The organism is Pandoraea faecigallinarum (assembly GCF_001029105.3).
GTDB lineage: Bacteria > Pseudomonadota > Gammaproteobacteria > Burkholderiales > Burkholderiaceae > Pandoraea > Pandoraea faecigallinarum.
Genome location: NZ_CP011807.3, coordinates 3,052,884 through 3,110,554 on the forward strand (window position 1 = coordinate 3,052,884; position 57,671 = coordinate 3,110,554).

General features: G+C 62.3%; 52 protein-coding genes, 5 tRNA genes and 1 pseudogene (2 of these 58 cut by a window edge). 24 read left to right on the top strand and 34 right to left on the bottom strand.

The window, feature by feature from the left end:
* The 10 genes from pheT to AB870_RS13260 form a co-directional block, all read right to left on the bottom strand.
* On the bottom strand, positions 1-214 hold the 5' portion of the coding sequence (pheT, locus tag AB870_RS13215) for a phenylalanine--tRNA ligase subunit beta (RefSeq protein ID WP_047905069.1). The gene continues 2,225 nt to the left of window position 1, outside the view; 214 of the gene's 2,439 nt are visible here — the first part of the coding sequence; the start codon lies at positions 212-214; its stop codon lies off the left edge, out of view.
* 86 nt (positions 215-300) lie between these two features.
* Entirely contained in the window at positions 301-1,314 is a 1,014-nt protein-coding gene (pheS, locus tag AB870_RS13220; RefSeq protein ID WP_047905070.1) for a phenylalanine--tRNA ligase subunit alpha, read from the bottom strand.
* A gap of 138 nt (positions 1,315-1,452) precedes the next feature.
* A complete protein-coding gene (rplT, locus tag AB870_RS13225; protein ID WP_010806048.1) occupies positions 1,453-1,812 on the bottom strand; it encodes a 50S ribosomal protein L20 in 360 nt (119 codons plus the stop codon).
* Between the two features lie 25 nt (positions 1,813-1,837).
* On the bottom strand, positions 1,838-2,035 hold the full coding sequence (gene rpmI, locus AB870_RS13230) for a 50S ribosomal protein L35 (RefSeq protein WP_010806049.1): 198 nt from the start codon (positions 2,033-2,035) through the stop codon (positions 1,838-1,840).
* A 177-nt stretch (positions 2,036-2,212) separates the two neighbouring features.
* Positions 2,213-2,731, bottom strand: a complete 519-nt coding sequence (gene infC, locus AB870_RS13235; RefSeq protein WP_072617484.1) for a translation initiation factor IF-3 — start codon at positions 2,729-2,731, stop codon at positions 2,213-2,215.
* A gap of 52 nt (positions 2,732-2,783) precedes the next feature.
* Positions 2,784-4,691: a threonine--tRNA ligase gene (thrS, locus tag AB870_RS13240; protein WP_047905071.1), complete on the bottom strand. Its 1,908-nt coding sequence runs from the start codon at positions 4,689-4,691 to the stop codon at positions 2,784-2,786.
* Positions 4,692-4,930: 239 nt separating this feature from the next.
* A tRNA-Val gene (locus AB870_RS13245) sits at positions 4,931-5,007 on the bottom strand.
* 139 nt (positions 5,008-5,146) lie between these two features.
* Positions 5,147-7,417 carry a RelA/SpoT family protein gene (locus AB870_RS13250; protein ID WP_237169938.1) on the bottom strand — a complete coding sequence of 757 codons (2,271 nt, stop codon included), beginning with the start codon at positions 7,415-7,417 and terminating at the stop codon, positions 5,147-5,149.
* A gap of 47 nt (positions 7,418-7,464) precedes the next feature.
* On the bottom strand, positions 7,465-7,821 hold the full coding sequence (locus AB870_RS13255) for a RidA family protein (protein WP_044456152.1): 357 nt from the start codon (positions 7,819-7,821) through the stop codon (positions 7,465-7,467).
* A 66-nt stretch (positions 7,822-7,887) separates the two neighbouring features.
* The gene (locus AB870_RS13260) at positions 7,888-8,766 is read right to left on the bottom strand and encodes an alpha/beta fold hydrolase (RefSeq protein ID WP_047905073.1); all 879 of its coding nucleotides are present in this window, start codon (positions 8,764-8,766) and stop codon (positions 7,888-7,890) included.
* A 163-nt stretch (positions 8,767-8,929) separates the two neighbouring features.
* On the opposite strand from AB870_RS13260, the gene AB870_RS13265 reads away from it, so the two are divergent.
* Positions 8,930-9,721 carry a 3-hydroxybutyrate dehydrogenase gene (locus AB870_RS13265; protein ID WP_047905074.1) on the top strand — a complete coding sequence of 264 codons (792 nt, stop codon included), beginning with the start codon at positions 8,930-8,932 and terminating at the stop codon, positions 9,719-9,721.
* Positions 9,722-9,930: 209 nt separating this feature from the next.
* Here AB870_RS13265 and AB870_RS13270 read toward each other — a convergent pair whose 3' ends face one another.
* Complete coding sequence (locus AB870_RS13270; RefSeq protein WP_047905075.1) at positions 9,931-10,569, bottom strand: CoA transferase subunit B; 639 nt, start codon at positions 10,567-10,569, stop codon at positions 9,931-9,933.
* Positions 10,570-10,592: 23 nt separating this feature from the next.
* A complete protein-coding gene (locus tag AB870_RS13275; RefSeq protein ID WP_044456157.1) occupies positions 10,593-11,291 on the bottom strand; it encodes a CoA transferase subunit A in 699 nt (232 codons plus the stop codon).
* A gap of 227 nt (positions 11,292-11,518) precedes the next feature.
* Here AB870_RS13275 and AB870_RS13280 point away from each other — a divergent pair, with 227 nt between their 5' ends.
* Positions 11,519-12,064: a PAS and helix-turn-helix domain-containing protein gene (locus tag AB870_RS13280; RefSeq protein ID WP_047905076.1), complete on the top strand. Its 546-nt coding sequence runs from the start codon at positions 11,519-11,521 to the stop codon at positions 12,062-12,064.
* A gap of 66 nt (positions 12,065-12,130) precedes the next feature.
* On the opposite strand, the gene AB870_RS13285 is transcribed toward AB870_RS13280, so the two are convergent.
* The 3 genes and pseudogenes from AB870_RS13285 to AB870_RS13295 all read right to left on the bottom strand — a co-directional run bounded on the left by AB870_RS13285 (position 12,131) and on the right by AB870_RS13295 (position 14,794).
* Positions 12,131-12,520 carry an acyl-CoA thioesterase gene (locus tag AB870_RS13285; RefSeq protein WP_084664159.1) on the bottom strand — a complete coding sequence of 130 codons (390 nt, stop codon included), beginning with the start codon at positions 12,518-12,520 and terminating at the stop codon, positions 12,131-12,133.
* 242 nt (positions 12,521-12,762) lie between these two features.
* A pseudogene (locus AB870_RS13290) lies at positions 12,763-13,826 on the bottom strand (DctP family TRAP transporter solute-binding subunit).
* A gap of 191 nt (positions 13,827-14,017) precedes the next feature.
* Positions 14,018-14,794 carry an SDR family oxidoreductase gene (locus AB870_RS13295; RefSeq protein ID WP_047905078.1) on the bottom strand — a complete coding sequence of 259 codons (777 nt, stop codon included), beginning with the start codon at positions 14,792-14,794 and terminating at the stop codon, positions 14,018-14,020.
* A 178-nt stretch (positions 14,795-14,972) separates the two neighbouring features.
* On the opposite strand from AB870_RS13295, the gene AB870_RS13300 reads away from it, so the two are divergent.
* Entirely contained in the window at positions 14,973-16,643 is a 1,671-nt protein-coding gene (locus AB870_RS13300) for an electron transfer flavoprotein-ubiquinone oxidoreductase (RefSeq protein WP_047905079.1), read from the top strand.
* A 103-nt stretch (positions 16,644-16,746) separates the two neighbouring features.
* A complete protein-coding gene (locus AB870_RS13305; protein WP_084663681.1) occupies positions 16,747-17,061 on the top strand; it encodes an MliC family protein in 315 nt (104 codons plus the stop codon).
* Between the two features lie 119 nt (positions 17,062-17,180).
* On the opposite strand, the gene AB870_RS13310 is transcribed toward AB870_RS13305, so the two are convergent.
* From AB870_RS13310 to AB870_RS13325, 4 genes are all read right to left on the bottom strand, one after another.
* Positions 17,181-18,647 carry an IS1182 family transposase gene (locus tag AB870_RS13310; protein WP_053059364.1) on the bottom strand — a complete coding sequence of 489 codons (1,467 nt, stop codon included), beginning with the start codon at positions 18,645-18,647 and terminating at the stop codon, positions 17,181-17,183.
* Between the two features lie 204 nt (positions 18,648-18,851).
* Entirely contained in the window at positions 18,852-19,955 is a 1,104-nt protein-coding gene (gene aroC, locus AB870_RS13315) for a chorismate synthase (RefSeq protein WP_047905082.1), read from the bottom strand.
* Between the two features lie 35 nt (positions 19,956-19,990).
* Complete coding sequence (locus AB870_RS13320; protein WP_047905083.1) at positions 19,991-21,910, bottom strand: MFS transporter; 1,920 nt, start codon at positions 21,908-21,910, stop codon at positions 19,991-19,993.
* Positions 21,907-22,362, bottom strand: coding sequence for a CBS domain-containing protein (locus tag AB870_RS13325; RefSeq protein WP_047905084.1), 456 nt, complete (start codon positions 22,360-22,362; stop codon positions 21,907-21,909). Before AB870_RS13325 ends, AB870_RS13320 begins: the two co-directional genes overlap by 4 nt.
* A 421-nt stretch (positions 22,363-22,783) precedes the next feature.
* Here AB870_RS13325 and AB870_RS13330 point away from each other — a divergent pair, with 421 nt between their 5' ends.
* From AB870_RS13330 to AB870_RS13340, 3 genes are all read left to right on the top strand, one after another.
* The gene (locus AB870_RS13330) at positions 22,784-24,091 is read left to right on the top strand and encodes an O-acetylhomoserine aminocarboxypropyltransferase (RefSeq protein ID WP_047905085.1); all 1,308 of its coding nucleotides are present in this window, start codon (positions 22,784-22,786) and stop codon (positions 24,089-24,091) included.
* Positions 24,088-24,903 carry an alpha/beta fold hydrolase gene (locus AB870_RS13335; protein WP_047905086.1) on the top strand — a complete coding sequence of 272 codons (816 nt, stop codon included), beginning with the start codon at positions 24,088-24,090 and terminating at the stop codon, positions 24,901-24,903. The genes AB870_RS13330 and AB870_RS13335 overlap by 4 nt, the downstream gene beginning before the upstream one ends.
* 178 nt (positions 24,904-25,081) lie before the next feature.
* Positions 25,082-25,414: an Mpo1-like protein gene (locus AB870_RS13340; protein WP_047908175.1), complete on the top strand. Its 333-nt coding sequence runs from the start codon at positions 25,082-25,084 to the stop codon at positions 25,412-25,414.
* On the opposite strand, the gene AB870_RS13345 is transcribed toward AB870_RS13340, so the two are convergent.
* Complete coding sequence (locus AB870_RS13345; RefSeq protein WP_084664161.1) at positions 25,411-26,730, bottom strand: YihY family inner membrane protein; 1,320 nt, start codon at positions 26,728-26,730, stop codon at positions 25,411-25,413. The genes AB870_RS13340 and AB870_RS13345 overlap by 4 nt on opposite strands.
* A gap of 411 nt (positions 26,731-27,141) precedes the next feature.
* Here AB870_RS13345 and wrbA point away from each other — a divergent pair, with 411 nt between their 5' ends.
* The 11 genes from wrbA (at position 27,142) to gudD (ending at position 39,694) form a co-directional block, all read left to right on the top strand.
* A complete protein-coding gene (gene wrbA, locus AB870_RS13350) occupies positions 27,142-27,729 on the top strand; it encodes an NAD(P)H:quinone oxidoreductase (protein ID WP_047905087.1) in 588 nt (195 codons plus the stop codon).
* 247 nt (positions 27,730-27,976) lie between these two features.
* A complete protein-coding gene (locus tag AB870_RS13355; protein ID WP_084663685.1) occupies positions 27,977-28,417 on the top strand; it encodes a DUF2069 domain-containing protein in 441 nt (146 codons plus the stop codon).
* A 66-nt stretch (positions 28,418-28,483) separates the two neighbouring features.
* On the top strand, positions 28,484-29,905 hold the full coding sequence (locus tag AB870_RS13360; protein WP_047905088.1) for an FAD-binding oxidoreductase: 1,422 nt from the start codon (positions 28,484-28,486) through the stop codon (positions 29,903-29,905).
* Between the two features lie 527 nt (positions 29,906-30,432).
* A complete protein-coding gene (locus AB870_RS13365; protein WP_064674830.1) occupies positions 30,433-31,044 on the top strand; it encodes a hypothetical protein in 612 nt (203 codons plus the stop codon).
* Between the two features lie 178 nt (positions 31,045-31,222).
* Entirely contained in the window at positions 31,223-31,744 is a 522-nt protein-coding gene (locus AB870_RS13370) for a MerR family transcriptional regulator (protein ID WP_047905090.1), read from the top strand.
* A 30-nt stretch (positions 31,745-31,774) separates the two neighbouring features.
* Positions 31,775-33,376, top strand: coding sequence for an MFS transporter (locus AB870_RS13375; RefSeq protein ID WP_053059365.1), 1,602 nt, complete (start codon positions 31,775-31,777; stop codon positions 33,374-33,376).
* A gap of 42 nt (positions 33,377-33,418) precedes the next feature.
* Positions 33,419-34,270: a M90 family metallopeptidase gene (locus tag AB870_RS13380; protein ID WP_047905091.1), complete on the top strand. Its 852-nt coding sequence runs from the start codon at positions 33,419-33,421 to the stop codon at positions 34,268-34,270.
* 150 nt (positions 34,271-34,420) lie between these two features.
* Positions 34,421-34,687 (top strand): type B 50S ribosomal protein L31, encoded by a 267-nt coding sequence (locus AB870_RS13385; RefSeq protein WP_047908179.1) that lies wholly within the window; start codon positions 34,421-34,423, stop codon positions 34,685-34,687.
* Between the two features lie 321 nt (positions 34,688-35,008).
* Positions 35,009-36,739 carry an ArnT family glycosyltransferase gene (locus AB870_RS13390; RefSeq protein WP_047905092.1) on the top strand — a complete coding sequence of 577 codons (1,731 nt, stop codon included), beginning with the start codon at positions 35,009-35,011 and terminating at the stop codon, positions 36,737-36,739.
* A gap of 17 nt (positions 36,740-36,756) precedes the next feature.
* Positions 36,757-38,109, top strand: coding sequence for an MATE family efflux transporter (locus AB870_RS13395; protein ID WP_047908180.1), 1,353 nt, complete (start codon positions 36,757-36,759; stop codon positions 38,107-38,109).
* 256 nt (positions 38,110-38,365) lie between these two features.
* Complete coding sequence (gene gudD / locus AB870_RS13400) at positions 38,366-39,694, top strand: glucarate dehydratase (protein WP_418303964.1); 1,329 nt, start codon at positions 38,366-38,368, stop codon at positions 39,692-39,694.
* Between the two features lie 306 nt (positions 39,695-40,000).
* On the opposite strand, the gene AB870_RS13405 is transcribed toward gudD, so the two are convergent.
* The 7 genes from AB870_RS13405 to AB870_RS13435 all read right to left on the bottom strand — a co-directional run bounded on the left by AB870_RS13405 (position 40,001) and on the right by AB870_RS13435 (position 45,189).
* A tRNA-Asp gene (locus AB870_RS13405) sits at positions 40,001-40,077 on the bottom strand.
* Between the two features lie 100 nt (positions 40,078-40,177).
* Positions 40,178-40,254: transfer RNA gene (locus AB870_RS13410), tRNA-Asp, on the bottom strand.
* 98 nt (positions 40,255-40,352) lie between these two features.
* A tRNA-Glu gene (locus AB870_RS13415) sits at positions 40,353-40,428 on the bottom strand.
* A 169-nt stretch (positions 40,429-40,597) separates the two neighbouring features.
* Positions 40,598-40,673 (bottom strand) — tRNA-Ala (locus AB870_RS13420).
* A gap of 183 nt (positions 40,674-40,856) precedes the next feature.
* The gene (pnp, locus tag AB870_RS13425) at positions 40,857-43,016 is read right to left on the bottom strand and encodes a polyribonucleotide nucleotidyltransferase (protein WP_047905093.1); all 2,160 of its coding nucleotides are present in this window, start codon (positions 43,014-43,016) and stop codon (positions 40,857-40,859) included.
* A gap of 331 nt (positions 43,017-43,347) precedes the next feature.
* The gene (rpsO, locus tag AB870_RS13430; RefSeq protein WP_044456177.1) at positions 43,348-43,617 is read right to left on the bottom strand and encodes a 30S ribosomal protein S15; all 270 of its coding nucleotides are present in this window, start codon (positions 43,615-43,617) and stop codon (positions 43,348-43,350) included.
* 297 nt (positions 43,618-43,914) lie between these two features.
* The gene (locus AB870_RS13435; protein ID WP_047905094.1) at positions 43,915-45,189 is read right to left on the bottom strand and encodes a branched-chain amino acid ABC transporter substrate-binding protein; all 1,275 of its coding nucleotides are present in this window, start codon (positions 45,187-45,189) and stop codon (positions 43,915-43,917) included.
* A gap of 257 nt (positions 45,190-45,446) precedes the next feature.
* On the opposite strand from AB870_RS13435, the gene AB870_RS13440 reads away from it, so the two are divergent.
* Positions 45,447-45,956 (top strand): hypothetical protein, encoded by a 510-nt coding sequence (locus tag AB870_RS13440; protein WP_053059702.1) that lies wholly within the window; start codon positions 45,447-45,449, stop codon positions 45,954-45,956.
* A 234-nt stretch (positions 45,957-46,190) separates the two neighbouring features.
* Here AB870_RS13440 and AB870_RS13445 read toward each other — a convergent pair whose 3' ends face one another.
* From AB870_RS13445 to AB870_RS13475, 7 genes are all read right to left on the bottom strand, one after another.
* Positions 46,191-47,735, bottom strand: a complete 1,545-nt coding sequence (locus AB870_RS13445) for a 2-isopropylmalate synthase (RefSeq protein WP_047905095.1) — start codon at positions 47,733-47,735, stop codon at positions 46,191-46,193.
* A gap of 324 nt (positions 47,736-48,059) precedes the next feature.
* A complete protein-coding gene (gene lysM / locus AB870_RS13450) occupies positions 48,060-48,545 on the bottom strand; it encodes a peptidoglycan-binding protein LysM (protein WP_047905096.1) in 486 nt (161 codons plus the stop codon).
* A 204-nt stretch (positions 48,546-48,749) separates the two neighbouring features.
* Positions 48,750-49,625 (bottom strand): CDP-diacylglycerol--serine O-phosphatidyltransferase, encoded by an 876-nt coding sequence (gene pssA, locus AB870_RS13455; protein ID WP_047905097.1) that lies wholly within the window; start codon positions 49,623-49,625, stop codon positions 48,750-48,752.
* Between the two features lie 202 nt (positions 49,626-49,827).
* Positions 49,828-50,463: a phosphatidylserine decarboxylase gene (locus AB870_RS13460; protein ID WP_047908183.1), complete on the bottom strand. Its 636-nt coding sequence runs from the start codon at positions 50,461-50,463 to the stop codon at positions 49,828-49,830.
* Between the two features lie 402 nt (positions 50,464-50,865).
* A complete protein-coding gene (gene ilvC, locus AB870_RS13465) occupies positions 50,866-51,882 on the bottom strand; it encodes a ketol-acid reductoisomerase (RefSeq protein ID WP_047905098.1) in 1,017 nt (338 codons plus the stop codon).
* Between the two features lie 77 nt (positions 51,883-51,959).
* The gene (ilvN, locus tag AB870_RS13470; protein WP_039397629.1) at positions 51,960-52,451 is read right to left on the bottom strand and encodes an acetolactate synthase small subunit; all 492 of its coding nucleotides are present in this window, start codon (positions 52,449-52,451) and stop codon (positions 51,960-51,962) included.
* A 90-nt stretch (positions 52,452-52,541) separates the two neighbouring features.
* On the bottom strand, positions 52,542-54,311 hold the full coding sequence (locus tag AB870_RS13475) for an acetolactate synthase 3 catalytic subunit (RefSeq protein WP_047905099.1): 1,770 nt from the start codon (positions 54,309-54,311) through the stop codon (positions 52,542-52,544).
* Between the two features lie 477 nt (positions 54,312-54,788).
* On the opposite strand from AB870_RS13475, the gene AB870_RS13480 reads away from it, so the two are divergent.
* The 5 genes from AB870_RS13480 to AB870_RS13500 all read left to right on the top strand — a co-directional run.
* Complete coding sequence (locus tag AB870_RS13480; protein WP_047905100.1) at positions 54,789-55,361, top strand: RNA polymerase sigma factor; 573 nt, start codon at positions 54,789-54,791, stop codon at positions 55,359-55,361.
* Positions 55,358-55,786: a DUF3619 family protein gene (locus AB870_RS13485; protein WP_047905101.1), complete on the top strand. Its 429-nt coding sequence runs from the start codon at positions 55,358-55,360 to the stop codon at positions 55,784-55,786. The genes AB870_RS13480 and AB870_RS13485 overlap by 4 nt, the downstream gene beginning before the upstream one ends.
* Positions 55,787-55,808: 22 nt before the next feature.
* Entirely contained in the window at positions 55,809-56,672 is an 864-nt protein-coding gene (locus tag AB870_RS13490) for a DUF3106 domain-containing protein (RefSeq protein WP_053059366.1), read from the top strand.
* Positions 56,673-56,924: 252 nt separating this feature from the next.
* Complete coding sequence (locus AB870_RS13495; RefSeq protein WP_084663687.1) at positions 56,925-57,491, top strand: RDD family protein; 567 nt, start codon at positions 56,925-56,927, stop codon at positions 57,489-57,491.
* A 7-nt stretch (positions 57,492-57,498) separates the two neighbouring features.
* On the top strand, positions 57,499-57,671 hold the 5' end (the start) of the coding sequence (locus AB870_RS13500; protein WP_071386878.1) for an esterase/lipase family protein. It continues 799 nt past the right edge of the window; only the first 173 of its 972 coding nucleotides appear in the window; the start codon lies at positions 57,499-57,501; the stop codon falls past the right edge of the window.

Genomic DNA, 57,671 nt, shown 5'->3' on the forward strand with positions numbered 1-57,671 from the left:
CCGTGCCGGCGTCGACCTGGCAGACATTCAGACGGTCGGCGTCCGGGTGACGGACGACTTCGAGCACCTTGGCCACAACCACACCGGTAAACGGCGGGGCGACCGGGTCGGTTTCCTCGACTTCCAGCCCGGACATCGTCAGGGCATGCGCCAACGCGTCCGTCGACAAATCCGGGTCGACCAAGGTACGCAGCCACGATTCAGAGAATTGCATGGATCAGTTCGCTCGCAGTTAAGTCTTCACTTCCGGGGGCCCAGCGGCAGCGGCTTTGCGCGCCAGCCAGGAACTACCGGCATCGATTACATGAATTGGCGCAGGAAGCGCAGGTCGTTCTCATAGAACAGGCGCAAATCCTGAACGCCGTAGCGCAGCATCGTCAGACGCTCCAGCCCCGAGCCGAAGGCAAAGCCGATGTAGCGCTCGGGGTCGAGCCCCATATTACGGATCACCGTGGGATGCACCTGACCCGAGCCCGAGATTTCCAGCCACTTGCCGGCGTTCTTGCCGGTCTCGAACTGCATGTCGATCTCGGCGGACGGCTCGGTGAACGGGAAGTACGACGGGCGGAAACGCACCTGAATGTCGTCGCGCTCGAAGAACTTGCGCAGGAAGTCGGTGTACACGCCCTTCAGATCGGCAAAGCTGATGTCTTCGGCAATCCAGAGACCTTCGACCTGATGGAACATCGGCGAATGGGTAGCATCGGAGTCGACGCGATACGTACGGCCCGGCGCGATCACCTTGATCGGCGGCTTGTTCATGCGGGCGTAACGCACCTGCATTGGGCTAGTGTGCGTGCGCAGCAGCAAAGGCTTGCCGGCGTCGTCGTTGCCTTCGACGTAGAAAGTGTCCTGCATCGAACGCGCCGGGTGGTTCTCCGGGCTGTTCAACGCCGTAAAGTTGAACCAATCGGTTTCGATTTCGGGGCCGTCGGCCACGTCGAAACCGATGGAGCGGAAAATCTGTTCAACGCGCTCCCAGGTGGTGAGCACGGGGTGCAGGCTGCCTGCGCCCAGGCCGCGGCCGGGCAACGTGACATCGATCGCCTCGGCGGACAGGCGCGCATCGAGCAGCGCATCGGCCATGGCCTGACGTCGCGCCTGCAAGGCGCCTTCGATCTGTTGCTTGGCCGCATTGATCCGCGCGCCTTCGGTCTTGCGCGCTTCGGGATCGAGCTTGCCGAGGCCCTTGAGCAACTCGGTCAGCTGGCCGGTCTTTCCGAGAAAGCGGGCTTTCTCGTTTTCCAGCGCGGCGGCGTCGGGAGCGGCGGCGAACGCACGCTGCGCTTCGCTGACGATAAGTTCCAGATCCATATGCTACAGACTCAAGTTAGGCGGTCCGAAGGGCCGCAAATTCAAGCAAAAAGGCAGGCGAAAAACAAAAGGGGGCTCCGATGAGAGCCCCCTCTTGGCGAACGGCGCGCGATAAACGCGCTATACGCAAACTACAGCTTAGGCTGCGACGGCGGCTTTCACCTGAGCGACAATCGCGGCAAACGCCGGCTTGTCGTTGATGGCCATGTCGGACAGCACCTTGCGGTCGAGTTCGATCGAGGCCTTCTTCAGACCAGCGATGAACACGCTGTAGGTCATACCGTGCTGACGCACACCTGCATTGATACGCGCAATCCACAAGGCGCGGAACACACGCTTCTTGTTACGGCGATCGCGATAGGCGTATTGCCCGGCGCGCATGACCGCTTGCTTGGCGATGCGGAAGACGTTATTGCGGCGGCCGCGGAAACCCTTGGCTGCTGCGATGACTTTCTTATGGCGGGCCCGTGCGGTGACCCCACGTTTGACTCGAGGCATGTTTCTCTCCTATCTAAGTCGGGGTTTAAGCGAAGGGCAGCATTGCGCGTACGGAGTTCAGATCAGACTCATGAACGCCGACGGCACCGCGCAGGTGACGCTTATTCTTGGTAGTCTTCTTCGTCAGAATGTGACGCTTGAAGGCCTGACCACGCTTGACGGTACCGCCAGGACGCACGCGAAAGCGCTTCTTGGCACCGCTCTTGGTTTTCATCTTGGGCATGAAAAACTCCAGGGTTTTTAACATGATCACAGGTGTGACGCCAAAATCGCGCCCCTTTTAGAACCCGAGACCACTTATTTTCAGGGCCGGACTGCGCCCTGTATCACTGCCGCGCCCCTGACGGGCCACGGCGGCAATGCGGACTGCCCGGCGGCGCCATTCGGCACCGCCACGGCATTATTTCTTCTTCGGCGCGATGACCATGATCATCTGACGGCCTTCCATCTTCGGCATCTGTTCCGGCTGGCCGAACTCTTCGAGATCGGACTTCAGACGTTCCAGCATACGAGCACCGATTTCCTGGTGAGCCATCTCACGGCCGCGGAAACGCAGCGTGATCTTGGTCTTATCGCCGTCTTCGAGGAAACGCTTCAGATTGCGCAGCTTGACGTTGTAGTCACCATCGTCGGTGCCCGGACGGAATTTGACTTCCTTGATCTGGACAACCTTCTGCTTCAGCTTGTTCTCGTGCGCTTTCTTCTGTTCCGAATACTTGAATTTGCCGTAGTCCATCAGACGGCAAACCGGCGGATTCGCGGTCGGTGCAATTTCCACCAGATCGACATCAGCCTCTTCGGACAGACGGAAAGCTTCTGCCAGTTTCACAATGCCGAGCGGCTCGTTGTCGACGCCATTTAGACGCACTTCGGGCGCAGTAATCTCGCCGTTGATGCGATGCGACTTATCGGTAGCGATGTTGCTTATCCTCGAAAAAAGTCAAAAATTTAGCCGCGCTGTCCGACAGGCGTTATTGGAACGATGCGCATTCTTGCGCGAGACGTTCGATGAGCGCGTCAACGGGCATCACACCCAGATCCACGCCGCCACGGGCACGCACGGCTACCGTATTCCCCTCCTGCTCTTTATCCCCTACTACGACGAGATAGGGAACTTTTTGCAAGGAGTGCTCGCGTATTTTATAGCTAATTTTCTCGTTGCGCAAATCGCTCCGAGCCCTAAGCCCTTGTTCTTTCAACTTTTTCGTCACTTCCTGGGCGTAATCGGCCGTTTTTTCCGAGACATTCATCACGATCACCTGCTCCGGCGCGAGCCAGAGGGGCAATGCACCAGCATGGTGCTCAATCAAAATGCCGATGAAGCGTTCGAGCGACCCAAGGATGGCACGGTGAAGCATGACGGGGCGCTTGCGGCTGTTGTCTTCGGCCACGTACTCGGCGTCCAGACGCTCGGGCATCGAAAAATCGACCTGCATCGTACCGCACTGCCATTGACGGCCGAGTGCATCCTTGAGCGTGTATTCGATCTTCGGGCCGTAGAACGCCCCGTCGCCTTCGGCGATCACGAACTCGCAGCCCGAGCGGCGCAGCGACTCCATCAGCGCGAATTCGGCCTTATCCCAGTTTTCGTCGGACCCAACACGATGCTCAGGGCGCGTAGCGACCTTGTAGATCATGTCGGTAAAGCCGAAGTCCTTATAGACGGCATGCAGCAGCGCCGTGTAGTTCACGCACTCTTCGAGGATCTGGTCTTCCGTGCAGAAGATGTGACCGTCGTCCTGCGTGAAACCGCGCACGCGCATCAGGCCGTGCAAACCTCCCGACGGCTCATTGCGATGGCACTGACCGAACTCGCCGTAACGCAGCGGCAGATCGCGATAGCTATGCAGCGACGAGTTGAAAATCAGAACGTGCCCAGGACAGTTCATCGGCTTGAGCGCGTAGGCGCGATTCTCCGACTCCGTCGTGAACATGTTGTCCTTGTAGTTCTCCCAATGCCCCGACTTTTCCCAGAGCGAGCGGTCGAGAATCTGCGGGCCCTTCACTTCCTGATACCCGTTGTTACGGTAGACGCGGCGCATGTATTGCTCGACCTGCTGCCAGAGCGTCCAGCCCTTGGGGTGCCAGAAGATGAGACCCGGCGCTTCTTCCTGCATATGGAAGAAGTCCAGCGCACGGCCGAGCTTGCGGTGATCGCGCTTTTCCGCCTCTTCCAGCATGTGCAGATACGCGTCCTGATCTTCTTTCTTCGTCCAGGCCGTGCCGTAGATACGTTGCAGTTGCTCGTTCTTCGCATCGCCGCGCCAGTAGGCACCGGCCACCTTCATGAGCTTGAAGACCTTGAGCTTGCCCGTCGAGGGAACATGTGGGCCGCGGCACAGATCCACGAACTTGCCTTCGCGGTACAGACCGATTTCGTCCGTCGCGGGAATCGATTCGATGATTTCAGCCTTGTACTTCTCGCCCATCGACATGAACAGGCGCACGGCGTCGTCGCGCGACATCACTTCACGCGTGACCGGCTCATCCTTCCTGGCGAGCTCATGCATCTTCTTCTCGATGGCTTCGAGGTCTTCCGGCGTAAAAGCACGGTGGAACGAGAAGTCGTAGTAAAAGCCGTTCTCGATGACCGGACCGATCGTGACCTGCGCCTCGGGGAACAGTTCCTTGACGGCGTAGGCCAGCAAGTGCGCCGTCGAGTGGCGGATGACATCCAGACCGTCGGCATCCTTGTCCGTGACAATCGCGAGACTCACATCACGATCGATCAGGTAGGACGTATCGACCAGCTTGCCGTCCACGCGCCCCGCGAGGGCCGCCTTGGCCAGCCCAGTGCCAATCGAACCGGCGACTTGCGCCACCGTAAGCGGGGCCTCGTACTGGCGTTGCGAACCGTCAGGCAAACGTACCGAAATCATGTCGCACTCCCATGCGCAAAAACGTCACACGCGGCCCACGCCACGCGGGAAAACCACGAAAAAAAACGGCCTCGACTGTCGTCGAGGCCGTCTCTTCATTCCTTGCATCCAGACGAAAAACACCCTCGACTTAACGTCGCACCTTCACCACTGTGAAAGTTCGGGCAGTCTTCAACATGAGTGTTTTCCAGCGCCTGTGTCTGCGGGGCTTCGCGGACTTGTAATGCATTAAATTTCGTTGGTAGGCTCGATTGGATTCGAACCAACGACCCCCACCATGTCAAGGTGGTGCTCTAACCAACTGAGCTACGAGCCTACTGCAAGAGAACGAGATTCTAGCAAGGTTTCGGCGTATCGCCAAGCGATTATTGTGCCTGCCGACGAAAATCCGCATCGATCGAGGCTTTCGCGCGTCATTGCGTCGCGGGAACGTCGCCCAAAAAACGCCGGTGCATTTATCGCCGGCGCGACGACACCACGCCCGCCACCCCGGACAGTTGCGCCAGCGCCCGCTGCAACTGTCCACCGTCACGGACCTCCACGGTGAACTGCATGAACGCCTGCGGGCCGCGCGACTGAGTGCTCACGCCCGTCACGTTGAGTTTCTCCCGCGAGAAAACTTCGGAAATGTCCCGCAGCAACCCCTGCCGATCCGTCGCTTCGATCTGGATGTCCACCGGATACGCCGCAACGCCTCGCCCTTCAAGCACATCGGACGACCATGCCGTCTGGATCACACGCTCGGGCGCGCGCGTCTTCATCGCCTGGAAGCTGCTGCAATCCTGACGGTGAATCGACACGCCTTTACCTCGCGTGACAAACCCTACGATCGGATCAGGCGGCGCGGGACGGCAGCATTTGGCCAACTGTGTAAGCAGCGCCCCGACGCCGACCACCAGCACGCCACTCTTGGCGCCCTGAGTCACGCTCGTGTCGAGACTCTTCTTCGCGACGAGCGTGTCCTCGTCACGCGGCTCCGGCCCAGGCAGGTTCCCCGACAGCGCCTGCTCGACGTGACGCAGGCTGAACTCGTCCTTCGCGATGGACGCGTAAAGGTCGTCCGGCGTACGAAAACCCAGACGCGCTGCCAATTCTTCGAGATTGACCGACGTCTTGCCTTCGCGTTGAAGTGTCTTGTCGATCAGCGTGCGGCCGTGGGCAATCGTCTCTTCAAGGTCGATGGCGTTAAACCATTGACGTACCTTCTGCCGCGCCCGATGGCTCTGCAAGTACCCCAACTGAGCATTGAGCCAGTCTCGCGACGGCCCGCCCTGCTTGACAGTGATGATCTCGACCGTCTGCCCGTTCTGCAAGGGCGTGTTGAGCGGCACCATCGCACCGTCCACACGCGCTCCACGGCAGCGATGCCCCAACTCGGAATGCAGGTGATACGCAAAATCGACCGGCGTCGCCCCCTGAGGCAGCGAAATCACCCTGGCCTGTGGCGTGAGCACATAGATGTGATCGTCGATGGTCGCGCGCTTGAGCTGCTCCCACGGCTGAACCGCACCGTCGGCACCGACCGTGTCCGCGACGTCGTCCTTCCACGCCAGCAATTGCCGCAACCACGCAATCTTCTCGTCGTAGGCGTCGTTGGCCGAAAACGCGCCGCCGTAACCTCGCTGCCCGGCCTCCTTGTAACGCCAATGCGCCGCGATGCCGTATTCGGCAAAGTGATGCATTTCGTGCGTACGGATCTGCACTTCGAACGCTCGTCCATCGTCGCCGATCACCACCGTGTGAAGCGATTTGTAACCGTTGGGTTTCGGGCGCGAAATGTAGTCGTCGAACTCTTTGGGGATCGGCTGCCAGAGGTTATGCACGATGCCGAGCACCGTATAACAATCCTTGATGTCCTCGACGATGACACGAAACGCCCGCACATCGTAAAGCTCGGCAAAATCGACGGCTTTGCCGCGCATCTTCTTCCAGATGCTGTAAATGTGCTTCGGCCGCCCCGACACCTCGGCCTTGACGCCTGCGCGCGCCAGTTCGTCCTGAAGGCGCTGGATCGCCCGCTCGACAAACGTCTGCCGCTCGACCCGCTTTTCCTCGAGCAGCTTGGCGATCTGCTTGTAGGTGACCGGCTCCAGAAAGCGGAACGCGAGGTCTTCGAGTTCCCACTTCAATTGCCAGATCCCGAGACGGTTCGCCAGCGGCGCATAGATTTCGAGCACCTCGTGCGGCATATCCTCCGGCGGCGCCTTCTTCTCAGCGGCATACCACCGCAGAGATTGCAGACGGGACGCCAGCCGGATCATGACCACACGAATGTCCTGCGCAAACGCCAACAGCATCTTGCGCAATCCTTCGACCTGCGACTTGCGCTCCGCCGAAGCGTCACGGTCGCGCCCGTCGGAAGGCATCGCCTGCGCAGCGCGTGCGCCCGCGCCGGAAAGACGTTGCAGCTTGCGCACGTCGACGACGAGCGCAGCCACTTCCGCACCGAATTTCTGCGTCAGCGTGGTTTGCGGATCGGAAAGGAATTCGACGGCGGAAAACAGCGCCGCGGCCTGACGCGTCGCCTCGTCGACACGCAACGTGTCGAGAATCGCGATCATTCCGCGCGCGTGCGCCATGATCGGTTCGCCGGAGGACAGCACGTGGTCGCCGCACAGTGTTGCGGCGAACGCCAGGGCGTCGTCGAGCGTGGCGGGCAATGGAGCATCACCCACACCCGGCGCCGGGGGCGCCTCAGGGGATGTCGGTGCTTGATGTTGGTTCATGTCGGAACACGGGGCGACCGGCGCCCCGGATGTTGCGGGACGCGGACTCAGCTTTCGCGCTGAGCGGCCACGACCACGATTTCAACAAGCATGGCAGGGTCGGCGAGCAACGCCTGCACCGTGGCGCGCGGGGGCGCATTGCCAGCCGGCACCCATTCGTCCCATACCTGGTTCATTTCACCGAAGTACTTCATGTCGGAGATGAAAATCTGGCACGACAGGATCAGCGATTTGTCGCTGTTGGCTTCCGCCAGCAGACGATCGATGTGAGCCAGCACCTGACGCGTCTGGCCGGCCATATCCTGCGTGCGGTCATCAGGGGTCTGCCCCGCCAGATAAACGGTGCCGTTATGCACGGCCATATCCGACCAGCGCTTCTCTACGTAAAAACGTTGTACTGCCATGATGTAAGACTCCTCGTGTTCTTCTGACTTCGGATCGGTCGACGCGCCCCACCGCGCGGGCGGGAGTCAGTCGGCGTATCCCTCAAAAAACCGGCGTGCGATCTCGATCTGATCGGCATGCACGAACGTCGGCGCGTGCCCCACGCCGGGAATTTCAACGGCCCGCGCTTGTTGCGCGTGCTTCAACATTTGTTCGAGTGTCATGCGCGAGAGCAAATCCGAATGCTCGCCTCGCACGATCAGCGTGCGTCCGGAAAATGCCGCGAGCGATGCCCAAAGCACCGCTTCGCCGGCCGCAATCGCCTCCGACGACACCGCGCCGAACGCCGCACCGATGGACGGATCGTAGCGCAGCACATAGCCGTCGCCATCGGCCTTGAGCAGCGGCTCGCTGAGCATCAGCCATTCCTCTCGCGTATGCGGCCCGAACCCCGACGAGATCGACCAGAGATAATCCGCGGCTTCCTCTATCGTCGCAAAACGCTTCGGAATGCCGACATATTGACCGATGCGAGCGAGTGCCGGTGCGTCGATACGCGGTCCGACATCGTTGAGCAGCAGGCTACGAATCGGCGTATCCGGCAGCCCCGCAAGGCCCATGCCGATGAGTCCCCCCATCGACGTGCCGAACCAGTCGACGCTCGCCACACCGAGACGGGCGATGAGCGTCACCATGTCGGAGACATACTGCGGCACGACATAGCCGGCCGGATTAACGAGCCATGACGATTGCCCACGCCCGACGACGTCCGGACACACGACACGGTAGTCGTTTGCGAGCGCATTCGCCAGCACGTCAAAATCGCGCCCGCTTCGCGTAAGCCCGTGAACGCACACCAGCACGCGCGGGTTCTGCGGGTCGCCCCACTCCGTATAGGCCATCCGATGCAATCCGGACGGACTCAGGCACTGAACGTTCGACAGACGCGGCGCGCAGCTCGGCATGGCAGACTCATCGGATCGTTTTCCAGACCCGAATTCTACCGCGCCTGCCGCAAACCGTACGGTAGAATGAGGTCACTCATGAGCCACATCATGCCGCGCCTTGCCGTGGCGCTCATCGACATCGCTGTCATTCCCCACGCTTCTCCCGCACGGAGACCATGCAATGCTGAAAGGAAAAATCGCCCTCGTGACCGGCTCGACCAGCGGCATCGGTCTGGGCATGGCGCAGGCACTCGCCGCACAGGGTGCGACGCTCATTACCAATGGCTTTGGCGACGCAGACACGGCGCGTCAGGCGATTGTCACCGCCGCGGCGAAGGCTGGCCACGCGAGCGCACAAGTCGGCTACCACGGCGCAGATATGAGTCGTGCGAACGAGATCGAGGCAATGATGCAATATGCCGAATCCGAATTCGGCGGCGTGGACATTCTGGTGAATAACGCGGGCATCCAGCACGTCGCAGAGATTCAGGATTTTCCGACGGACAAATGGGACGCGATCATTGCGATCAACCTGACGTCCGCGTTCCACACTACGCGACTTGCCCTGCCCGGAATGCGCACGCGAAACTGGGGCCGCATCATCAACATCGCCTCGGTGCACGGACTTGTCGGCTCGACAGGCAAGTCGGCATACGTGGCCGCCAAACACGGCATCGTCGGCTTGACGAAGGTTACGGCGCTGGAGAACGCACAGACCGGCGTGACGGCCAACGCCATCTGTCCCGGTTTCGTGCTCACGCCGCTGGTACAAAAACAGGTCGACGATCGCGCAGCACGGGACAAGCTTTCGGGCGATGAGGCGAAGCGCTCGCTGCTGGGCGAAAAGCAGCCGTCGGGCGAATTCGTCACGCCGGAGCAACTGGGCGCGCTCGCGGTCTTCCTTTGCAGCGACGCCGCCGCTCAGGTTCGCGGTGCGGCCTGGAATATGGATGGCGGGTGGGTGGCGCAATAACGCCTCGCCCTTCGCGGCGCATCGAAAAGAAAAACGGGCGGGGAAATCCCCGCCCGTTTTCCGTCCATCGGCCAAACTTCCAACGTCCAGCTTCTTACTTCCAACGGCGGCCGGGTTCAACGGTCCCGACAACCTTCAGCAATCGAATGCGCGCCCCGCGATTTCACACCGAGGCGCGCAATATTTCACGCTGCGTCGCTCCCGCAGGCTTAGACGGCGCTCGTATCGAGCGGCGCGCCGGTCTTTTGCGAAATTTCTTCCTTCGTCACGCCCGGTGCCAGTTCGGCGACTTTCAGGCCGTCCGGCGTCACGTCGATCACACCGAGGTCGGTGATGATGCGGTTGACTACGCCAACGCCCGTAAGCGGCAGATCGCAGGCTTTGAGAATCTTGTGCGCGTCACCTTTGGCGACATGCTCCATGAGCACGACCACACGGCCGACACCGGCGACCAGATCCATTGCGCCGCCCATGCCCTTGATCATCTTGCCCGGAATCATCCAGTTCGCAAGATCGCCCTTTTCGCTGACCTGCATTGCCCCGAGAATTGCCAGATTGATGTGGCCACCGCGAATCATCGCGAACGAATCGGCCGATGAGAAAATCGACGAGCCGGGCAGCGTCGTCACCGTCTGTTTGCCCGCGTTGATCATGTCGGCGTCGACTTCGTCTTCGGTCGGGAACGGGCCGATACCGAGCAGGCCGTTTTCCGATTGCAGCCAGACTTCCATCCCTTGCGGCACATGGTTCGCCACCAGGGTGGGCAGACCGATGCCAAGGTTCACGTAGAAGCCGTCTTCCAGCTCGCGCGCCGCGCGCGCGGCCATTTCATCACGATTCCATGCCATGGTTATCTCCTTGATCTCGGCGCTTACTTGGCACGTACCGTGCGCTGTTCGATGCGTTTTTCCGGATGCGCGTTCAGCACGATACGTTGAACGAAGATCCCCGGCAGGTGCACGTCGTCCGGGTCGATCGAACCGGTCTCGACCAGCTCTTCGACTTCGACGATGGTGATCTTGCCGGCCATGGCGGCCATCGGGTTGAAGTTGCGGGCGGTGCGATTGAACACGAGGTTCCCCGCGCGATCGGCCTTGGCGGCCTTCACCAGGGCGACGTCGGCGCGCAGCGAGCGCTCCATGACATACGTCTCGCCATCGAACTCGCGCGTTTCCTTGCCTTCGGCAACGACCGTGCCAACGCCGGTCTTCGTGAAGAACGCCGGGATACCGGCGCCGCCTGCGCGCAGCTTTTCGGCCAGCGTGCCCTGCGGCGTGAATTCGAGTTCGAGTTCGCCCGCCAGATACTGCCGCTCGAACTCCTTGTTCTCGCCCACATACGACGAGATCATCTTCTTGATCTGACGCGTCTCAAGCAGCAAACCGAGGCCGAAACCGTCGACGCCTGCGTTGTTGCTGATGCAGGTAAGCCCCTTGACGCCCGAGTCGCGCAACGCGGCGATCAGGGCCTCCGGAATGCCACACAGGCCGAAGCCACCGACGGCGAGCGTTTGCCCGTCTGCGACGACACCGGCGAGCGCCTCCTTGGCGCTGGCGTATACCTTGTTCATCGTTTGTCCCTTTCCCTCGGTTGAGAATTGAAATTATGCCGCGCTCTCACGCGTTGCGAGGCTTGCGACGGCCCGTGAAACGAGGGGGACGGCACACCTCATGCAACCACAGAGCTTACGGTGCCACACAAATGGGGCACAATACGTGAAATTACATATCTCCCCGCGCGCCCGGCTGTCATCCGCGGCCAACTCGCGCGTGACCCGACCGGATTCGTATTCCCCCAATGCCGACGTTCGACTACCAGACAGCCTTTCACATCGCACCAGTCGGTCTGGTCATTTCACGCCAGCGCATCATCGAGGACTGCAACCGTCAACTCGGGAAGATCTTCGGCTATGACCACGAAACGCTCATCGGCCAGTCCTTCCAGGTCCTTTACCCGTCACCCAAGGAATTCGAGCGGATCGGCGAGCGCATCCCGCCGATCATGAGCGCCCAGGGTGTCTATTCTGACGAGCGCATCATGCGGCGCGCCAACGGCGAATTGTTCTGGTGCCACGTCACCGGCCGTTCGCTCGACGTCAACAACCCGCACGCCGCAGGTCTGTGGACCTTCGAAGACATCTCGGCGACGCGTCGCGTCGCCGTCGCACTGACGGCCCGCGAACGCGAAATTGCGGCTCAACTCGTGCAAGGCAAGACCAGCAAGCAGATCGGCAAGATTCTGGAGATCAGCCCGCGCACCGTCGACATCTATCGCGCGCGTCTGATGCAGAAGTACGGCGCCGGCACTGCCACCGAACTCGTCCAGCGATTGCTCGGCAACTGAGCCGGCATCGCAAAACCCTCACCGAGGCCGGACGCAGGGCTTGCACGCCTGCTTTCATGCCCTGCATCACGTTGCCGCGAACAACGTCCTGACGACTTCCGGCAGCGGCACCGACTTCTCCGCCTGGTAATTCACCCACACGATCTTTGCGCCGCCCTCGGCCACCACGATATCCGGCGTGTCCGCGCGACGAAGCTCGAAGCGCGTGTCGACGCTGCTACGCCCCGGTGCGCCGATGAACATCCGGCAATCGATATCGCCCGGATAGCGCAACTGACGCAGGAACGTCATGTTCGCGTTGACGATGACCGGCCCTTCGCCTGTTGCGCGCTCCTCCGACGCAATATCGAGTGTCTCCAGCCACGAAATACGTACCTGCTCCATGTACCGGAAATACACGGTGTTGTTGACGTGGCCGAACGCATCCATATCGCCCCAGCGAATAGGCATGCTCATACGAAAGACTTCCTTGAACTCTGACGACACTGCAAATTCCCCATGATAAAAATCGGCGCCCGGCCGTGAGTTGGCGGGCGTCATGGGAGCAAAGTGTAGCGCGTCGAATCGATGGGCGTACGGCACGCCATCGCAATCGGCTTCGAATGGCGGTCTTTTCGGAATGGAGAGAGCGCCGCCTCGGAGAATTCCGAAGTGGCCGGACGCACGCGCTCACGGACGACCACCGCACTTCGCGGCGATCACCTGCGCATGCCGGCGGTTGGCGTCTTGCCCGCCATCGCATCGTCCTTGACCGCGGCTTCGGCCTTCTCGACGAGGTCGCGGCCGACGAGCGTCTTCCATTTTGCATAAACGGGACGCGTAGCCTCGACAAACCGCTGACGCTGCTCCGGAGTGAGCCGCGTCACCTTGACGCCACGCGTCTCCAGGTCCTCCCACATGCCCTGTCCGGTACTAAGCAAGTCTTCGCGCGCAAGCGTCACTTCGAAACGCGCGGCCTCCATCGCGGCATCGCGCACGATATCGCGATCCTGCGTCGACCAACTATCCCAGACCTGCCGGTTCACCACGAATACGATGGGGTCCGCCACGTAATCCCAGACCGTGAGGTAACGCTGCCCGGCAGTGTCGAGCTTCGCGTTGTTGAAAATCGTGACCGGATTTTCCTGTCCGTCGATCTTGCGCGCGCGCAAGGCACGTATCGCCTCGCCCCACGTCATCTGTGTCGGCACGGCCCCCAGCGCCGTAAAGATGTCGTTGAACAGCAAGGATCCGACGACACGGAAGCGCAATCCGCGCATGTCTTCGGGCGAACGAATCGCCCGACGCGAATTACTCAATTGACTGAAGCCATTCTCGCCCCATGCCAGCGGCACGACGCCCTGCTCTTCGACACGGCGAAACAGTTCGCGCCCGACATCGCCTTGCGTAAGTGCATCGACCGAACGATAGCCTCGCAGCAGGAACGGCAGCGAAAAAATATTGAATTCGGGGATGGCGGACGACCAGTTGATCGTCGACCCGACGGCCATATCGATCACCCCCTGGCGCAGCGCGGTGAACTCGCGCGTCTGATCCCCCCCATGAGCGTGGCGTTCGGATGCAGCCGGATGTTGATGCGCCCGTGCGTGCGCTCGCGCACCATGTCCGCCCAGAGTTGCGTCCCCTTGCCCCACGGCGTGCCCGTATCGGGCACGATCGACAGCGTGTATTCGGCCTTGTAAGGTTGCGCGGCCACCGGCAGCGCGATTGCGGCGAGGGCAAGCGCGACTCCAATGAGCCCCCGCCAGCCTTGATTACGCATGTTGTCCTCGAGATGATTCGGGATCCGACGTCAACCCGACGCCGTGTGCGATTCCCGTATACGTCCCGAAATTATGCGCTCGCCCTCACGGCGCTGACTGCCTCGGACAATCCCCGATTGCCGCGTTGCAGCGAGCCTGCCCCATCGGGAATCTCCCTCACGATTCGCTGCACTGCGCGGCCAATGTCCCCTCAACCGACGGCAAGACCATCGTCGATGGTCATGATGGAACCGTTGATGAATCGGGAATCGTCTGAAGCAAGAAGCAGAATCAGCCCATCGAGATCGCCCGGCTCGCCTACGCGCTGACGCGGCAGCATCTGAATCAGCTTGCGCCCGGCTTCGGTCTGCCAATGGTCGTGATTGATTTCGGTGTCGATGTACCCGGGGCACAGCGCATTCACGTTGATATTGAAGCGTCCCCATTCAAGCGCCATCGAACGTGTCATGTGGATCACCGCAGCCTTGCTCATGCAGTAGACGCCGAGCATGGAGATCGCGCGCTGCCCCGCGACCGACGCCACGTTGATGATCCGGTGCTGCCGTTGGGGGTCGCCCTTGCTGCGGCGAATCATCCGCTTGGCGACTTCCTGCGCAACGAAGAAAGCGCCGCGCGTGTTCGTATCGACGACGTAATCGAAATCCTGCGGCGTGACGTCGACCAGCTTCTGCTGCGTCGACACGCCGGAATTGTTGATGAGAATGTCGATGGCGCCGGCTTCGGTCTCCGCATGGGCGACGCCGGCGCGAATACTGTCGTAATCCGTGACGTCGAGGGGCACGACGTGCGCGGCGCCGCCTTGCGATTCGATTTCCGCCCGCAGCTCCTTGAGCCGCTCCACGCGGCGGCTGGCCAGCACGACCTTGGCCCCGGCCTGGGCAAGCACCTTGGCGAACTGCATGCCAAGTCCGCTCGACGCCCCCGTGACCATTGCGACTTTGCCTTCCAGATTCAGCGAACGCCCCATCTTCTTCTCCCTCGTGCCCGGACATGCATTGGACGACGGCGGGACATGAAGGCCCGCCGCTAGAGCTTCCTACCTACCAAATCGAACGACCGTGCTATTAATATGCGGTTGCGAGGTGTTCCCCATTCCCGGAAAATGGCCGCACCCACGAATTCTAACGTTTATAACAGGAGCATCAATGGATCCCAAGCTGCTTGAGCAGTACGGCCCGAGGGAGTCGATGGAATATGACGTCGTCATCGTTGGTGGCGGTCCGGCCGGCCTGTCCACGGCTATCCGTTTGAAGCAACGCGCGCAGGAAGCAGGCAAGGAAATCTCCGTTTGCGTGCTGGAAAAAGGCTCGGAAATCGGCGCTCACATCCTCTCCGGTGCGGTCATGGATCCGCTGGCGCTCACCGAACTCATCCCCAACTGGAAAGACCTCGGCGCCCCCCTGGACACCCCCGTGGTCGAAGACCGGTTCCTGTTTCTGAGCGAGAACGGGGCCACCGCCACGCCCTCCTGGCTGCTGCCCGCCTGCTTCCAGAACCACGGCAACTACGTCATTAGCCTGGGCAACGTCGTGCGCTGGCTCGGCCAGCAGGCCGAAGCGCTGGGCGTGGAAATCTTCCCCGGCTTCCCCGCCGCTGAAGTTCTGTACGACGAGAATGGCGCCGTCATGGGCGTGGCAACGGGCAACATGGGCGTCGGGAAAGATGGCGAGCCGACCGAGAATTTCCAGCTCGGCATGGAATTGCACGCCAAGTACACGATCTTCTCGGAAGGCGCGCGCGGCAGCCTCGGCCGCCAGCTGATGCGCAAGTTCAACCTCGATGAAGGCCGCGATCCGCAGGCATACGGGTTGGGCATCAAGGAATTGTGGGAAATCGACCCGTCCAAGCACAAGGAAGGTCTTGTGATCCACACGGCGGGTTGGCCGCTCGACTCGAACACCTACGGCGGCTCGTTCCTCTACCATCTGCCGAACCATCAGGTCGCGGTCGGCTTCATCGTCGGCCTGGACTACGGGAACCCCTATCTGTCGCCGTTCGAAGAATTTCAGCGCTACAAGACACATCCGTCGATTCGCCACTTCCTCGAAGGCGGCAAGCGCATTTCGTACGGCGCGCGTGCCATCACGGCAGGCGGCCTGCTCGCGCTGCCGAAGCTCGTTTTCAAGGGCGGCGCGTTGGTCGGTTGCGAAGCCGGTTTTCTGAACGTGAGCCGCATCAAGGGCAGCCACGCAGCCATCAAGAGCGGCATGATGGCCGCCGATGCGGCGTTCGATGCCCTCACCGCGGAGCGTCAACGCGACGAACTCAGCGCTTACCCCGCCGCTTTCGAACAGTCATGGCTGTATGAGGAACTCAACAAGGCCCGCAACTTCAAGCAGTGGTTCAAGAAGGGGCTGACGGTCGCCACGCTGATGACCGGCATCGAACAGAAGTTGCTTGGCGGCAAGATGCCGTGGACGATCCACCGCAAGAAGGCCGACCACGAGTGCCTGCTTCCGGCCGCACAGTGTCAGCCGATCGTCTATCCGAAGCCCGATGGCAAGCTCACGTTCGATCGTCTGTCTTCGGTGTTCATCTCGAATACCAACCACGAAGAAAATCAGCCTGCGCACCTGACGCTCAAGGACGCGAGCGTGCCCGTCGGCATCAACCTGAGCGAATACGCCGGCCCCGAGCAGCGTTATTGCCCGGCAGGGGTCTACGAGTTCGTGAAGAACGACGACGACTCGGAGCGCTTGCAGATCAACGCGCAGAACTGCGTGCACTGCAAAACCTGCGACATCAAGGACCCGACGCAGAACATCGTGTGGGTCACGCCGGAAGGTGGCGGCGGACCGAACTATCCGAATATGTGATGCTGTACTGCCGCCGATTCGCCCGGCGGTTTTTGTTTGGGCAACCCGCCCGGAATCATGAATCCGGTTCATTTCGAATCAATGCCGAAGGCAAGGAGGCACGATGACGAAAATTTCCGTTGGATTGTCGGGGGCCATGCTGGCGGGCACCGTCGCGTTGACGAGCGGCGCCGCACAGGCGAAGACGGTGAGCTACCTGTGCGATAACACGCACGTCGCCGTGGTGGTCTACGACGACCAGAACCTCGGCGGCAACGTCACCCTCTATTGGATGGGCAAGCGCGAAGTGCTTAAACCCGCGCGCGCTGCGAGTGGAGAAAAACATGTCGGACGCACTCTCGTCTGGTGGAGCAAAGGTCCGGAAGGCACGCTCTACACTGCAAAAAACGAGCAACCCATTACGCAATGCCGCGAGTAATGCCGTGAGTAGTGCCGCGAGTAATGCGGTCAGAATGCGGATGTAAAAAACGCCAGACGATAGTCTGGCGTCAGATTGCTGACGAACCCCTCGTTTTTCGGAGCGAGGGGTTTTATCGTTTAGGCAAGGGCGAATGGGCAGCGTAAGGGCGCGCACATTGAGAGACAAGCCCTCAGGACGCTCGTGAGCCACCGAAACGGGCGCCAAAGGGACGAACGCTCGCCTGCACGCGCCCGTAGGCGCGCCACCAGCATCGCAATTTTCTTGATGTTCTGCGCCGCCGCAGCCAACAAGCACTGCTCGGCCACCTTGCGCAGCCCGCGCATGCGCGCATATCGGTGCCCGTGCAGTTGCTTGGCGTCGGCGAAGCTGCGTTCCACCGTCTCCTTGCGCCGCGCGTAAATGCGTCGCCCCCACTCGCTCAGCCGCCTCGCATCCACCCGCTCCTTGGCGCGCTCCCAGACATGGCGCGTCACCACCTTCACCGCGTTGGCACTGTTCGTGCACTGTGCTCGTACCGGGCAGCATCGGCATATCCGAGCATCGGATTTGTATTCCCGATAGCCGAGCCGGTTAGTCGTGCTGTACGGCAGCGCCTGTCCCTGCGGGCACACGTACTCGTTGCGGTACGCGTCGTACTGGAACTGCCGTTTGTAGAACAGCCCCGGCTTGTGGTTCGGCGTGCGATAGCCCATCACCCCGGCAATCTCCCGCTCCTCCAGCCCCTGGCATACCGCCGGTGTGAAGTAGCCAGCATCCAGCCCCACCGCTTCCACCTTGAACTCAAAGCGCTCGCGCTGTCGATCCAGCCGCTCCAGATACGGCTGGCTGTCGTGCACCGAGGCCGGCGTCACATGCGTATCGGTGATGATCGCGTGCTTGGCGTCCACCGTGCGGTGGTCCAGATAGAAGAACCCCTTCGGCTTGTCGTCCCGCACCATGTAGCCGCTGTCCGGATCGGTCCGGCTAATCTTGGTGTCCTTGCTCGACGGCGGCTCATCGTCGTCCCGATTCAGCGGCTTCTTGCCATGCGCGGCCCGGTCCGCATCCACTGCCGCATTGAGCTTCTCCAGATAGGCCGCAGGCGTCTGTTCCAGCTTTACCACGTCGAACTTGTTCTTGTTCGCATTGGCCTTCAGGTGCGTGCTGTCGGTGTACAGCACACGGCCATCGACCAGACCACGGCCCATCGCCTGGCGCACGATCTCGTCGAAGATCTCCTGATACACCGTCGTGTCCGTGAAGCGTCGGCGGCGATTCTGCGAGAACGTCGACGCATCCGGCACCTTGTCGGTCAGCCGAAACCGGGCGAACCACCGATAGGCGACGTTGACCTGGACCTCGCGCATCAACTGCCGCTCACTGCGCACCCCAAACAGGTAGCCGATGAACAGCAGCTTGAACATCACCACCGGATCGAGCGCCGGACGACCGTTGTCTGCGCAGTACAGATGCGCGACCTTTTCGCGGATGAATTCGAAATCCACTGCCGCGTCGATCTGGCGCAGCAGGTGGTCCTTCGGCACGAGTTCCTCGAGCGTCACCATCTCGAGTTCGTGCTGCGTGGGCGTCGGGATCTTTAGCATCCTGCTATTAAAAAACAAAACCCTCGCACTTGGCGAGGGTTTGTCAGCAATCTGGCCAGACGATAGTCTGGCGTTTTTGTCTCATGTCACCGAATGTTGGACGCCGCTCGTACGACAAGCACTGCGGCCCGTGCAAACACGGCAAACATCCCCGAGAGGTGGCGGCGTCGCGACTGGCACCCCGGGTATTCCGCGTGTATGACGTCACTCCGGTGCGCGCGCGGGGATCACCGGCGTCGTCACCGGGACATCCCCACACTGCGCGCGGTGACGCAACGCATGGTCGATCAGCACGAGTGCAAGCAATGACTCCGCAATCGGCGTCGCGCGAATGCCAACACACGGGTCGTGACGGCCGAACGTTTCGACCGTGGCCGGCTGGCCGGTCATGTCGATCGATTGACGTGGCGTACGAATACTCGACGTCGGCTTGATTGCGATCGATACGTCAATATCCTGACCGGTCGAAATGCCGCCAAGGATTCCACCGGCATTGTTGCCGATGAAACCTTGCGGCGTCAGTTCGTCGCCATGCTCGGAACCCTTTTGCGTCACGCTGCGAAACCCCGCGCCGATCTCTACGCCCTTGACGGCGTTCAGGCCCATCATCGCATGCGCGATGTCGGCATCCAGACGGTCGAACAGCGGCTCGCCAAGGCCAACGGGCACGCCCGTCGCGATAACGCGCAGCTTCGCACCCACGGAATCGCCCGCCTTGCGCAGATCGTCCATATACGCTTCGAGCTGCGGCACAACGTCCGCGTTCGCGGCAAAGAACGGGTTCTGCGACACCTGCGACCAATCCGTCTGAGGAATCTCGATATTGCCGAGTTGCGTCATGCAGCCATGGATCCGCACGCCATATCGTTCGGCCAGCCACTTCCTGGCGACTGCACCGGCCGCCACGACGGGCGCCGTAAGCCGCGCCGACGAGCGGCCACCGCCGCGATAATCGCGCACGCCGTATTTCTGCAGATAGGTGTAATCGGCATGCCCCGGACGGAAGGTCTGGACGATGTTGCCGTAGTCCTTGCTGCGTTGGTCCGTATTGCGAATGAGCAAGGCAATGGGCGTGCCAGTCGTCACCCCTTTGAACACTCCGGAGAGAATCTCGACGGCGTCCGGTTCATTACGCTGCGTGACATGACGCGACGTGCCAGGACGGCGGCGATCCAGTTCGACCTGAATGTCGGCTTCCGTAAGCGCCATTCCCGGCGGGCATCCATCGATCACGCATCCGATGGCCGGGCCGTGCGATTCGCCGAAAGTGGTGACGGTAAACAGGGTTCCAAGCGTATTGCCAGACATACGGGATCAGGGTGGGGTGTGACGGAAAGTGCCTATTATACCGGCCAGGGGCCACGAAGCTTGAGCACCTTGTCGCGCAACGCCTCGGGCGTGGCGAGAGCCGGCGCGACCGGTTCACCGATGACCAGTTCGAGCCGATTCAGGATCCCGCGCTTGAACGGGCGCGTCATTGCCGCCCCGCCATGCCGGGAGAAGAAGCTTCCCCACAGCCCGCGCAGCGCCATCGGCACGACGGGCACCGGCGAGCGCTCGATAATGCGTTGCACACCCCGACGGAAAACCTGTAACTCGCCCGACGCGGTCAGCTTGCCCTCAGGGAAAATGCACACCACCTCCCCGGCATCGAGCGCTTTGGCGATTTGCCCATAGGCGCGCTCCAGCCCAGCCGCGTCCTCATGCGCCGGCGCGATCGGAATCGCTCCAACGGTACGGAAGAACCACGACAGCACCGGGATGCGGAAGATCCGATGGTCCATCACAAAGCGCACCGGGCGCCGGATCGACGCGCCGATCACCACGGCATCGGCAAAGCTCACGTGATTACACACCAGCACGCAAGGCCCCTCGTCCGGAATCCGGTCTGCGCCTTTCACGTCGATCCGGTAGACGGTGTGGAGCATGAGCCACATGACGAACCGGATCAGGAATTCCGGCAGCAGCGTGTACAGATAAACCGCCACCAGCGCGTTCAGGATCCCCGTGACCAGATACAACTGATCGATGGTGAATCCGGCTTTGGTGAGCATCATCGCCATGAGCGCGGAAACGACCATGAACAGCGCGTTCAGGATATTGTTCGCCGCGATAACGCGCGCACGGTGTGATGGCTGGCTGCGACTCTGGATCAGCGCGTACAACGGCACGCTGTAGAAACCGCCAAACATCGCCAGCAGGAACAAGTCCGCCAGAATGCGCCAATGCCCGGGCTGCGAAATGAACTGCCCCACAGTCTGCAATGTCGCGCCATCGGCGCCGCCCCGGCTCGCGAAATACAGATCGACGGCGAAAACCGTCATTCCGATCGAACCGAACGGCACCAGGCCAATCTCCACTTTGCCGCCGGAGAGCCGCTCGCACAGCAGCGATCCGACGCCGATGCCCACGGAGAACATGGCGAGCAGCAATGTGACGACATCCGGGCTTGCCCCCAGCACATCGCGGGCAAAACCGAAGAACGATGCGAGGAAGGTCGCGCCGAGGAACCAAAGCCACGAAATCCCGAGCAGACTTTGAAAGACGGCGCGATCCATACGCGCGATACGCAGATTTCTCCACGTTTCGGTGAACGGATTCCAGTTGATGCGCAGATCGGGCTGCGCCGCCGGCGTTTGCGGCACCCACGTCGACACCAGACGCCCAAGCACGGCCAATCCCACGCACACGCCACCGATCCACGGCAACGCCCTGCCGCCCACACCGGCCATCTCGCCGCCGGTGATCGTGCCCACGAGAATCGCGACGAACGTGCCCATTTCCACAAGTCCGTTGCCTCCCACCAACTCGTGATTGGCGAGATGTTGCGGCAAGTAGGCGTATTTCACCGGCCCGAACAAGGTCGAGTGCAGCCCCATCAGAAACGTGCAGACGTAGAGCAGCGGCGCGCTCGTCCAGACGAAGCCGGCTGCGCCGACCACCATGATGGCGATCTCCAGCGTTTTGACCAAACGGATCAGGCGTGCCTTGTCCCACTTGTCGGCGATCTGCCCGCTGGTCGCGGAAAACAGCAGGAATGGCGCAATGAAAATGGCGGAAATCAGAAACGCCGCCGTCTTGCCGTCGACCTCCTGAAACAATGATGCGTGATACGTGACGAGCGAGGTGAACGCGATCTTGAACACGTTATCGTTCATCGCGCCCAGGAACTGCGTCCAGAAGAACGGTGCGAACCGACGTTCCCTCAGCAGTCGTGATTGGTGGCCGTCGCCGCGAGCCGCGCGCTGACTGGCCTCGCTCACTTGGTGTTTTCCGCTTCCTCGGCCGGCCAGTCGCGAATGTAGGCCTTGAGCATGCGGTTCTCGAAGGACTGTTCTTCGACGACCGCGCGGGCCACATCGTAGAAGGAAATCACGCCCATGAGCGTGCGGCTGTCCATGACCGGCAGATAACGCGCATGCCGTTCGAGCATCATGCGGCGCACTTCGTTGACATCGGTCTCCGGGGTGCACGTGAGCGGATGGTCGTCCATGATCTTGCGAATCGTGGAGGTGCCGACCGTGCCACCGTTTCTGCTGATCGTATTGATGATTTCGCGGAAGGTCAGCATGCCCACGAGATCGCCGTACTCCATCACGACGAGCGAGCCGATGTCATGCTCCGCCATCGTGTCGACGGCATCGGCCAGCGACGTTTCCGGGGTCACGGTGAAAAGGGTGTTGCCCTTTACTTTCAGGATGTCAGACACACGCATGGCACACACTCCTCTTTGTGTTGCTCGGGCAAAACGTGACGGAACGCTGCCGCCGGACGCCGCCAGACTTCGGCTTGCGAGACGGATGGCTGACGCGTACGCCCGCTGTCTCCGTGTCAAATAGCGATTGAAACCTGTTCGATGGATGCTATCGGAAAGCGTCCGAAAAGGAAAGACGAAAGACGCCCGCATGGCCGTGCGGCGTGGGTTTTCGGCCGATTCCGCATGTGCAGTGAGACAACGCCTTACCCCTGGGCTCGGACAACACCGCAATTTCCCTGATGACGCCGACAAAGCCCGCCGTGGCGCGCAAAGGTAATGCTAGGATTGCCGTATACGTAAAGTCTGCATCACGAGTCAGTCCGGTCAGCGTCCGTCCCGCGGGCGCCCTCTTCACGCCATCAGCGAGGCCCTCTCCGACATGTCAGTTCCGCACTTCGACACGCTTGCCCTGCACGCCGGGGCGGCTCCCGATCCCGCCACAGGGGCACGCGCCACGCCGATCTATCAAACCACGTCGTTCGTCTTTTCCGATGCCGATCAGGCCGCCGCCCTCTTCAATATGGAACGCGCCGGCCACGTGTATTCGCGCCTCTCCAATCCGACGAACGCGGTCTTCGAGGAGCGCATGGCCGCGCTGGAAAACGGTGCGGGAGCCATCGCGACGGCAAGCGGTCAGGCAGCACTGCATCTGGGCATCGCCACGTTGATGGGAGCCGGCTCTCACATCGTGGCGTCGAGCGCACTTTATGGCGGCTCACACAACCTGCTGCATTACACATTGCGCCGCTTCGGCATCGAGACCACCTTCGTTCGTCCCGGCGATCTGGCGGGCTGGCGCGCCGCCGTGCGCCCCGAAACGCGACTGTTCTTCGGCGAGACGCTGGACAATCCCGGACTGGATGTCCTCGACATTGCGCAGGTCGCCGACATCGCGCATGACGCGGGCGTGCCCCTGCTCGTCGACAGCACCTTCACGACCCCCTGGCTCATCCAGCCATTCGCGCACGGTGCGGATCTCGTGTATCACTCCGCGACCAAATTCCTTGGAGGACATGGCACGACGATTGGCGGCGTGCTGATCGACGGCGGCACGTTCGACTTCGAGAAAAGCGGCAAATTTCCCGAATTGACCGAGCCTTACGACGGCTTTCACGGCATGGTTTTCGCCGAGGAGAATTCCGTCGCCCCCTTCCTGCTGCGCGCCCGCCGCGAGGGGCTGCGCGACTTTGGTGCGTGCTTGCATCCGCAAGCGGCGTGGCAACTGCTGCAAGGCATCGAGACCTTACCGCTTCGTATGGCCCGGCACGTGGAAAACGCGCGCCGGGTAGTGGAATTCCTGGCAGGTCACGAGGCAGTGGCGAGCGTTGCCTATCCCGAGTTGCCGTCGCATCCCGACTACGCGCTCGCGAAGCGGTTGCTGCCGCGAGGGGCCGGCGCCGTTTTCAGCTTCAATCTGAAAGGCGACCGCGAAGCGGGACGTCGATTCATCGAAGCGTTGCAGTTGTTCTCGCATCTGGCTAACGTGGGCGACGCGCGCTCGCTAGTGATTCACCCCGCCTCCACGACCCACTTCCGCATGGACGCTGCCGCCCTCGCCGCGGCGGGCATCGGCGAGGGCACAGTGCGCCTGTCGATCGGACTCGAAGATCCGGACGATCTCATTCAGGACCTCAAGCGCGGGCTGAAAGCGGCGGTCAAATCGTCTTCGAAGGGGCAAGGCCGATGAACTTCGACATTGCGGGCAACAACGTGTACGCCTACACCGCGGGCAAGGCGATTCATCCGGCACAACCCACGGTCGTCTTCCTGCACGGCGCGCAGCACGATCACAGTGTCTGGGGCCTGCAAAGCCGCTATCTCGCGCACCACGGCATGAACGTGCTGGCGCTCGATCTGCCGGGCCACCACCGCAGCACCGGCGCACCGCTGAAAACGATTGCCGGGATGGCGGATCTCGCGGTGGAAGTATTGAACGCCGCCGGCATCGAAAGCGCCACATGGGTCGGTCACAGCATGGGCTCCTTGATTGCACTGGACGCGGCGACGCGCCATGCCGAACGCGTCTCGCGCATCGCATTAGTCGGCACGGCTTACCCGATGAAGGTCTCGGAGACGTTGCTCGAAGCGGCCGCCGAACGCGAGTCCGACGCCATCTCGCTGGTCAATGCATGGTCGCACAGTACGCTCGCCGCAAAACCTTCCGCGCCGGGCCCCGGATTCTGGACGTGGGGCGGCAATCAACGACTGATGGAGCGTATCGCGCAGCGCAATCCCGCGAAAGTATTTCTCACCGATTTCGACGCCTGCAATTCGTACGACCGGGGCGCGAACGTGGCCGCCGGCATCACATGCCCGGTACTCGCCGTGCTCGGAAAGCGCGATCAGATGACGCCGCCGCGCGCCGCACAGGCGCTGCTCGACGCGTTGCGCGCAGCGGGCGTACCGGTCACGGTCGAGACCGTCGACGCCGGCCACGCGATCATGACGGAACAGCCCGATGCACTGCTCGATGCTTTGAAGCGATTCGTGCGAGACTGAAAGCATCATCGCGAGAAATCGTAGCGGTTCGTCGTGGATCGTCGCAGCAGGCACCGAGGGCCATGAACAGTGACGAAATGAAGGTCCATGAAAGGGATGAAAGCCCGCGAATGGTCGCAAAATGCAGCGCATCGGCGCGACCCTGTGCGAACCGGCGTTCGAGACAAGGAGGCTTGCCATGAGTGACGAACACGATCCGGGCGCGGCATCGCGGACCTTCGAGCGGTTCGCGGATTTTTATCCGTTCTATCTCGGCGAACATCGAAACCCCACCTGCCGACGGCTGCATTTTGTCGGCTCGTGGGGCGTTATCGCCTTTTTGGTAACGTTCGCCGTGACGGGCAACGCGTGGTGGCTACTGGCGGCTGTCTTCTGCGGTTATGCGTTCGCGTGGATTGGCCATTTCTTCTTCGAGAAGAACCGGCCCGCCACGTTTCGTCATCCGCTTTACAGCCTGATGGGGGACTGGGTGATGTTTCGCGATATCTGCGTGGGCCGCATCAAGCTCTAGCGTGCCGAGGGCGAGGGCCGCTCCCCTCCACCGGTATCGGCGGCGTTCGCATCGTTCGGATCAGCGTCGGCGTCGCCCATCGATACGTCGCGCGGCAATGCGTCGGCCAGCGGCACGTCCCATTTCCCCTCGCGCAGAATGTCGGCGACATGGGCGCCGTCCAGCGCGTGACGCTCCATTTGACGTGCCAGTTCGTCGACGTTGAGTGCGAGTTGCGCGACGAGCGGCGAGAGCGTCGTCGTACGCGGGTTGGCCAACAACAGCCAGCGCTCGGCCGGGGGCTGCATCGTGAGCCGGCCGACCCACCCCATGCGCTCAAGCCGGCCCAGCAGTTCGCCAACGTGTTCGAGACTCGTACGCATCAGGCGGGCCAGTTGCTGCGCCGTGTAGCCGCCACCGCCCGCTTCACGATCCTGATTGAGCAGGTGAATGAGCGTGAGGCCGTCGAGCAGGTCGCTGCCGGGAAAGCGCGGATACTGGAAATGACCGAGCCGCAACGCGGGCAATACCGAGGTGATCGTCGCCCCAAGCAACGCCACCAACCATGACAGATAGATCCACAACAGAAAGATCGGCACCGCTGCGAATGCGCCGTAGACGGCGGTGTACGTTGGGAACTGGCGGATGTAGAGACCGAAACCGCGCTTGGTCAGATCGAACGCCAGCGCCGCCACCACGCCGCCGGCGAGGGCATCGCGCCAATCCACCTTGCAGTTCGGCATGTAGACGTACATCAACATGAACGCCACGCTCGTCAGGGCCAGCGGAATCAGACTGAGCAGCGACGCCACGGCAGGCGGCAGCGTACTCACGAGCGACATCGACTGCGTGAAGACGTACGAACTGATCGACAGACTCACGCCGAAGAGCAGCGGCCCGAGCGTAAGCAGACTCCAGTAAATGAGCAGACGTTGCGCCAGCGGTCTCGGACGCGGCACGCGCCAGATCACGTTGAACGCAGATTCGATCGTCATCAGCGTCAGCACCGAGGTCACGAGCAAGCCGATCAGACCGAATGCCGTCAGGCTCGTCGCTTTCGACGCGAACTGATTCAGGTAATTGAAGATCTGCGCGTTGACGCTCTCGGGCATCAGATGTTCGAGCAGGAAGCCCTGCAAGGCGTCGCGAAACGAATTGAAGATCGGGAAGGCCGTGAACAGCGCAAACGTCACGGCAAACAGCGGCACGATCGACAGGATCGAAGTGAACGTCAGACTGCCCGCCACTTGAGGAATCCGGTCGTCCTGCGCCCGCGCAAGCGCGTACCTCAGCAGTTGGCGAACGTTGTTCCAGTTGATGCGGGACAATTTGAGCAAATCGGGCTCCTCGGTGAGAACATCGGCGCAATGCAGCGACGCGGGAGGACATCGCAGCGATGCCGCGCGGCTTTTCGCTGCGCGCCCCTCCTTCATCACATCGCGCCATCAGGAACGCCCTATAATACCCGCACTTTTCGCAGGCTTTTCACTCAGGACACGCCGTTTTGGCAGGTTTGCCACCCGAACGCCCCGACCGGAATGCCTGCAATGCCGGCCGGGCGACGGGCCGATTAGCCAATTAGCCGATGGGCCGATGGGCTGATCGGCCGGGGCCCCCGCCTGCACGAGCCCGATACACCCGCGCCTGCCATCCGCGCGCGCTCCTGGGCGGCTACCGGCTACCGGCTGCCGCTTCGCCCTGAGTCCGCAGCCCTGCCGAATGATCGACCGACCGACTACCCCGACTTCATGACCGAAATTCTCGTCCTGTATTACAGCCGCCACGGTACGACCGCGCAACTCGCACAATGCATCGCCGCCGGCATCGACAGCGTGACCGGTGCACAGGCCCGCGTGCGCACCGTCCCGGCGGTGTCGACCGTTTGCGAAGCCAGCGCACCGGACATTCCGGATAGCGGCCCGCCATACGTCGAACTGCGCGATCTCGAAGAGTGTGCAGGGCTGGCCCTGGGCTCGCCCACGCGCTTCGGCAATATGGCGGCGGCCCTGAAGTACTTCCTCGACGGCACTACGCCCCAATGGCTCTCGGGCGCGCTCGCGGGCAAACCGGCCTGCGTGTTCACGTCCAGCGCGAGTTTGCACGGCGGACAGGAAAGCACGCTGCTCTCGATGATGATTCCCCTGCTGCACCACGGCATGTTGCTCATGGGGCTGCCGTACACCGAGCCCGCGTTGTCCAGCACGCGCACAGGCGGCTCCCCCTACGGCGCGACGCATTTCGCGCATGACGGCAACCCGCTCTCGGCCGACGAACGTCAACTCGCCGCCGCGCTCGGTGCACGGCTCGCACGTGCGGCCTGCAAACTGGCAGAATGAGCGTTCACGGCGCATCGACGTCGGTATCGACGCGCACGCGCGGCACTGGCCTCGTCGGTTGCATCGGCGGCACCGGCCTTGTCGCCGGATGCCGGGCCGGATCCCGGCGCGCTAAAGTACTGAGACTGAGGTACTGAGGTACTGAGGTACTGAGGTACTGAAGCCGCCAATCGTCGATGCCCGCAAACCCATGCATGTCAGGCGCACCACGCGTGCCATGCAGCCACCCCGGCCCACGAGATCCGCCATGACCGTCATCTTGCCCGAACCGTCGCATGACACACTGCGTGAGAACGCAAGCCCAGCCCCCATCGATTCGGCCAACGCGCGCATTCTGCGCCGGGTGAGCGTTGCGAGTCTGCTCGCGCTCATCGCCCTGTCGCTCGCGTGGGAGTTATGGCTTGCCCCCTTGCGCCCCGGTGGTTCGTGGCTGGTGCTCAAGGCGCTGCTTCTGCTTTTGCCGTTGCGCGGCGTGCTGCGCGGCAACCTCTACACGCTCCAGTGGTCGAGCATGTTCATCCTGCTGTTCCTCGCCGAAGGTGTGGTGCGCGGCATGACCGACGCGGGGGCATCGGCCTCGCTCGCGTGGATCGAAACAGCGCTCGCGCTCGTCTTCTTCTTTGCAACGATCTTCTACCTGCGCCCCTTCAAGCGCGCCGCGAAAGCCCGCGCTGCGGCTGCGCGATAGCCGTCACCATTTGCGTCGATGCCGGGTGCTGCGCCCCCCCCACCGCCCGGCGATGCCTGCCCTGTCATGAACGACTCCGAATTTCTCACCGCCTGTCGTGACCTGCTGGGACGCGATCACGTTCTGCAAGATGGCGTCGACACGCGCAGCTACCTCACCGACCAGCGCAAACGCTATGTGGGCAACGCGCTGGCCGTGATGCGCCCCGCCGACGCCTCCCAAGTGGCCGCGCTCGTGCGGCTATGCATCGCGCATGGCGTGCCGATGGTTCCCCAAGGCGGCAATACCGGCCTGGCCGGGGGCGCAACGCCCGATGGGAGTGGCCGTCAGGTCGTCGTCAGCTTGCGGCGCCTCGATCGCATCCGGCACGTGGATGCCGATAACATGACGCTCACCGCCGAAGCCGGCTGCCTGCTCGCCAACGTACAGGCCGCGGCGGCCGCGCACGAGCGGCTGTTTCCCTTGAGCCTTGCCGCGGAGGGTAGTTGCACGATCGGCGGCAATCTTGCGACGAACGCAGGGGGTACCGCGGTGCTGCGCTACGGCAACGCCCGCGAACTGTGTCTGGGACTCGAAGTCGTCACCCCGCAAGGTGAGTTGTGGGACGGTCTGCGCGGCTTGCGCAAGGACAACACCGGCTATGACCTGCGCGATCTGTTCATCGGGGCGGAAGGCACGTTGGGAGTGATTACCGCTGCGACCCTCAAACTCTTTGCGCAACCGGCCGCACGCATGACAGCGCTCGCCGGGCTCGACAGCCCCGCACACGCCCTGGCGCTGCTCAATCTCGCACAACGCATGGCGGGACCGCTGCTCACCGGCTTCGAGTTGATGTCCGACTTCTGCCTGAAACTCGTCGCGCAGGTGTTCGAGCAGCAACGCTATCCATTTGCGCAGACGTACGCACAGTCCGTTCTGCTCGAACTGTCCGACAACGAGAGCGAGGCCCATGCGCGCGATCTGCTGGAGCGCCTGCTGCACGCGGCCATCGACGATGGCATCGTGCGCGACGCCATCGTCGCGAACCGTCTCGCGCAGTCTAACGCGCTGTGGCATCTACGCGAGAGCATCCCGCTAGCGCAGTCGGCCACGGGGCTCAACATCAAGCACGATATCGCGGTGCCGGTCTCGCAGGTGCCCGCCTTCATTGCCGCGACCGACCCCATCGTGCAACGCCTCGCCCCGGGCGCGCGCATGGTGACGTTTGGCCACCTGGGCGACGGCAATCTGCACTACAACGTGATGGCCCCCGAGGGTGTCGACCCCGCCGCCTTCCTCAAGCAATACCAGACGCCGGTCACCGCCGCAGTCCACGACAGTGTCCATGCGCATGGCGGCACGATCAGTGCGGAACACGGACTCGGGCAGTTCAAGCGCGAGGCCGCAGCCCACTACAAGTCACCAGTGGAAATTGCCTTGATGCGCGCCCTGAAAACCGCGCTCGATCCGCGCGGACTCATGAACCCGGGCAAGGTGCTGCCGGACTGATTCACACGAGCGTTACGGGGGCGGCGTGGCACGGCGCACTGGGGCGGATGTCGGCGCCGATACCGGTGCCGGCGCACAGACGCCTCACACCGGAAAATCACCAAAATCCGACGAATTATCGTCGTTTTCGCGACAAAAACCCGCAAAATCCCGCGACTTCCTTTACAGATACGGGCCGGACCCCTAGAATGACTGCTTTCCAACCACGACGGAGTTTTCCGTGGGCAGTTGCTCTAGAAGCACGCAAGCGTCGGCAATGACCGGCGAAGCGTTGGCCCGGTAACCCGCAGTCGTCCCAGACTGCCGCTGCCGGTTCCAATGCCGCAGCGGTAGTGCATCGATCGCACCGAGTTTCGACAACGTGAATGTCACGACCTCAGCGTCGTGGCGCCGACATCATGAATGTCGTGAGCGTTATAAGGGACCTTCGGCTGCGATTCCGGATTCAGGGATTCTGAATTCGTTTTTTTCCGCACTTACCTCGCAGTTCAGCGTTTGTTCGAGGGATGGGTTCGTCCGTCCGGAACATGGCACGCTCGAAGCACCGCGACACGCGCGACATGGCATCGTCGGGCGAGAGCGGCAGCGAAAAGCCTGCCGACGCTTGCGTCGAATTCACGCATTACGCGCCGTCTCGCGTGTTCGTTTGCGCTCACAGGGTGCATCGACGTTCACGCGAAGTGCAAGGCCATGCGTCGCCAAGCCCCGGCATCCGCCGTCCCAGGCCCTTGATTCAGGAGGACACCATGACGCTGCAAATGCTTATCCCTTCGCTGTTCGACCGCGCTCGCGCCCGTCTTGCACCGAACGCCGCAGCCCCGAACCTCGCTACGCCGCAAACGGCCGGCTCGCAGGCAACCCAATCGTCGCCTCAGTACCGGCTGGTCGTGCTGACGCTGGCCTCAAAAGCCAACGTGATCGACGCGACGGTCCGCAACGCGCTTCGTACGCAGCGGATCTCGCCAGAGATGGCGACCCGCACCGGCCGATCAGGCGGTTACCTGCTCGAACTCGACTACGTGGTCCGATGCGAGCGCAGCCGCCGCGCGGCGCTCGTCCATCTCGTCTCGACACTCGGGGACACCGCCGGCGTACGCGCCATTCGCTGGGAAACGGCGCCGAACCTCGCAGCGCGATAACCGAACTCCACCCGCGGCAGCCCGACTCGACGCCCCGCACCTTCGACCCGAGGGACACCGATACCCCCATGTCGGCGTCCCTCGGCCCGATTGCCTTGGATCGCGATCACACCCAAACCTGTACGTTCACGTTCAGGTTGTGTTATCCTCCGCTCATCATTCGATCGGAGGCACGTCGATGCCCGCAGATCCCCACCCCGCATCCGCCGTCGGCACGCCGACGCACGACACCACCTTGCTGACCGTCGGGCAGGCCGCCGCCGCCCTCGGCGTCACCGCCCGTACACTGAAGTATTACGAGGAGCTAAATCTCGTTGTGCCCGCACGTAGCGGCGGGCATTACCGCATGTACACGCCGGCCGATCTGGCGACGTTTGGCCGCATTCTACGTATGCGTTCGCTCGGTTTCTCGATAGCCGCCATCACGGAAATGCTCAAGCGCCCGCGCCGGATGGTCGACGCGGGCAAGTCGCGCATGAATGAAGAGGACTTGCGGGTCGTGCGCGACGCCTTGACCTCGCAACTCGACACGTTGCGCGAGCGCACCGCACAGGTGCGGCGCGAATTGCGCGAAGCGGAAAAGCTCGAAGCACAGATCGAACACGATCTTCACTACATTGAGCAACGGCTTCGCGGCGTGCCGGCCGACGAACTGCTGGCCGAGCGCGCAGCGAAAGCGCGCAAAACGTCCTCGCGCTAAGTTGCACCGCCTCGCCCTCGACGCCACACCATGCTCCCCGCCACGCCACCCTCGCCCGCCGTCCCACCCAAGCCGCCCGCCTCCGGCAGCGCGGGCGGCGCCGATCCGCTGCGCCCGATGCGCGTCGAGGCTTATCGATATGCGCTCGGTCTGATCCCCGGCCTGGAGTTCTTCGAAAACGCCCTGCTCGTCTACTTTGCCGTGTACGTGTCGGGCGGCGTCGATGCGTCGCCGAAAGAATTCGTATGGATGACGACGGCCTACGGCATCGCCTCCGTGCTCGCCATTCTCAAGCAGCAATGGTTCGTCGAGCGCATCGGCTATCGCCGCTACCTGACGGCATCGCTGCTGCTATATGCGTGCGGGGCTATCCTCGCCGGCACGAGCGAGAGCGTGACGCAACTCGTCCTCGCACGCGCCTTCCAGGGCTTTTGTGCAGGCAGTTGGATGAGTTCGTGCCGCATTCTTGCGCAGGTGAGTGTTCCGGCAGAACGGCGCGGCAAGACGGTCCAGACGTTCGCTCTGTTGCTGTTCACCGGCTCGGCGGCCGCACCGCTGATCGGCGGACTGCTTGTGTCGGAATACACCTGGCGCACGCTCTTCCTGTGCACGGCTGCGCCGGCCGTGCTGCTCGCGGCGCTCGCGTGGTTCGCGGTGCCCGACGTCGGCCGTTTGCGCGAGCGCGCCAGCGGGGGCAGTTATCCGTTCGCACCGTTCATGGCGTTCGCCCTCGCCATGGGCGCGTTTCAGGTGGTGCTTCAAGAGATGCGCTACACGCTGTGGCTGCAAACGCCATTGCTGCCGCTGCTCACGGTCGTTGGCGTGGGCGCGCTCGTCTGGTTCGGCTATCACCAATGGCAGCACCCCGCCCCGTTCATTCGTTTGCAGTCGCTGCGCCGGCGCGAGTTCCAGGTGGGGCTGCTGCTCTACGCGGCCTACTACTATCTGGCGAATACGCAGAGCTATCTGATGCCGCGGCTACTGGAACAGGGTCTCGGTTTTACGGTCGAGCGCACCGGGCGATTGCTGGGCTACTCGGCGCTGCTCACGGTCATTCTGTTGCTCGTCTACTTCCGCGTCGCGAAATTCATCACCCGCAAGAAGTTGCTGATCGTAAGCGGCTTTCTGATGACGATCGCCACCAGCCTCTGGCTCGGCGCCATGCCGCCAGACGCCGGCCAGTCGCAGTTGTACGGCGTGCTGGCTCTGAAAGCCGTGTTCGGCATATTCACCGTGCTGCCCGTCGCGAACCTGACATTTCGCACTTTCGACCATGAGAGCTTCGTCCACGGCTATCGCCTGAAAAACATTCTTCGCCAGCTCTCCGGCTCGTTCGCCGTGTCGACCATCGTGGCCTTCGAACAACACCGCGAAGCGCTGCATCGCACCCGGCTGACCGAGGTCGCGAACCCTTACAATCCGATCTTCACCCAGACACTGGACGCGCTCGCCAACGCGCTCACCCACGCCGGCATTGCCGCATCGCAGGCGCATGGCGCCGCGCTCGCGCAGATTGCTCAGATGATCCAGCGCCAGGCCTCGTTTCTCTCCTTTATCGACGGCTTTCATTTCATTGCCATCGTGGCGTTATGCGGTGCGATCTTTGCGGCAATTCAGAAGCAGCTAAATTAGAATCGCTTCGATGCCGTCGCGCCTATTCCGGCTACGCCCGCCATGCTAAAAGCCCTGTTCGCCAGCCTCGGTTTTTCCAGACGAACCCGAACCATCGACGATGCCATCTGGCGCGAAGTCGTCAACGCCTTGCCCTTCCTCGCCAGACGAAGCGCCGCCGATCTCGAGAAACTTCGTACACTGGCCGCCGGCTTTCTCGCGGACAAGCACTTCTCGAGCGCACACGACCTGCCGCTGACCGACGCGATGTGCGTCTCGGTCGCCGCCCAGGCCTGCCTGCCGATTCTCCATCTGCCGCCGGCGCTGTATCGAGGATGGACGGGCATCGTGCTGTATCCCGGCGAGTTTCTGATCCGCAAGACGGTGCAGGACGAAGCCGGCGTGGTACACGACGTGGAACAGGAAGCGAGCGGCGAGGCCTGGGAAGGCGGTCCCGTGGTGCTGTCGTGGCAGGACGTTCAGGCGAGCGACGTGCTGGCATACAACGTGGTGATCCACGAGTTCGTTCACAAAATCGATATGGAAGGCGGCGAAGCCGACGGCGTGCCGCCGATGTTTCGCCGCCTGCATGGTGAGCTGACGGCCGAGGCGTGGTGCGAGGTCTTCGATCCGGCCTATGAGGAGTTCTGTCATCACGTGGCGAACGTGCCGGACGCGGACTGGGACAGGTTCGCATCGATGTCCCTCCTGGACCCATATGCGACGGAACACGAATCGGAATTCTTCGCCGTCTGTGCTGAAGCGTTCTTCGTGGCTCCGGCAGCCTTCCTGCGCGAATATCCCGCTCTTTACGCGCTGTTTTCGCGCTATTTCCTGCAAGATCCCGCAGCAGCAGCCGAGACCGCCCCGGACGCCACCGGCACCGCGCTGCCCGAAACCGGCGCAACCCCATGAAAACTTTGCGGAAATCGTGATTTCCGTGGCATAATGCGCGTTTTCCAAATCCGGAAAGTGGTTGACGCGTTTGCCCGTCGCAAGGCGGCGATGGCGTTAGCGGGCAAGGGGCTCGCGCAGACTGGCTACCGACTTAACTCAAGGTCCATCATGAAAGAAGGCATTCACCCGGAGTACCGCGAAGTCGTGTTCAAGGACATGACCCCGGGCATCGACTTCCAGTTTATTTCGCGTTCGACGATCCAAACGAAGGAAACCATCGAATTCGAAGGCAAGGAATACCCACTCGTGAAGCTGGATACGTCGTCGGCCTCGCACAACTTCTACACCGGCGAAACCCGCATCATGGATGCCGAAGGTCGCGTCGACAAGTTCAAGAAGAAGTTCGGCGCCCGCGCCGGCGGCAAGGTCGCCTGAGTTTGGCGAGACGATTGCCAAGCCGCACTACGCAATGCGGGGCCTGACGGACGTTTTCAGGCCAGCGCATCGAGGGCTATGCCCAGCGTTGCGGAAAGCTTTGGAAAGGGGCAGCTCAGGCTGCCCCTTTTTCTTGGGTCTGTGCTGCGCCACACCATCGGTTACTGTCATACTGTCGGCTTTTCCGGGCACCCCTTGTCGCCCCCGGGGAGGACGGCGAGCGTTGCCCAGGCTTGACCACGACTGTTGCCCCGGGCCGATTCCGGCTCACCCTCTCAGTTTTCCCGATCCGGCCGTCCTGCCGGTCCTGCCGTACCGCCTATGAAACGAGTTCGCATCACTGCCTCCGCCACCAGCGCGCTTCCGCGTTCGCTGCTGATCGCCATTTGTGTCATCTATGTGCTGGCGGGGTTGTTTGGTCGCGACCCGTGGAAGAACGAAGACGCTGCCGGGTTCGGCATCATGTGGACGATGGCGCACGGTCATCTGTCCGACTGGCTGCTGCCGAACATCGCAGGCAAACCCATTTACGACAATGGCCCGCTCGTCTCGTGGCTGGGGGCGCTCGCCATCCGCGCGTTCTCCTGGCTCGATGCCCCCGATGCCGCTCGCATCGTCACCGGCCTCTGCTTTTACATCACCTGCACCTTCATCTGGTACGGGACCTATCTGCTGGGTCGCCGCCCGGAAGTGCAACCGTTCAAATACGCCTTCGGCGGCGAGCCCGAGCCGCGCGATTACGGCCGCACCCTTGCCGATGGCGCCCTGCTGATTCTGCTCGCGTGCTTCGGTCTGGCCGAGCGCGGCCACGAAACGACAGCGACCGTCGGCCAGCTCACGCTCATCTCGATGGCGATCTACGGCCTGGTGCGCAGTCTGGACAAGCCGCGTCAGGGCGCGGTGTGGTTCGGCCTCGCGCTGGGCGGCATGGCGCTCGCGTCGTCTGCGCTGATGACGCTGTCGCTGTGGATCGCGGGCATCGTCGCGGCCGTGGTGTGCCGGGCGCTGCCGCTACGCATGTTGTTGCTGGTCTCCACCCCCATCACGCTGCTCATCGCCTGCACGTGGCCGCTCGCCGCGCTCAAGTTCGCCGACGGTGCGCGACGCTGGCTCGGCGAATGGGCCGACATCGGCGTGGACACGTTCAGCGGCCCCACGCTTGCCTCGTTGAGCTACATCGTCAAGAACCTGGCGCTGTTCGCCTGGCCGGCGTGGCCGCTGGCCGCATGGTCGCTGTATTCGTGGCGCGGCATGCGACGCGCACCGCACATCGCGATCTCGCTCGTCTTCGCCCTTACCCTGCTCGTCCTGATCGTGCTGCAGGCGCATCAGGGCAACCAGCTCTTCATGCTGGTCTTGCCCGCGCTCTCGATCATTGCCGCCTTCGGCCTGCCCACGCTCAAGCGCGGCACGGTCAACGCGATCGACTGGTTCGCCGTGCTTTCGTTTACCGTGCTGGCCGGTTTCGTGTGGCTTGTCTGGCTGGCTGGCATCACGGGCTTCCCGGCGTCGACGGCGCGCAACTTGCGTCGCCTGGTGCCCGGCTTTCAGCCCGAGTTCAGTTGGGTGACGCTGATCAGCGCGCTGATCGTCACGGGTGCCTGGGTGACGCTTGTCGCGTGGCGCGTATCGCGCAGCCCGAAGGTATTGTGGCGCAGCGTGGTGCTGTCCTCCGGCGGCACGACGCTCATGTGGGTGCTGCTGATGACGCTGTGGCTGCCGGTCGTGAACTACGGCAGAACGTACCGCGACGTGGCCGCGCAGATCTCCGCCCATCTGCCTGCCGACTACACCTGCATTCGCACCGCAAGGGTCGGCGATGCACAGCTCGCGTCGTTCGCTTACTTCGGCAACATGCGTTTCGGTTCGTCCGACGACGATTGTGACGTGCTGCTGCGACAGGACTCGCAGGACTACAGCGAACCGCTCTCCCTCGCCCCCTACGAGTGGCGTCAACTTTGGGAAGGCCGCCGCGCCGCCGACCGCGACGAACGCTTCCGCCTCTACGTCCTGCAAGAGCGCCCGTGGCGACGTGCCGCGCGCCCGCGCTGACCGGGCACGCCTTCGCCATGTGGCATGACATCAAACGCATTGCCGCGCTCGCGTGGCCGGTCCTGATCGGCCAGTTGGCGGTGATCGCCTTCGGGGTGATGGACACGGCGATGGTCGGTCGCGCTTCCGCGTTCGATCTCGCGTCACTCGCCCTCGGCGGCTCGATTTACATTACCGTGTACGTCGGGTTGATGGGGATCCTCGTCGCGCTCTCGCCCATCGCTGCTCAGCTGTACGGCGCCGGTGAGCGCATCGCCATCGGCGAAGAAGTCCGCCAGACGTTCTGGCTTGCGTTGTTTCTCGCCGTCCCCGGCTTTCTGGTGCTGTCGCACCCGCAGTTCATTCTGAGGCTCTCGCAGGCCACGCCCGAACTCGAATCCCGCGCGAGCGCGTATCTGCACGTACTCGCCTACGGTCTGCCGGCGGCGATGTTGTTTCGTGTGTATTCGTCGCTGTCGACGGCCGTGGCACAGCCGCGCATCGTCATGGTCATTCAGGTCACGGGCCTCGCCCTCAAGGTGCCGCTCAATCTTGCGCTGATCTACGGTGTCGAGCGGCTGGGCATCCCGGCACTCGGCAGCACCGGCTGCGCCATCGCCACGACCGCCATCAACTGGGTGTCGTGCATGCTGGGCCTCACGCTCATGGCACGTCACCCCACGCTGCGCGAGTTCGGAGTCTTCACGAAATTCTGCTGGCCGCAATGGCAAGCCATCCGCGCGTTGCTCAAGCTTGGTGTGCCGATGGGGTTGAGCTACCTGATCGAAGTGACAGCGTACTCCTTCATGGCGATTTTTATCGCACGTCTTGGCGACGTCACCCTCGCCGGTCACCAGATCGCGGCGAACCTCGGTGCCCTCATGTACATGCTGCCGATGTCCATCGGCATCGCGACGGCAACGCTCACGGCGCAGGCCATCGGGTCGCGCGAGTTCAAGGCGGCACGACTCGTTGGGCGTCGAGGCGTCGAGCTGGCCGGCACCCTCGGTCTCGTGATGGCTGTCGCGATGTGGCTCGGCCGCTCGCTGGTTCTTGCGGCATATACCTCCGATCCGCAGGTCGCCGCGGTGACGACGCCGCTGCTCGCCATCGTCGCCGTCTACCACCTCTTCGACGCCCTTCAGATCAATGCGGTCTTCGTACTGCGGGCATGGAAGGTCGCCATCGTCCCGACCGTCATTTACGCCGTGTCGCTTTGGGGCGTTGGCCTTGGCGGGGGCTATGTGCTCGGCTTCGACGTGGGCGGCCTCTCCCCGACATGGCTGCACGGCGCGACGGGATTCTGGGCAGCCAACAGCGCGAGTGTGGCCGTCGCTGCCATCGGTTTGCTGCTGTATTTGCGCTGGGTCGTGCACGTCAAGACGCGTTGAGGTTGTCGACGCCGGCATGGCCCTGAGTCCCACCGAAGCGGAACTGGTTGTACGATAACGGTGCCGACACGCGTTCCTCGACGTGGCGGCCCATTCGCCATCTCACCACATCCGGCACCGTAATTCTGAAGAGACCATCGCATAAACGGGTATACCCGCAAAGGCAACACCCTCATCTTTCCATAGAATGTTGTCTGACGACATACAACAAATGATGTGTCGCGCCCGTCCCTTTGGTCTGATCAACATTTCCGTCATGAGCCGAACCCCCATCGTCACCGAATTGCGCGTCGTCCCCGTCGCTGGCCGCGACAGCATGCTGTTGAATCTGAGCGGCGCCCACGGCCCGTTCTTCACGCGCAACCTCGTCATTCTTCAGGACAGTGCCGGGCACACCGGCGTTGGCGAAGTGCCTGGCGGAGAATCGATTCGCCGGACGTTGGAAGACGCACGCCCTCATGTCGTCGGCCAATCGATCGCGAACGTTCAGGCGATCCTTGGACAGACCCGGCGCGCCTTCGCGGACCGGGACGCCGGCGGACGCGGCCTGCAAACCTTCGATCTGCGCACAACGATCCACGCGGTCACCGCGCTTGAGGCCGCGTTGCTCGACCTGCTGGGCCAGCACCTCGAAGTGCCCGTCGCCGCCCTGCTCGGCGACGGGCAACAGCGCAGCGAAGTCGCCATGCTCGGCTATCTGTTCTTCATCGGCGAGCGCCAGGCCACAGATCTCGCCTACGCCGACAACCGCGGCGCACGCGACGACTGGGAGCGTGTTCGCACTGAAGTCGCCATGACGCCCGATGCCGTCGTGCGTCTGGCCGAAGCCGCACACGCACGCTACGGCTTTCGGGACTTCAAGCTCAAAGGCGGCGTGCTGGAGGGTGACGCTGAGATCGAAGCCGTTACCGCACTCGCGAAACGCTTCCCGCAGGCGCGCGTTACGCTCGACCCCAACGGCGCATGGTCGCTGGCGCAAGCCGTGCGCCTGTGCCGCGACAAGCATGACGTGCTGGCTTACGCAGAAGATCCTTGCGGCGCGGAAAACGGCTACTCGGGACGTGAAATCATGGCGGAATTCCGGCGTGCAACCGGCTTGCCGACAGCGACGAACATGATCGCGACGGACTGGCGTCAAATGGGGCACGCCATCCAGCTCCAATCCGTCGATATCCCGCTTGCCGACCCGCACTTCTGGACGATGCAGGGTTCGGTCCGCGTTGCCCAGATGTGCCACGAATGGGGCTTGACGTGGGGCTCGCATTCGAACAACCACTTCGACATATCGCTCGCGATGTTCACTCACGTGGCGGCCGCGGCACCGGGGAAGATTACTGCCATCGATACCCATTGGATCTGGCAGGACGGTCAGTACCTCACTCGAAATCCGCTACGGATCGTCGATGGCAACGTTCAGGTGCCGACGGCGCCCGGTTTGGGGGTGACGCTCGACATGGATGCCGTCGAAGCGGCTCACGCCCTTTACCTTGAACACGGACTGGGGGAACGCGACGACAGCGTGGCGATGCAGTACCTCGTCAAGGACTGGAAATTCGATCCGAAGCGTCCGTGCCTCGTGCGCTGACACCAAGCCCCCCAGCGCGCGCTGCCGGCTGCCGGACTCTCGTAGTGCGGCCATTTCGACATATCCCCGCGGGGTCAGCTCACGACGAGGTGCTATGCGCAACTTCTGCGGATTTTTCTAAAAACACGCAAAAAGTCCGCAGACCGAGTGAAAGGGGTGTTAATCGAGGCGTTTTCAGAGAGTAAGTGCCAGAAAAACCTCATTGCGAGGCTTCGAAACACATGGCACTGGGCCGCGATGGACCCGCGATGGACCTGCCATAAGGATAAAAAAAGCCCAGGCGATTAAGCCTGGGCTTTCTTCGTTTGGCGGAGCGGACGGGGCTCGAACCCGCGACCCCCGGCGTGACAGGCCGGTATTCTAACCAACTGAACTACCGCTCCAAACTTGCTGCGAGCATCGCGATGTCACTCGCTTTGCCTTCTTGCTAATTGCCCGGCATTGCAGCATTTTCACGCGCAGATCACCGAACTTCGTAGGTTTTGGCGGAGCGGACGGGGCTCGAACCCGCGACCCCCGGCGTGACAGGCCGGTATTCTAACCAACTGAACTACCGCTCCAAAACCGACAAAAAAACCCGCCTGACTTTCAGCGGGCTTTACGCCACTAACTGCTTGGCATTTTCAAACTGATACCGACTCGCTACCGGCATCAATTCTGGCGTCCCCTAGGGGATTCGAACCCCTGTACTCACCGTGAAAGGGTGATGTCCTAGGCCTCTAGACGAAGGGGACAAAATCGTCAAAACTTTGTCTGTTTCGCTACTGCTTATTGCATTTCGCGAAGAACGCCATTCTAAACAACATTTCTTCGCTTGTGAAGCTTTATTTTCAAGTTTTTTGCATCGTTTTTGCAAGAATCTTGCTCTTTCGACGCAGCCTGAAAACCGAGCTTCGGAATCCGTGGTGGAGGTAAGCGGGATCGAACCGCTGACCTCTTGCATGCCATGCAAGCGCTCTCCCAGCTGAGCTATACCCCCGAACAGAGAAGTGAGATTCTAATGACAAACCCATTTCCTGTAAATACCCTCCTCGCATTTTTTCCGCATTATTTTGCGAATCCGTGCGAAGAATAAAAAACGGCGACTCGCGTGAGCCGCCGTCTCCATTTTCCTGCGGCGGCGCGTATTCACGCCGCCCTGCGTAACAGCGCGATGCCCGTATTACTGCGCGTCGCCGCCTTCACGCCTGGCCAGCAGCGGACCGCCCTGCTTCTCTTCTTCGGTCAACGCCTTGTGCGACAGACGCAGGCGACCCTTGTCGTCCTGCTGGATCACCTTCACGCGCACGGCCTGACCTTCCTTGACGTACTCGTTGATGTCCTTGATGCGCTCGTTGGCGATTTCCGAGATATGCAGCAAGCCGTCCTTGCCCGGCAGCACCGAGACGATCGCGCCAAACTCAAGCAGCTTGAGCACAGTGCCGTCGTAGACCTGACCGACTTCGACTTCCACCGTAATCAGTTCGATACGGCGCTTCGCTTCGGCAATGCCTTCGGCGCTCGGGCTGGCAATGGTGACCACGCCATCGTCCGAGATATCGATGCTCGTACCGGTTTCTTCCGTCAGCGCACGAATCACCGAACCGCCCTTGCCGATCACGTCGCGGATCTTTTCCGGATTGATCTTGATCGTGACCATGCGCGGCGCGAACTCCGACAGCTCCGTGCGGACACCGGACTGCGCTTCCGACATCTTGCCGAGGATGTGCAGACGGCCTTCCTTGGCTTGCGCCAGCGCGACCTGCATGATTTCCTTCGTGATGCCCTGGATCTTGATGTCCATCTGGAGCGCAGTCACGCCGTTCGACGTACCGGCCACCTTGAAGTCCATGTCGCCCAGGTGATCTTCGTCGCCGAGAATGTCGGTCAGCACGGCAAACTTGTTGCCTTCGAGGATCAGGCCCATGGCGATACCGGCGACCGGCGAGGTCAGCGGCACACCGGCGTCCATCATCGCGAGGCTGCCGCCGCAGACCGAAGCCATCGACGACGAACCGTTCGATTCGGTGATTTCCGACACGACTCGCACGGTATAGCCGAAATCGTCGGCGCCCGGCAGGCACGCCACCAGGGCACGCTTGGCCAGACGGCCGTGACCGATTTCGCGACGCTTGGGCGAACCCACGCGCCCCGTTTCGCCCGTCGAGAACGGCGGGAAGTTGTAGTGCAGCATGAAGCGATCACGGTACTCGCCTTGCAACGCGTCGATGATCTGCTCGTCGCTCTTGGTGCCCAGCGTGGCCACTACGAGTGCTTGCGTCTCGCCACGCGTGAACAGGGCCGAGCCATGAGCACGCGGCAGCACGCCGGTACGGATCGTGATCGGACGCACGGTACGCGTGTCGCGACCGTCGATACGCGGCTCGCCAGCCAGAATCTGGCTACGCACGATCTTGGCTTCCAGATCGAACAGGATGTTGCCGACTTCGATTTCGTCCGGTGCCGCTTCGCCCTTGGCGGCAGCGGCTTCGCCCAGCTTGGCGATGACGTCGGCGCTCACGGTACGCAGTTGTTGCGTACGGGCTTGCTTTTCGCGCGTTTGATAAGCAGCGCGCAGCGGACCTTCGGCCAATTCGGTCACTTGCGCGATCAGCGCGTCGTTCTTGGCGGCCGGGGCCCATTCCCACTCGGCCTTGCCACCGTCACGCACCAGATCGTGGATCGCGTTGATCGCCGTTTGCATTTGCTCGTGACCGAACACCACGGCGCCCAGCATCACGTCTTCCGGCAGTTCCTGCGCTTCCGATTCCACCATCAGCACAGCTTGCTCCGTTCCCGCGACAACCAGGTCGAGCTTCGACTTGGCAATCTGCTCACGCGACGGGTTCAGTACGTACTGGCTGTCGATGTAGGCAACGCGTGCAGCGCCGACCGGGCCGTTGAACGGCAGGCCCGAGATGGCCAGCGCGGCCGAAGCGCCGATCAGGGCCGGGATGTCTGCCGGCACTTCCGGGTTCAGCGAGACGACCTGCACCACGACCTGGACTTCGTTGTAGAAGCCTTCCGGGAACAGCGGCCGGATCGGACGATCGATCAGGCGCGACGTCAGCGTTTCGTTTTCCGACGGACGGCCTTCACGCTTGAAGAAGCCCCCCGGGATCTTGCCGGCGGCGTAAGTCTTTTCCAGATAGTCGACCGTCAGCGGGAAGAAGTCCTGGCCAGCCTTGGCCTTCTTCGCGCCCACGACCGTGGCGAGCACCACGGTATCGTCCATGTCGACGAGCACGGCACCGGAGGCCTGGCGAGCAATCTCACCGGTCTCCATGCGAACCGTGTTTTGTCCCCACTGGAAAGACTTCACGACTTTATTGAACATTTGCACTCCTATATCGAATCGCGCGAATGCAGCAGCGGCGCGATATCGCTGCCGGGGTGATCCCGACGCCTTACAGGGGGGAGTGTTATGCCATTCCAGCGTTACCCGTCGAAAGATACGCTGGCGCACCTTTGAGACGACCCTGGAATGACACAAGCCCTGCTTGCCGACGAGGCCCCGTAAACCGGGAAAAGACCGAGAAAACCGGACGGGAATCCAGCTTGAGGGCTGGATGGCTTGCCCGAAAGTGCCATGTGGACATCGATCGGGCACCGCCCAAAAACAAAATGCCTGCATCAGCACGCTGATACAGGCATCTCGTCGTAATCGCAATCGCTTACTTACGCAGGCCCAGCTTCTCGATCAGGGCGCGGTAGCGGTCCGCATCCTTGCCCTTGAGGTAGTCGAGCAGCTTACGACGACGGCTCACCATGCGCAGCAGACCGCGGCGGCTGTGGTGATCCTTCATGTGTGCCTTGAAGTGCGGGGTCAGTTCGTTGATGCGCGTGGTGAGCAGCGCAACCTGAACTTCGGGGGAGCCGGTGTCATTTGCGGCGCGGGCGAATTGCGCCACGACTTCCGACTTCTTGATATCTGCGTTCGACATTTTCTTTCCTTTGGATACACGCGGTCACGGAAGAATGGCCGTGCCGTGAACTTACAAAAACACGTACGTTGCCGTACATAAACAAAACTGCAAGTGCGCGATTATACGGGAACTGCCCCCCTGCCGCCACTTTTTTCCACGCTGTGCCGCAACAGACGGGCCTAAACACCCGATCGGGACATCGAAAAAGCGGAAATCGCGCGAACAATCCACGAAAATCGCGAGAATTGTCTAGAATTTTCCGACAAATCGACGCCTCACCCCGCGCCGTTCACGTCGGCACATCGCACCGGCGCGTCAGCGCTGACGCGCCATCCGGCAGGTACTCGGCAATGCGACCTTGTTCGCGGGCAATTCCATCACCGTGCGAAAGCCATACCCGGAGCCCTCGTTGTCGAATTTCACGTTCGGCTCCCCGGCGTGGCGCATCACCGAGACGTACAACGGCTCGATCATCTGGTGGTCGTTGGCGCGCATCCACGCATCCGCAGGCGCCTCGCGAACGCGCCGGTTCTCGAGCGCCCGCGCCACGGTCGTCACGTCGGTCGTGCCCGCCTGTTCGAGCGCGGCTGCGATCATGTCGATCATCACGCTCATGCGCAGCAGCGGATAGTCGTCGCGCGCCTCGGGGTAACGCGCGCGGAACGCCTTGTAGTACGCATCCGAGGCCTCGCCTCCCACGTTCGGGTGCCACTCGGCTACCGCGTACACGCGTCCGACGCCCGCGTCGCCCAAGGCTGCCGGCGCCCCCAATGCGTTGCCGTAGAAGGTGTAGAACTTGAGCTCCATGCCCTGCTCGCGCGCCGCCTTGACCAACAGCGTCAGATCGTTACCCCAACTGCCGGTCACGACCGTATCGGCGCCCGATGCCCGGATGCGCGCCAGATACGGAGTGAAGTCCTTCACGCGTCCCACCGGGCTGAATTGTTCGCCCACGATCTGCACGTCGGGACGCTTCGCGCCGATCATCTGTCGCGCGAGCCCCGCAACCTGACGGCCAAAGCTGTAATCCTGATTGAGGAGGTAGACCTTCTGGATGCTGTCGTCCTGCCGGATCGCCTCCGTCAACGCCTGCATGCGCATGGCGGCGTTCGCGTCGAACGCGAAATGCCAGAAGCTGCACTGCTCGTTGGTGAGCGCCGTGTCGACGGCCGAATAGTTGAAGAACAACATGCGCTGGCCCGGTTCGCGGGCGTTTCGCTTGTTGACGGCATCGATCAGCGCCGACGCCACAGCCGAACTGTTCCCCTGCAGGACGAAGGGAATACCGAGATCGCCGGCCGCCTTGAGTTGCACGAGGCTGTCCTCGACGGCGCCCTTGCTATCGAAAACGGTCAGTTCCAACGGATGCGCGCCATCGCGCAACTTCACACCGCCGCGCGCATTGACGCGATCGATGGCAAACCGCAGATTGCGCTCGACCATCGCCCCGGCGTTGCCGAACGGCCCGCTCATCCCTTCGATCAGGGCGAGGCGAATCGGCGGCGCAGCGTGCGCCATACCGGCGACGGCCAGCAAACCGCAGGTACAAAGAACGGCGCAGATACGCGAAAGCAAGGCTTGAGATTTCATCGAGGCCCCAATAGTGTCTCGGCGCGCATCATAACGTCCACGCCCCGGTGCGGCAAGCCGAGGCACCCCACGATGCGGAACAGCGGCGGTATCCTACCGAAAAAGCCACAATCGTTTTCTCTCGCGCAATGTTTGCGGAATTTCCCATCATCACGAGGCCAATCATGACGTATCGTTCTCAATCGCGTTCGGATACTTTTCAGACGTCCACCGAAAGTCGCCCGGGCGACGCGCGGCTTGCGCACGCATCGCGTCGGATGGCACGTGCGCCGGTGCGCTGGCTGGCCGCGGGCGCGCTGACACTCACCCTGACGGCGTGCTACACGCCGCCCTGGCAGACGCTGCCGTCCATGGTTTCGCAAGCCGACGTACAGGCGCAACTCGGCAAACCGAAGGAGGCGTACCCGTTGACTCCTGGTGTTACGCGCTGGCTGTATCCCACGAAGCCGTTCGGCGAGGAAACGATCGCCGCCGACTTCGATGCGCAAGGTCGCCTGCTGGGAACGACGCAAGTTCTGTCCATGCAGGAGTTCAACAAGGTCGAAATCGACAAGTGGACGAAGACCGATGTGCTGCATCACTTCGGCGAACCTGTCGAGACGTCGGCATTTCCGCTGATGAAACGCGAGGTCTGGACGTATCGCTTCAAGCAGGACGACGTGTGGTTCTCGATGATGAACTTCTACTTCGACCCGGACGGCATCGTCAAAACGACGCAAATCAGCCCCGATCCGCTGCACGAGAAGCGGGACAACACTTTGTTCTGAATACGGGAGAGGGCACGTTCGCACACGGGCACGAACAGCGCTTGCACGGCCCGCGCCGTCCTGCGCCGGGATAAGCGAAAACGCCCGCCCCCGGCGAGCGGTGTGCGAGCGTTTTCGTTGCATTTTCGCGCCGTGCCCCCGAGCCGTCTGCATCGACGCATCGAGGCATCGGGACATGCGATTCATGGCAAGCAATCCCTTGCGGCTACCTCACGAAGGTCGCCGGCGTCCGGATCACGGCGTCAGTTGCGGATTGAGCTTTTCGGCCTTCGAGTACAACTTGTTGAGCGCCGACAGATACGCCTTGGCCGATGCCGCCACGATGTCCGGGTCCGTACCCACGCCGTTGACGATACGGCCGGCCTTCGACAGACGCACCGTCACTTCGCCCTGCGATTGCGTACCGGTCGTGATCGCGTTGACCGAATACAGCAGTTGTTCGGCACCGCTTCGCACTTGCGATTCGATGGCATTGAGCACAGCGTCGACCGGGCCGTTGCCGTCGGATTCGCCCACGAGTTCCTTGCCCTGCGCGGTGAACACCACACGCGCGCTCGGACGCTCGCCCGTCTCGGAATGCTGCGCCATCGAAACGAGGTAGAAATGCTCGCCGCCTTCGGCCTGCGCTTCGTTCGAGACGATGGCCAGAATGTCCTCGTCGAAAATCTCGGCCTTCTGATCGGCGAGTTCCTTGAAGCGGGCGAACGCGGCATTCACGTCCTGCTCCGATTCCATCTCGATGCCCAGTTCCTGCAAGCGCTGCTTGAATGCGTTGCGGCCCGAGAGCTTGCCCAGCACGATCTTGTTCGCGGTCCAGCCCACATCTTCCGCGCGCATGATTTCGTAGGTGTCGCGCGCCTTGAGCACGCCGTCCTGGTGAATGCCGGAGGCGTGTGCGAACGCGTTGGCGCCCACGACTGCCTTGTTCGGCTGCACGTTAAAGCCGGTGATCTGCGAGACGAGCTTCGACGCCGGCACGATCTGTGTCGTATCGATGCCCAGATCGAGACCGAAGTAATCCTTGCGGGTCTTGAGCGCCATCACGACTTCTTCGAGCGACGTGTTACCGGCGCGCTCGCCCAGTCCGTTGATCGTGCACTCGATCTGACGCGCGCCGCCGAGTTGCACACCCGCGAGCGAATTCGCAACCGCCATGCCCAGGTCGTTATGGCAGTGCACCGACCAGACGGCCTTGTCCGAATTCGGCACGCGCTCACGCAACGTACGCACCAATTGGCCGTAGAGTTCCGGCACGCCGTAGCCGACCGTGTCGGCCACGTTAATGGTGGTCGCCCCCTCGTCGATCACCGCTTCCAGCACCCGGCACAGGAAGCCCAGATCCGAACGGCTGCCGTCTTCCGGCGAAAATTCGATGTTGTCCGTGAATTGACGCGCGTAACGCACGGCAAGCTTCGCCTGCTCGAACACCTGATCCGGTGTCATGCGCAGCTTCTTCTCCATGTGAAGCGGCGACGTGGCGATGAAGGTGTGGATACGCGACGAGTTCGCCCCCTTGAGCGCTTCGGCGGCACGGGCGATGTCACGGTCGTTGGCGCGGGCCAGCGAGCAAACCGTGCTGTCCTTGACAATGCCGGCGATTGCCTGAATGGCTTCGAAGTCACCGTTCGAGCTGGCGGCGAAGCCGGCTTCGATGACGTCCACGCGCAGGCGCTCCAGTTGACGGGCGATGCGGATCTTTTCGTCGCGCGTCATCGATGCGCCCGGCGACTGTTCGCCGTCGCGTAGCGTCGTATCGAAAATGATCAGCTTGTCAGCCATGATTTGCTCCTGTGGGGGTCTCGTAGGGTTCGGTTTGTTCTTGATGTCCGGCGAAGGTGCCTGCGCGGGCTGAAGCCTGCGGGGCCACGGCCGTCGGTGGCGGACAACTACCGGGAGGGAATCAGCGCGCGACGCGCGCAGGCATGGCCGGCCCGAAGGCGGAGTAACGGCATGGCATTGGCGGTGCGTGAGGAAAGGCCCGGAGCCGGGATGGCGCCTGAAATCATGAGCGCCAATATAGTCGCAATCGGGGGTTTTCGCAACGCGGGAGACGGGCGGCAAGCCCCGTGGAAGGCCGGGCTGGAAGTCGTCGGACGAAGTCGGTTACAGCGGCGGAATACGCAGCATCTGCCCCGGGTAGATTTTGTCGGGACTGGAGAGCATTGGCTTGTTGGCTTCGAAGATAGCGTTGTACTTATTGGCGTCGCCGTATTCGGATTTGGAGATCGCCGAGAGCGTGTCGCCCGATTTGACGGTGTAGTACTTCGCCTCGGCCGAGGCCGCCGTCGAGACGGACATCTGGTCGTCGACCGTCTTCACGCCCCTCACATTGCCGCAGCACAGCAGGATCTTTTCCTTGGTGGCCTGATCGGCGGCAACCCCGTACACCTTGACCGTGCGCGTTGCGCCGTCGAATTCGGCATCGAGCCCGGTCGCCTCCAGTCCTTGAGACCTGATGTAATTCTCGATGGCCTCGCCCGCCGCGCGATTCGCGGCATCGGCGTCGGGGCCGGGCGCCGGCGGCTCTGCCGCGTGTGCCTTGCCCAGGAGCGCTTCGCCCGCATCCATCACGAAGTCCAGAATGCCCATGATTTCTCCTTTGTCACGTTGAACTCACGTCGAACTATGGAAACGGCGCCGGGTCCGGCCCGATCGAGCCGGCCAACCCGGGCCACAGGGGTACTTCGATGACCGCCACCGTCAAGATTAGCGCATCCTGACGATGTCATGCCTGACAACTCTGACAGGTCGATGTGACAGGGGGCGTACCGGGACGCCCCTTGTCAGACTCGCTTACTCGTCGACTTCGCCGAAAATCCGCTGCCGACGCCCCTTCACGAAGCGGAACGCCCACAGCACGTAGCCCGACACGCTATACACGCAGAACATGCCGAACAGGGCCAAAGGCGGGTCCGAGGACACCAGAATGAAGCCGACCATGAACAGCAGCACCACACCGAACGACACGCGCTGGCGCACGTCGAGCGCCTTGCCGCTGTAAAACGGCGCGTTCGACACCATCGACATGCCGGCGTAAATCGTCAGGAAAAATGCCACCCAGGGCATCCAGTAGACGTTCACCGGCAGCTTGTTGTCGATCGTGATCCAGACAAAGCCGGCAATCAGCGCTGCGGCCGCCGGGCTGGCAAGCCCCTGGAAGAAGCGCTTGTCGACCACGCCGATATTCGCGTTGAAACGCGCCAGACGCAGGGCGGCGCCCGCCACGTAGACAAAGGCCGCGAGCCAGCCCCACTTGCCGATCTCGTGGAGAATCCATTCGTACATCACCAGCGCCGGCGCCACACCGAACGAGGTCATGTCGGAGAGCGAGTCGTACTGCTCGCCGAAGGCGCTCTGCGTGTTGGTCATGCGCGCGACACGTCCGTCCATGCCGTCGAGCACCATCGCAAAAAAGATGGCAATGGCCGCCTGCTCGAAGCGATCGTTCATTGCCTGCACGATCGCGAAGAAGCCGCAGAACAGCGCGGCGGTCGTGAACGCGTTGGGCAGCAGATAGATGCCGCGATTGCGCGGGCGCACCGGCACGTCGTCGTCCACACTCGGATCGTGGTCTTCGTTCATCGATGGCTCTGAGGGATGCTTGTGACGGCCGAACGGCGAGAGATGCCTGACATTGTTGCGCAAGCGGCCGCGATGGTTTTCCGGCATCAATAACTCCTTGACGATGCTTGGGGTCGGTTCACGGACCCCAGGACTGCGGGCGGACCCGCGACGGATCACCGCTATTGGAACGCGAAAAGCGAAAGCAGTTGCAGGCCACGTCGTCCCGCCATAACGGGAGGTGACGATCCGGCAGCGTGCGACCCGATGTCGCGCCGCTGCCAGCGGCCCTGATGCAAGTTCGGGTGACTTACAACTCGGCGAGAATCGTCGAGGTGGCGGACACCTTGTCGCCGATGGCCACACGCGGGCGCGAGCCGAGCGGCAGATACACGTCGACACGCGAACCGAAACGGATGAAGCCATAACGCTGACCGCGCGTCAGACGATCGCCCGCCTTCACGTAGCACAGAATGCGCCGCGCGATCAGGCCGGCGACCTGCACGCTCGTCACGATCTGGCCGCCGACGTCGATCACCAGCGCGTTACGCTCGTTCTCGAGCGATGCCTTGTCCAGATCGGCGTTGAAGAAACGGCCCGGGAAATATTCCACCTTGGTCACCGTGCCGTCAACAGGGGCACGATTCGAATGAACATTGAAAACGTTCATGAAGACGCTGATCTTCAGCGCTTCACGGCCTGCGTAGGGGTCCTGCGTGGTTTCGATGGCCACGATGCGACCGTCCGCCGGGGAGAGCACGGCGCCGGCCTGCTGCGGCACTTCGCGCGGCGGGTCGCGGAAGAACTGCAAGACGAACAGGGCGATCACCCAGAACGGCGCGGCCCAAAACACGCCAGCCATGAAATGCACGACGAGCGCAACGGCAACGGCGATACCCAGGAAGGGCCAGCCCTCACGGGCAATGATCGGGTGAGGATAATTCATGCGATTGAACTCGCGTCCTTGGTAAAACGGTTGAGTGAGCGGATCGGCCTGCATTGGGCCGAACCGTGACGTGGCGGCATTGTAGCAATGCGCGCGAGGCGGCGACACTTTTTCCCCAATCGCCACGTTGGCGTCACATTGTCCGATGCGGGCCAAACCGGTCTCGGCGACGCCAAGACATGGCCGAAGCGACAAGGAAACCACCGACGGAACCACAAACGAAAAGGCCGTCCGCCTTGCCATAGCAGCAGTGGCTACGGCAAAACGGACGGCCCGAAGCAACGGTTCACGCGATACCGGACATCATGTCGCCATGCGCCCCGCCTGCGCTCACCGCCTGCCGCCGGCCCCCGTCGTCCGCAACTTCCGAACGCGCACCGCGCGGCACGTCATACTGACTACTTAGTTCTTCGACTGGTCGACCAGCTTGTTCTTGGCGATCCACGGCATCATCGCACGCAGCTTGCCACCCACTTCTTCGATCTGGTGCTCGGCCGTCAGACGGCGACGCGAGATCAAGGTCGGGGCGCCGGCCTTGTTTTCCAGCAGGAACGACTTGGCGTACTCGCCGGTCTGGATGTCGGTCAGGCACTGCTTCATGGCCTTCTTCGTCTCTTCGGTCACGATGCGCGGGCCGGTGACGTACTCGCCGTATTCGGCGTTGTTCGAGATCGAGTAGTTCATGTTTGCGATGCCGCCTTCGTAGATCAGGTCGACGATCAGCTTGAGTTCGTGCAGGCACTCGAAGTAGGCCATTTCCGGGGCATAACCGGCTTCGACCAGCGTTTCGAAACCGGCCTTGATGAGTTCGACGGTACCGCCGCACAGCACGGCTTGCTCGCCGAACAGGTCGGTTTCCGTTTCTTCGCGGAAATTGGTTTCGATGATGCCGGCACGGCCACCGCCGTTAGCGGCGGCGTACGACAGCGCGATGTCGCGAGCGGCGCCCGACTTGTCTTGTGCAACGGCGATCAGGTGCGGCACGCCGCCACCTTGCGAGTACGTCGAGCGCACCGTGTGGCCCGGGGCCTTCGGGGCGATCATGATGACGTCGAGGTCGGCGCGCGGAATCACGGCGCCGTAGTGCACGTTGAAGCCATGGGCGAAGGCCAGTGCAGCCCCCTCCTTGATGTTGGCGTGGACTTCGTTCTTGTAGACGTCGGCGATTTGCTCATCGGGCAGCAGCATCATGACGATGTCGGCCGACTTCACGGCTTCTGCCACTTCCTTGGTGTTCAGGCCGGCGTTGACCGCCTTGTTCCACGAAGCGCCGTTCTTGCGCAGACCGACCGTCACGTTCACGCCGCTGTCCTTCAGGTTCTGTGCGTGGGCGTGGCCTTGCGAGCCGTAACCGATGATCGTGACTTGCTTGCCCTTGATGAGGGAGAGGTCGGCGTCTTTGTCGTAGAAAACTTTCATTTGGAGTGTCCCGTATTACCAAAAATAAACTGAAATCAGAATGGATCGAAATCCGCTTACCGCGTTGCCGTTGCCGGTCAGACCTTCAGGATGCGCTCACCGCGCCCGATGCCCGAGCCACCGGTACGAACCGTCTCGAGAATCGCCGTCTGGTCGAGCCCTTCGATGAATGCGTCGAGTTTCGACGAATTTCCGGTGAGCTCAATCGTATAGGTCTTTTCCGTAACGTCAATGATGCGGCCGCGGAAAATATCCGACATCCGCTTCATCTCTTCCCGCTCCTTGCCCACTGCGCGAACCTTGATGAGCATGAGTTCGCGCTCGATGTGCGCACCTTCGGTCAGATCGACCACCTTCACCACCTCGATGAGCCGGTTCAGATGCTTGGTGATCTGCTCGATGACATCATCGGAGCCGGTCGTGACCACCGTCATGCGTGAGAGCGACCGGTCTTCGGTCGGCGCGACGGTGAGGGTCTCGATATTGTAGCCACGTGCCGAAAACAGCCCGACCACGCGCGACAGCGCGCCCGGCTCGTTCTCGAGCAAAACAGAAATAATGTGCCTCATGGTGTATCCCGGATTGTCCTGGTTTGGGACGTCGCGCCCGCGCGCCGGTCATGCCGGCCGCCGCTGGCAGCGCGAACGCGCCTCGTCGTCTTACAGATCTTCCGAACCGAGCAGCATCTCGCTGATGCCCTTGCCCGCCTGGACCATCGGCCAGACGTTTTCGGTGGGATCCGTTTGGAAATCCATGAATACCGTACGATCCTTGAGCGCCAGCGCTTCGCGCAGTGCCGGCTCGACGTCCGACGACTTCTCGATGCGCATGCCCACGTGGCCATACGCCTCGGCCAGCTTCACGAAGTCCGGCAGCGCGTCCATGTACGAACTGGAGTAACGCTTGCTGTATTCGATCTGCTGCCACTGACGGACCATGCCCAGATAGCGGTTATTGAGCGACAGGATCTTGACCGGCGTGCGGTATTGCAGGCACGTCGAGAGTTCCTGAATGCACATCTGGATCGACCCTTCGCCGGTGATACAGGCGACTTCGGCATCCGGATGTGCCATCTTCACCCCCATCGCCGCCGGCAGGCCGAAGCCCATCGTGCCCAGACCACCGGAGTTGATCCAGCGGCGCGGCTTGTTGAAGCGATAGTACTGAGCGGCCCACATCTGATGCTGACCAACATCCGAGCACACGAAGGCTTCGCCGTCGGTGAGCTTCCAGTACGTCTCGACGACGTGTTGCGGCTTGATGATTTCGCTCTTGCGATCAAACGCGAGGCAATCGCGCGAACGCCATTGCTCGATCTGCTTCCACCAGTCGGCCAGCGCCGCGGTGTCCGGGCCGTGTTCGGCCGTTTGCAGGTTTTCGATCATCTCGCGCAGCACTTCCTTCACGTCGCCAACGATCGGAATGTCGACCTTCACACGCTTGGAAATCGACGACGGGTCGATATCGATGTGAATGATCTTGCGGGCGTTCGAGGAGAAGTGCTCCGGGTTGCCGATCACGCGATCGTCGAAACGGGCGCCGATGGCGATCAGCACGTCGCAGTGCTGCATGGCCATGTTGGCTTCGTACGTACCGTGCATGCCCAGCATACCGAGGAACTTGGGATCGCTCGCGCGATACCCGCCCAGGCCCATGAGCGTGTTGGTCACCGGATAGCCGAGCAGGTCGCAGAACTGATTCAGTTCCTTCGACGCGTCGGCCAGAATGATGCCTCCGCCGGTATAGATATAGGGACGCTTGGCCGAGAGCAGCAGGCTCATCGCCTTGCGGATCTGACCGGAGTGGCCCTTCGTCACCGGGTTGTACGAGCGCAGCGACACCGACTTCGGATATTCGAAGCGGCAGCGCGCCTTGGAGACGTCCTTCGGAATATCGACCAGCACCGGGCCCGGACGGCCGGTCTTGGCGATATAGAAGGCTTTCTTGACGGTGGCGGCGAGGTCACGCACGTCCTTCACGAGGAAGTTGTGCTTGACGCACGGACGCGTAATGCCGACTGTGTCGCACTCCTGGAAGGCGTCCTGACCGATGGCGGCCGTGGGCACCTGCCCGGTAATGATCACGAGCGGGATCGAATCCATATACGCCGTGGCAATCCCGGTGACCGCGTTGGTCACACCCGGGCCAGACGTCACGAGACACACGCCGACTTTGTCGGTGGAACGCGAATAAGCATCGGCCGCATGCACGGCTGCCTGCTCATGGCGCACCAGAATGTGCTGGATCTTGTCCTGCTTGTAGAGTTCGTCGTAGATGTAGAGAACCGAACCGCCGGGATAACCCCACAGATGTTCGACCCCCTCTTCTTGAAGCGAGCGCACGAGGATCTCGGCGCCAATCATGTCTTCAGAAGTATTTTGGTGGCGTGCAGCTTCCGCCTCGGAGAATTCCGCGCTTGGCATGTTCATCGTCGACCTTTCAAAGTTTCGGCAAAAATTTTGATTGGGTGCTCTCCCCTCGAACTTGTGGTCCGGGCTCAAGCTGCGCGTCTGAATGATAGGCACACCGGATAGGTATGCCGATATAGAGACAATCACAGATATTGCGAACTGGCAACATTACTGGTTCGCAGCAAAATGGTCAAGCAGGTTTATGCATTTGCAGCATGATCGCGAACCCGGCATCGCAAATTTCCCACACCTGCGGCATACCTTCCCACGCTGGTGCACAATCCTCACATCGTAGGAATGTAGCGAACGCGCCTGTACCGCCACTTCGACACGACGCAACAGAGCGTGTAAGAACATGACAGAACCGGAGCAAAAGCGGTTACAGGCAAGCGCGTTTTTGGTAGCATCCGCACCGACTACGCGATCTTTACGTGATCTTTACGCTTACACGGCATTTCACAGGCGCAGCCGCAAACGCTGCGTGTACCCCACCGGATGGCATCTGACAAGGAACTGGCGGATTTTCTCGCAGGCATCGAGCGGCGCGCTTTCAAGCAGGCCGTCTATGCCGTACGCGACGACGAGGCCGCCCTCGATATCGTTCAGGATGCGATGATCCGTCTGGCCGAGAAATACGGCGACAAACCGCCGGCCGACCTGCCGTTGTTGTTCACGCGCATCCTCCAGAACACCATTCACGATTACTTCCGCCGCCAGAAGGTGCGCAACACCTGGGTGACGTTGTTCTCCAATCTAGCCGGCCCCGGCGAGGACGAACGCGACGATTTCGACCCCCTGGAAACCTTGCTGGGCGAGGACGGGTCAGTGCAAACCGAGAGCAGCGAGGATTCGGTTTCGCGTGCCGAAACCCTCACACTCATCGAGGCGGAAATACAGAAACTACCGGCACGTCAACGAGAAGCCTTCCTCATGCGTTATTGGGAGGACATGGACGTTGCCGAGACCGCCGCCACGATGGGGTGCTCGGAAGGCAGTGTCAAAACGCACTGCTCGCGTGCCACGCACGCATTGGCGCAGGCGTTGAAGGCAAAAGGGATCAGGTTATGAGTCACGATCTGGAAACGAGGGAAATCCGCTTCGCACATCGCGTGCGACGAGCATTGGACGAAGCATCCGATTCGCCGTCGCCGAACATCGCGGCCCGGCTGGCCGCCGCACGCCAGGAGGCGCTCGCCCGCAAGAAGCCCGAACCGGTCGCTGTCGTGCAACCGGCGCTGGTGCTCGCGGGTGTCGGAGCCATGCAGTCGCCGGAGATCGGCGGAGCGCGCCGTGCATTCGACAAACTGGGCCGTCTGGGCCTGCTCTGGCCGCTCGCTGCACTGGTGGTCGGTCTCGCAGGCATTGCGTACTGGGAACATCAACAGCATATTCAGGATCTGGCGGATATCGATGCTGCCGTTTTGAGCGACGAACTGCCGCTGTCGGCGTATGCCGATCACGGCTTCAACGCTTATGTGAAGCGTGCCCAGTAGTCCCCCCATCCAAGACCGCCCAGTGACGCAACGCAACGTACTTTTTCTGGTCGCCGCGCTGATCGTCGCCGCACTTGCCGGCACGGCCGCGCTGCGCCGCTCGCCAGCCCCGGAACCGGTGTCCGACATGCCGCCGGCAATCGGCGGCACCGCCACGTCCGGCACCGGAGCCGGCACGCCGGGCGCGTCTTCCGCGCCGGTGGGCGCGCTCACCGCCGGTGTGCCGGGCGCCGCCAGCGCACCGGCAGCCGCACCGCCCTCGCCGGGTGGTGCATGGGCAAGGCTCACCGCCGAACAGCGGGAAGCCCTTGCCCCGCTCTCGCAGGACTGGAACCGGATGAGCGAGCGTCAGCGCGAAAAGTGGGTCGAGATCGCCAAACGTTTCCGCACGCTCTCGCCCGATGGCCGCAAGCGTTTGCACGACCGTATGGCCGACTGGGTGCGCCTGACGCCCGAGCAACGTCAGCTGGCGCGCGAAAGTTACGAGAACGCCAAGGCGCTGCCCCCGGAGCGCAAGGCGCAGGTGTGGCAGCAGTACCAGCAGCTCACGGAAGAACAGAAAAAGCGTCTGGCGGCGGACGACAAGAAGCAGTCCAACCGTCCGAACGTGGTCAGCGCCCCGCCGTCGGGCCGCTCGGGCGTGAAAAACCCGTATGCTGCCGTGCACCGCAAGGATGCCGCCGCCGCTACGAAGAGCACTCAGTTGCCGGTCCCGGGCCCGCTGGCATCCGCGCCGGCGGCCGCGCCCGCGGCTGCGGCATCCGCACCGTCGAGCGCCGCGCCGGCACCGGCGGCGGCGAGCAACGGCGCAGCAAGCGCCGCACCGGCCAACGGCGACAGGAACGGCGACGCCGTCTTCAATTCGGATCTGTATCACCACAACTGATACGGGACGCCGCACCTCCTGCCGCATCTGAATGGCCGCCTCCGGGCGGCCGTTTGCCTTTACGTCCGGGCAATGCCCTGCACCGCGGCATCTACCCCTTCACCTTTGCGCCGACGAGCGCCCCGTCACGGGCTGGCTAGCCCATCCGCCCAATCTTCCGCATAATGGGCGACGCTCCCGGTGCCAACACCACGCGCGTTGCGCGAACACGGCAACGGGACATCCGACAAAGAGAGTTCAGACCACGCCGCGATGACCGACTCCGCTACGACTCAGCCCGCCAAGCCGTCCCGATCGCCCCGCCCGCCGTTCGCCGCCGAGCGGGCCGCCCCGAAGAACTACGCCGTGCCCACCTTGCGTCGCCGCCTGCTCTCGATGGTCTACGAGTCGCTATTGCTCTTCGGCGTGCTCTTCCTGGCGGGCTATCTCTTCAGCGCGCTCACGCAGCAGCGCAGCGGACTGATGTACCGGCACGCGATGCAGACGTGGCTCTTCCTCGTGCTGGGGGCCTATTTCGTATGGTTCTGGACCCATGGCGGCCAGACCCTCGCCATGAAGACGTGGAAAATCCGTCTGGTGGACGCGCATGGCCTGCCGGTGCGTACCGGCCGTGCGCTGCTGCGTTACGTGCTTGCCTGGCTCTGGGTCCTGCCCGCGATGGCCATCGACTGGGCGCTCGGGCTCACGGGCTGGAGCAGCGTCGCCCTGCTGGCAGGTTGGATCGTGCTCTGGGCGCTGGCCATGCGGGTGACGCGCGACCACCAGTTCGTCCATGACCGGATCGCGGGCACGCGGCTCGTCAGCGTACTCGGCAAGTGAACCGCCGATGAGCGCACCGCCGACCACGCCGACCAGAGCTTCCGTTCCCGGCCGGTTGCGAGCCTCGCGCCCGCATCTGGTCTATGGCGGCGTCGAAATCGGGCTGTCGATTGTCGTCGCGATTGCAACGTGGTCCGCGTGGCACAGTCCGTGGACGACCTTCCTCTGGACGGTGCTGTG

Excerpts from the sequence above, each read along its gene's own strand:
- ilvN (WP_039397629.1), bottom strand. The coding sequence starts at position 52,451 with ATGAGGCACATTATTTCTGTTTTGCTCGAGAACGAGCCGGGCGCGCTG.
- AB870_RS13475 (WP_047905099.1), bottom strand. The coding sequence starts at position 54,311 with ATGAACATGCCAAGCGCGGAATTCTCCGAGGCGGAAGCTGCACGCCAC.
- AB870_RS13250 (WP_237169938.1), bottom strand. The coding sequence starts at position 7,417 with ATGAACCAACATCAAGCACCGACATCCCCTGAGGCGCCCCCGGCGCCG.
- gudD (WP_418303964.1), top strand. The coding sequence starts at position 38,366 with ATGAGCCGAACCCCCATCGTCACCGAATTGCGCGTCGTCCCCGTCGCT.
- AB870_RS13390 (WP_047905092.1), top strand. The coding sequence starts at position 35,009 with ATGAAACGAGTTCGCATCACTGCCTCCGCCACCAGCGCGCTTCCGCGT.
- AB870_RS13375 (WP_053059365.1), top strand. The coding sequence starts at position 31,775 with ATGCTCCCCGCCACGCCACCCTCGCCCGCCGTCCCACCCAAGCCGCCC.
- AB870_RS13300 (WP_047905079.1), top strand. The coding sequence starts at position 14,973 with ATGGATCCCAAGCTGCTTGAGCAGTACGGCCCGAGGGAGTCGATGGAA.
- rpsO (WP_044456177.1), bottom strand. The coding sequence starts at position 43,617 with ATGTCGAACGCAGATATCAAGAAGTCGGAAGTCGTGGCGCAATTCGCC.
- AB870_RS13310 (WP_053059364.1), bottom strand. The coding sequence starts at position 18,647 with ATGCTAAAGATCCCGACGCCCACGCAGCACGAACTCGAGATGGTGACG.
- AB870_RS13480 (WP_047905100.1), top strand. The coding sequence starts at position 54,789 with ATGGCATCTGACAAGGAACTGGCGGATTTTCTCGCAGGCATCGAGCGG.
- AB870_RS13355 (WP_084663685.1), top strand. The coding sequence starts at position 27,977 with ATGACCGTCATCTTGCCCGAACCGTCGCATGACACACTGCGTGAGAAC.
- AB870_RS13485 (WP_047905101.1), top strand. The coding sequence starts at position 55,358 with ATGAGTCACGATCTGGAAACGAGGGAAATCCGCTTCGCACATCGCGTG.
- rplT (WP_010806048.1), bottom strand. The coding sequence starts at position 1,812 with ATGCCTCGAGTCAAACGTGGGGTCACCGCACGGGCCCGCCATAAGAAA.
- AB870_RS13340 (WP_047908175.1), top strand. The coding sequence starts at position 25,082 with ATGAGTGACGAACACGATCCGGGCGCGGCATCGCGGACCTTCGAGCGG.
- AB870_RS13365 (WP_064674830.1), top strand. The coding sequence starts at position 30,433 with ATGGCACGCTCGAAGCACCGCGACACGCGCGACATGGCATCGTCGGGC.
- AB870_RS13380 (WP_047905091.1), top strand. The coding sequence starts at position 33,419 with ATGCTAAAAGCCCTGTTCGCCAGCCTCGGTTTTTCCAGACGAACCCGA.
- AB870_RS13265 (WP_047905074.1), top strand. The coding sequence starts at position 8,930 with ATGCTGAAAGGAAAAATCGCCCTCGTGACCGGCTCGACCAGCGGCATC.
- AB870_RS13385 (WP_047908179.1), top strand. The coding sequence starts at position 34,421 with ATGAAAGAAGGCATTCACCCGGAGTACCGCGAAGTCGTGTTCAAGGAC.
- AB870_RS13335 (WP_047905086.1), top strand. The coding sequence starts at position 24,088 with ATGAACTTCGACATTGCGGGCAACAACGTGTACGCCTACACCGCGGGC.
- ilvC (WP_047905098.1), bottom strand. The coding sequence starts at position 51,882 with ATGAAAGTTTTCTACGACAAAGACGCCGACCTCTCCCTCATCAAGGGC.
- rpmI (WP_010806049.1), bottom strand. The coding sequence starts at position 2,035 with ATGCCCAAGATGAAAACCAAGAGCGGTGCCAAGAAGCGCTTTCGCGTG.
- pssA (WP_047905097.1), bottom strand. The coding sequence starts at position 49,625 with ATGCCGGAAAACCATCGCGGCCGCTTGCGCAACAATGTCAGGCATCTC.
- AB870_RS13395 (WP_047908180.1), top strand. The coding sequence starts at position 36,757 with ATGTGGCATGACATCAAACGCATTGCCGCGCTCGCGTGGCCGGTCCTG.
- AB870_RS13260 (WP_047905073.1), bottom strand. The coding sequence starts at position 8,766 with ATGCCGAGCTGCGCGCCGCGTCTGTCGAACGTTCAGTGCCTGAGTCCG.
- AB870_RS13435 (WP_047905094.1), bottom strand. The coding sequence starts at position 45,189 with ATGAAATCTCAAGCCTTGCTTTCGCGTATCTGCGCCGTTCTTTGTACC.
- AB870_RS13255 (WP_044456152.1), bottom strand. The coding sequence starts at position 7,821 with ATGGCAGTACAACGTTTTTACGTAGAGAAGCGCTGGTCGGATATGGCC.
- pheS (WP_047905070.1), bottom strand. The coding sequence starts at position 1,314 with ATGGATCTGGAACTTATCGTCAGCGAAGCGCAGCGTGCGTTCGCCGCC.
- AB870_RS13360 (WP_047905088.1), top strand. The coding sequence starts at position 28,484 with ATGAACGACTCCGAATTTCTCACCGCCTGTCGTGACCTGCTGGGACGC.
- AB870_RS13295 (WP_047905078.1), bottom strand. The coding sequence starts at position 14,794 with ATGGGGCGTTCGCTGAATCTGGAAGGCAAAGTCGCAATGGTCACGGGG.
- AB870_RS13275 (WP_044456157.1), bottom strand. The coding sequence starts at position 11,291 with ATGAACAAGGTATACGCCAGCGCCAAGGAGGCGCTCGCCGGTGTCGTC.
- aroC (WP_047905082.1), bottom strand. The coding sequence starts at position 19,955 with ATGTCTGGCAATACGCTTGGAACCCTGTTTACCGTCACCACTTTCGGC.
- AB870_RS13440 (WP_053059702.1), top strand. The coding sequence starts at position 45,447 with ATGGCACGTGCGCCGGTGCGCTGGCTGGCCGCGGGCGCGCTGACACTC.
- AB870_RS13305 (WP_084663681.1), top strand. The coding sequence starts at position 16,747 with ATGACGAAAATTTCCGTTGGATTGTCGGGGGCCATGCTGGCGGGCACC.
- AB870_RS13325 (WP_047905084.1), bottom strand. The coding sequence starts at position 22,362 with ATGCGTGTGTCTGACATCCTGAAAGTAAAGGGCAACACCCTTTTCACC.
- AB870_RS13285 (WP_084664159.1), bottom strand. The coding sequence starts at position 12,520 with ATGAGCATGCCTATTCGCTGGGGCGATATGGATGCGTTCGGCCACGTC.
- lysM (WP_047905096.1), bottom strand. The coding sequence starts at position 48,545 with ATGGGCATTCTGGACTTCGTGATGGATGCGGGCGAAGCGCTCCTGGGC.
- AB870_RS13495 (WP_084663687.1), top strand. The coding sequence starts at position 56,925 with ATGACCGACTCCGCTACGACTCAGCCCGCCAAGCCGTCCCGATCGCCC.
- AB870_RS13280 (WP_047905076.1), top strand. The coding sequence starts at position 11,519 with ATGCCGACGTTCGACTACCAGACAGCCTTTCACATCGCACCAGTCGGT.
- AB870_RS13370 (WP_047905090.1), top strand. The coding sequence starts at position 31,223 with ATGCCCGCAGATCCCCACCCCGCATCCGCCGTCGGCACGCCGACGCAC.
- AB870_RS13330 (WP_047905085.1), top strand. The coding sequence starts at position 22,784 with ATGTCAGTTCCGCACTTCGACACGCTTGCCCTGCACGCCGGGGCGGCT.
- AB870_RS13445 (WP_047905095.1), bottom strand. The coding sequence starts at position 47,735 with ATGGCTGACAAGCTGATCATTTTCGATACGACGCTACGCGACGGCGAA.
- AB870_RS13460 (WP_047908183.1), bottom strand. The coding sequence starts at position 50,463 with ATGAATTATCCTCACCCGATCATTGCCCGTGAGGGCTGGCCCTTCCTG.
- AB870_RS13270 (WP_047905075.1), bottom strand. The coding sequence starts at position 10,569 with ATGGCATGGAATCGTGATGAAATGGCCGCGCGCGCGGCGCGCGAGCTG.
- wrbA (WP_047905087.1), top strand. The coding sequence starts at position 27,142 with ATGACCGAAATTCTCGTCCTGTATTACAGCCGCCACGGTACGACCGCG.
- thrS (WP_047905071.1), bottom strand. The coding sequence starts at position 4,691 with ATGATTTCGGTACGTTTGCCTGACGGTTCGCAACGCCAGTACGAGGCC.